This is a genomic window from Caminicella sporogenes DSM 14501 (assembly GCF_900142285.1).
In the GTDB taxonomy this organism is placed as follows: domain Bacteria; phylum Bacillota; class Clostridia; order Peptostreptococcales; family Caminicellaceae; genus Caminicella; species Caminicella sporogenes.
In genome coordinates this window covers 1-48,877 of record NZ_FRAJ01000018.1, presented here as the reverse complement: position 1 = coordinate 48,877, position 48,877 = coordinate 1, and the positions used below count along the sequence as shown (strand labels likewise).

The 48,877-nt window shown below is 28.5% G+C and carries 50 protein-coding genes, 1 rRNA gene and 1 other annotated feature; of the genes, 18 read left to right on the top strand and 33 right to left on the bottom strand.

Annotation, left to right across the window (positions count from 1 at the left end):
• Window positions 1-43 precede the first annotated feature (43 nt).
• The 3 genes from atoD to BUA90_RS10130 are packed head-to-tail and all read right to left on the bottom strand — an operon-like array spanning window position 44 to window position 2,967.
• On the bottom strand, window positions 44-697 hold the full coding sequence (atoD, locus tag BUA90_RS10140) for an acetate CoA-transferase subunit alpha (RefSeq protein ID WP_072968239.1): 654 nt from the start codon (window positions 695-697) through the stop codon (window positions 44-46).
• Window positions 698-746: 49 nt separating this feature from the next.
• Entirely contained in the window at window positions 747-1,562 is an 816-nt protein-coding gene (locus BUA90_RS10135; RefSeq protein ID WP_072968237.1) for a beta-keto acid cleavage family enzyme, read from the bottom strand.
• Between the two features lie 46 nt (window positions 1,563-1,608).
• On the bottom strand, window positions 1,609-2,967 hold the full coding sequence (locus tag BUA90_RS10130) for an aspartate aminotransferase family protein (protein ID WP_072968235.1): 1,359 nt from the start codon (window positions 2,965-2,967) through the stop codon (window positions 1,609-1,611).
• A gap of 849 nt (window positions 2,968-3,816) precedes the next feature.
• Here BUA90_RS10130 and BUA90_RS10120 point away from each other — a divergent pair.
• Together BUA90_RS10120 and BUA90_RS10115 are read left to right on the top strand one after the other, a co-directional pair.
• Window positions 3,817-8,097 carry an acyl-CoA dehydratase activase gene (locus BUA90_RS10120; protein WP_072968231.1) on the top strand — a complete coding sequence of 1,427 codons (4,281 nt, stop codon included), beginning with the start codon at window positions 3,817-3,819 and terminating at the stop codon, window positions 8,095-8,097.
• Window positions 8,098-8,189: 92 nt separating this feature from the next.
• Complete coding sequence (locus BUA90_RS10115; RefSeq protein WP_072968229.1) at window positions 8,190-8,639, top strand: hypothetical protein; 450 nt, start codon at window positions 8,190-8,192, stop codon at window positions 8,637-8,639.
• A 132-nt stretch (window positions 8,640-8,771) separates the two neighbouring features.
• Here the strand turns inward: BUA90_RS10115 and BUA90_RS10110 are convergent, their stop codons facing one another.
• Together BUA90_RS10110 and BUA90_RS10105 are read right to left on the bottom strand one after the other, a co-directional pair.
• Window positions 8,772-9,320 (bottom strand): RNase H family protein, encoded by a 549-nt coding sequence (locus BUA90_RS10110; RefSeq protein WP_072968227.1) that lies wholly within the window; start codon window positions 9,318-9,320, stop codon window positions 8,772-8,774.
• A gap of 70 nt (window positions 9,321-9,390) precedes the next feature.
• Window positions 9,391-10,098 carry a lysophospholipid acyltransferase family protein gene (locus tag BUA90_RS10105; RefSeq protein ID WP_072968217.1) on the bottom strand — a complete coding sequence of 236 codons (708 nt, stop codon included), beginning with the start codon at window positions 10,096-10,098 and terminating at the stop codon, window positions 9,391-9,393.
• A gap of 190 nt (window positions 10,099-10,288) precedes the next feature.
• On the opposite strand from BUA90_RS10105, the gene BUA90_RS10100 reads away from it, so the two are divergent.
• The 7 genes from BUA90_RS10100 (at window position 10,289) to BUA90_RS10070 (ending at window position 16,916) form a co-directional block, all read left to right on the top strand.
• Window positions 10,289-10,897 carry a DNA-3-methyladenine glycosylase gene (locus BUA90_RS10100; RefSeq protein ID WP_072968215.1) on the top strand — a complete coding sequence of 203 codons (609 nt, stop codon included), beginning with the start codon at window positions 10,289-10,291 and terminating at the stop codon, window positions 10,895-10,897.
• 42 nt (window positions 10,898-10,939) lie between these two features.
• Window positions 10,940-11,344 (top strand): methylglyoxal synthase, encoded by a 405-nt coding sequence (mgsA, locus tag BUA90_RS10095; protein ID WP_072968212.1) that lies wholly within the window; start codon window positions 10,940-10,942, stop codon window positions 11,342-11,344.
• A 229-nt stretch (window positions 11,345-11,573) separates the two neighbouring features.
• On the top strand, window positions 11,574-12,143 hold the full coding sequence (locus tag BUA90_RS10090) for a YhcN/YlaJ family sporulation lipoprotein (protein ID WP_072968210.1): 570 nt from the start codon (window positions 11,574-11,576) through the stop codon (window positions 12,141-12,143).
• Window positions 12,144-12,880: 737 nt separating this feature from the next.
• Entirely contained in the window at window positions 12,881-14,050 is a 1,170-nt protein-coding gene (locus BUA90_RS10085; RefSeq protein ID WP_072968208.1) for an ABC transporter substrate-binding protein, read from the top strand.
• Window positions 14,043-15,116: a FecCD family ABC transporter permease gene (locus tag BUA90_RS10080; RefSeq protein ID WP_242945081.1), complete on the top strand. Its 1,074-nt coding sequence runs from the start codon at window positions 14,043-14,045 to the stop codon at window positions 15,114-15,116. The genes BUA90_RS10085 and BUA90_RS10080 overlap by 8 nt, the downstream gene beginning before the upstream one ends.
• Entirely contained in the window at window positions 15,113-15,898 is a 786-nt protein-coding gene (locus BUA90_RS10075) for an ABC transporter ATP-binding protein (protein WP_072968206.1), read from the top strand. The genes BUA90_RS10080 and BUA90_RS10075 overlap by 4 nt, the downstream gene beginning before the upstream one ends.
• Window positions 15,899-16,070: 172 nt before the next feature.
• Window positions 16,071-16,916 carry a DMT family transporter gene (locus BUA90_RS10070; RefSeq protein WP_072968204.1) on the top strand — a complete coding sequence of 282 codons (846 nt, stop codon included), beginning with the start codon at window positions 16,071-16,073 and terminating at the stop codon, window positions 16,914-16,916.
• 243 nt (window positions 16,917-17,159) lie between these two features.
• On the opposite strand, the gene BUA90_RS10065 is transcribed toward BUA90_RS10070, so the two are convergent.
• From BUA90_RS10065 to BUA90_RS10050, 4 genes are all read right to left on the bottom strand, one after another.
• On the bottom strand, window positions 17,160-17,621 hold the full coding sequence (locus BUA90_RS10065; RefSeq protein ID WP_072968202.1) for a hypothetical protein: 462 nt from the start codon (window positions 17,619-17,621) through the stop codon (window positions 17,160-17,162).
• A 139-nt stretch (window positions 17,622-17,760) separates the two neighbouring features.
• Window positions 17,761-19,218: an aminotransferase class I/II-fold pyridoxal phosphate-dependent enzyme gene (locus BUA90_RS10060; RefSeq protein ID WP_278302606.1), complete on the bottom strand. Its 1,458-nt coding sequence runs from the start codon at window positions 19,216-19,218 to the stop codon at window positions 17,761-17,763.
• A 169-nt stretch (window positions 19,219-19,387) separates the two neighbouring features.
• Entirely contained in the window at window positions 19,388-20,497 is a 1,110-nt protein-coding gene (locus BUA90_RS10055; protein WP_072968200.1) for a M20/M25/M40 family metallo-hydrolase, read from the bottom strand.
• Window positions 20,498-20,662: 165 nt separating this feature from the next.
• Entirely contained in the window at window positions 20,663-22,195 is a 1,533-nt protein-coding gene (locus BUA90_RS10050) for an S-layer homology domain-containing protein (protein ID WP_072968198.1), read from the bottom strand.
• 237 nt (window positions 22,196-22,432) lie between these two features.
• Here BUA90_RS10050 and BUA90_RS10045 point away from each other — a divergent pair, with 237 nt between their 5' ends.
• Together BUA90_RS10045 and BUA90_RS10040 are read left to right on the top strand one after the other, a co-directional pair.
• Window positions 22,433-22,675 carry an alpha/beta-type small acid-soluble spore protein gene (locus tag BUA90_RS10045; RefSeq protein WP_072968196.1) on the top strand — a complete coding sequence of 81 codons (243 nt, stop codon included), beginning with the start codon at window positions 22,433-22,435 and terminating at the stop codon, window positions 22,673-22,675.
• A gap of 89 nt (window positions 22,676-22,764) precedes the next feature.
• Window positions 22,765-23,226, top strand: a complete 462-nt coding sequence (locus BUA90_RS10040) for a DUF3189 family protein (RefSeq protein ID WP_072968194.1) — start codon at window positions 22,765-22,767, stop codon at window positions 23,224-23,226.
• A 5-nt stretch (window positions 23,227-23,231) separates the two neighbouring features.
• Here BUA90_RS10040 and BUA90_RS10035 read toward each other — a convergent pair whose 3' ends face one another.
• From BUA90_RS10035 to BUA90_RS10020, 4 genes are all read right to left on the bottom strand, one after another.
• On the bottom strand, window positions 23,232-23,504 hold the full coding sequence (locus tag BUA90_RS10035) for a metal-sensitive transcriptional regulator (RefSeq protein ID WP_072968192.1): 273 nt from the start codon (window positions 23,502-23,504) through the stop codon (window positions 23,232-23,234).
• A 252-nt stretch (window positions 23,505-23,756) separates the two neighbouring features.
• Window positions 23,757-24,227 (bottom strand): DsrE/DsrF/DrsH-like family protein, encoded by a 471-nt coding sequence (locus tag BUA90_RS10030; protein WP_072968191.1) that lies wholly within the window; start codon window positions 24,225-24,227, stop codon window positions 23,757-23,759.
• A 13-nt stretch (window positions 24,228-24,240) separates the two neighbouring features.
• Entirely contained in the window at window positions 24,241-24,465 is a 225-nt protein-coding gene (locus BUA90_RS10025; RefSeq protein ID WP_072968189.1) for a sulfurtransferase TusA family protein, read from the bottom strand.
• Between the two features lie 108 nt (window positions 24,466-24,573).
• Complete coding sequence (locus BUA90_RS10020; protein ID WP_072968187.1) at window positions 24,574-26,226, bottom strand: FAD-dependent oxidoreductase; 1,653 nt, start codon at window positions 26,224-26,226, stop codon at window positions 24,574-24,576.
• A 375-nt stretch (window positions 26,227-26,601) separates the two neighbouring features.
• Between BUA90_RS10020 and BUA90_RS10015 the strand changes: the two genes are divergently transcribed.
• Window positions 26,602-27,042 (top strand): rhodanese-like domain-containing protein, encoded by a 441-nt coding sequence (locus BUA90_RS10015; protein ID WP_159430023.1) that lies wholly within the window; start codon window positions 26,602-26,604, stop codon window positions 27,040-27,042.
• Between the two features lie 58 nt (window positions 27,043-27,100).
• Here BUA90_RS10015 and BUA90_RS12195 read toward each other — a convergent pair whose 3' ends face one another.
• From BUA90_RS12195 to BUA90_RS09985, 6 genes are all read right to left on the bottom strand, one after another.
• Window positions 27,101-28,591, bottom strand: coding sequence for a DUF7922 domain-containing protein (locus BUA90_RS12195; protein WP_094756849.1), 1,491 nt, complete (start codon window positions 28,589-28,591; stop codon window positions 27,101-27,103).
• 150 nt (window positions 28,592-28,741) lie between these two features.
• Window positions 28,742-29,428: a hypothetical protein gene (locus BUA90_RS10005; RefSeq protein ID WP_072968185.1), complete on the bottom strand. Its 687-nt coding sequence runs from the start codon at window positions 29,426-29,428 to the stop codon at window positions 28,742-28,744.
• Window positions 29,429-29,584: 156 nt separating this feature from the next.
• Window positions 29,585-30,460: a 16S rRNA (adenine(1518)-N(6)/adenine(1519)-N(6))-dimethyltransferase RsmA gene (gene rsmA / locus BUA90_RS10000; protein ID WP_072968184.1), complete on the bottom strand. Its 876-nt coding sequence runs from the start codon at window positions 30,458-30,460 to the stop codon at window positions 29,585-29,587.
• A gap of 15 nt (window positions 30,461-30,475) precedes the next feature.
• Entirely contained in the window at window positions 30,476-31,009 is a 534-nt protein-coding gene (gene rnmV, locus BUA90_RS09995; protein ID WP_072968182.1) for a ribonuclease M5, read from the bottom strand.
• A gap of 19 nt (window positions 31,010-31,028) precedes the next feature.
• Window positions 31,029-32,066 carry a resuscitation-promoting factor gene (locus BUA90_RS09990; protein WP_072968180.1) on the bottom strand — a complete coding sequence of 346 codons (1,038 nt, stop codon included), beginning with the start codon at window positions 32,064-32,066 and terminating at the stop codon, window positions 31,029-31,031.
• A gap of 262 nt (window positions 32,067-32,328) precedes the next feature.
• Window positions 32,329-33,096 (bottom strand): TatD family hydrolase, encoded by a 768-nt coding sequence (locus tag BUA90_RS09985; protein WP_072968178.1) that lies wholly within the window; start codon window positions 33,094-33,096, stop codon window positions 32,329-32,331.
• Between the two features lie 201 nt (window positions 33,097-33,297).
• On the opposite strand from BUA90_RS09985, the gene BUA90_RS09980 reads away from it, so the two are divergent.
• A complete protein-coding gene (locus BUA90_RS09980; protein WP_072968176.1) occupies window positions 33,298-34,566 on the top strand; it encodes an MFS transporter in 1,269 nt (422 codons plus the stop codon).
• A gap of 87 nt (window positions 34,567-34,653) precedes the next feature.
• On the opposite strand, the gene metG is transcribed toward BUA90_RS09980, so the two are convergent.
• From metG to BUA90_RS09965, 3 genes are all read right to left on the bottom strand, one after another.
• Window positions 34,654-36,597, bottom strand: a complete 1,944-nt coding sequence (gene metG / locus BUA90_RS09975) for a methionine--tRNA ligase (protein ID WP_072968174.1) — start codon at window positions 36,595-36,597, stop codon at window positions 34,654-34,656.
• Between the two features lie 54 nt (window positions 36,598-36,651).
• Window positions 36,652-36,893, bottom strand: a binding site (T-box leader).
• A 131-nt stretch (window positions 36,894-37,024) separates the two neighbouring features.
• On the bottom strand, window positions 37,025-37,555 hold the full coding sequence (locus BUA90_RS09970) for a spore maturation protein (RefSeq protein WP_072968172.1): 531 nt from the start codon (window positions 37,553-37,555) through the stop codon (window positions 37,025-37,027).
• A 5-nt stretch (window positions 37,556-37,560) separates the two neighbouring features.
• The gene (locus BUA90_RS09965; protein WP_072968170.1) at window positions 37,561-38,133 is read right to left on the bottom strand and encodes a nucleoside recognition domain-containing protein; all 573 of its coding nucleotides are present in this window, start codon (window positions 38,131-38,133) and stop codon (window positions 37,561-37,563) included.
• Window positions 38,134-38,249: 116 nt separating this feature from the next.
• Here BUA90_RS09965 and BUA90_RS09960 point away from each other — a divergent pair, with 116 nt between their 5' ends.
• The 4 genes from BUA90_RS09960 to BUA90_RS09945 all read left to right on the top strand — a co-directional run bounded on the left by BUA90_RS09960 (window position 38,250) and on the right by BUA90_RS09945 (window position 40,273).
• The gene (locus BUA90_RS09960; RefSeq protein WP_072968169.1) at window positions 38,250-38,669 is read left to right on the top strand and encodes a YxiG family protein; all 420 of its coding nucleotides are present in this window, start codon (window positions 38,250-38,252) and stop codon (window positions 38,667-38,669) included.
• Window positions 38,670-38,916: 247 nt separating this feature from the next.
• Window positions 38,917-39,342, top strand: coding sequence for a YtxH domain-containing protein (locus BUA90_RS09955; protein WP_072968167.1), 426 nt, complete (start codon window positions 38,917-38,919; stop codon window positions 39,340-39,342).
• Between the two features lie 71 nt (window positions 39,343-39,413).
• Entirely contained in the window at window positions 39,414-39,815 is a 402-nt protein-coding gene (locus BUA90_RS09950; protein WP_072968155.1) for a DUF948 domain-containing protein, read from the top strand.
• A gap of 212 nt (window positions 39,816-40,027) precedes the next feature.
• A complete protein-coding gene (locus BUA90_RS09945) occupies window positions 40,028-40,273 on the top strand; it encodes an AbrB/MazE/SpoVT family DNA-binding domain-containing protein (RefSeq protein ID WP_072968153.1) in 246 nt (81 codons plus the stop codon).
• Window positions 40,274-40,283: 10 nt separating this feature from the next.
• Here the strand turns inward: BUA90_RS09945 and BUA90_RS09940 are convergent, their stop codons facing one another.
• From BUA90_RS09940 to BUA90_RS09900, 9 genes are all read right to left on the bottom strand, one after another.
• Window positions 40,284-40,493 carry a DUF1858 domain-containing protein gene (locus BUA90_RS09940; RefSeq protein ID WP_242945080.1) on the bottom strand — a complete coding sequence of 70 codons (210 nt, stop codon included), beginning with the start codon at window positions 40,491-40,493 and terminating at the stop codon, window positions 40,284-40,286.
• Window positions 40,494-40,610: 117 nt separating this feature from the next.
• Complete coding sequence (gene rsmI, locus BUA90_RS09935) at window positions 40,611-41,444, bottom strand: 16S rRNA (cytidine(1402)-2'-O)-methyltransferase (RefSeq protein WP_072968241.1); 834 nt, start codon at window positions 41,442-41,444, stop codon at window positions 40,611-40,613.
• A 28-nt stretch (window positions 41,445-41,472) separates the two neighbouring features.
• Entirely contained in the window at window positions 41,473-42,228 is a 756-nt protein-coding gene (locus tag BUA90_RS09930) for a tRNA1(Val) (adenine(37)-N6)-methyltransferase (RefSeq protein WP_072968151.1), read from the bottom strand.
• A 177-nt stretch (window positions 42,229-42,405) separates the two neighbouring features.
• Window positions 42,406-42,576, bottom strand: a complete 171-nt coding sequence (locus tag BUA90_RS09925) for a DUF362 domain-containing protein (protein WP_072968149.1) — start codon at window positions 42,574-42,576, stop codon at window positions 42,406-42,408.
• A 75-nt stretch (window positions 42,577-42,651) separates the two neighbouring features.
• Window positions 42,652-43,593: a PSP1 domain-containing protein gene (locus BUA90_RS09920; protein WP_072968147.1), complete on the bottom strand. Its 942-nt coding sequence runs from the start codon at window positions 43,591-43,593 to the stop codon at window positions 42,652-42,654.
• A gap of 3 nt (window positions 43,594-43,596) precedes the next feature.
• Complete coding sequence (gene holB, locus BUA90_RS09915) at window positions 43,597-44,577, bottom strand: DNA polymerase III subunit delta' (protein ID WP_072968145.1); 981 nt, start codon at window positions 44,575-44,577, stop codon at window positions 43,597-43,599.
• 14 nt (window positions 44,578-44,591) lie between these two features.
• Window positions 44,592-44,918, bottom strand: coding sequence for a cyclic-di-AMP receptor (locus BUA90_RS09910; RefSeq protein WP_072968144.1), 327 nt, complete (start codon window positions 44,916-44,918; stop codon window positions 44,592-44,594).
• A gap of 65 nt (window positions 44,919-44,983) precedes the next feature.
• Complete coding sequence (gene tmk / locus BUA90_RS09905) at window positions 44,984-45,610, bottom strand: dTMP kinase (RefSeq protein ID WP_072968142.1); 627 nt, start codon at window positions 45,608-45,610, stop codon at window positions 44,984-44,986.
• A 13-nt stretch (window positions 45,611-45,623) separates the two neighbouring features.
• A complete protein-coding gene (locus BUA90_RS09900) occupies window positions 45,624-47,066 on the bottom strand; it encodes an aminotransferase class I/II-fold pyridoxal phosphate-dependent enzyme (protein ID WP_072968140.1) in 1,443 nt (480 codons plus the stop codon).
• 161 nt (window positions 47,067-47,227) lie between these two features.
• Here BUA90_RS09900 and BUA90_RS12425 point away from each other — a divergent pair, with 161 nt between their 5' ends.
• The gene (locus tag BUA90_RS12425; RefSeq protein ID WP_159430022.1) at window positions 47,228-47,398 is read left to right on the top strand and encodes a hypothetical protein; all 171 of its coding nucleotides are present in this window, start codon (window positions 47,228-47,230) and stop codon (window positions 47,396-47,398) included.
• 30 nt (window positions 47,399-47,428) lie between these two features.
• Here BUA90_RS12425 and BUA90_RS09895 read toward each other — a convergent pair whose 3' ends face one another.
• Together BUA90_RS09895 and rrf are read right to left on the bottom strand one after the other, a co-directional pair.
• Window positions 47,429-47,929 (bottom strand): hypothetical protein, encoded by a 501-nt coding sequence (locus BUA90_RS09895; RefSeq protein WP_072968138.1) that lies wholly within the window; start codon window positions 47,927-47,929, stop codon window positions 47,429-47,431.
• 701 nt (window positions 47,930-48,630) lie between these two features.
• Window positions 48,631-48,747, bottom strand: a 5S ribosomal RNA gene (rrf, locus tag BUA90_RS09885).
• Between the last annotated feature and the right edge of the window lie 130 nt (window positions 48,748-48,877).

Genomic DNA, 48,877 nt, shown 5'->3' with positions numbered 1-48,877 from the left:
TTCTTTTGCTACTCTCCTAGCTATTATTTCTTTTTTATCCATTTTATTTATCCCCCTTTACTATCATATCTATAAATATCCCCGGTGTCATAACATCATTTGGGTCTATTTCTCCTGTTTCTACTATTTCTTCTGCTTCTGCTATTACTACGTCAGCTGCCATTGCCATAAGGGGATTGAAGTTTCTTGCTGCCTTGTCATAGTATATATTACCTTTTTTATCTATCTTTTCTCCTTTTATAAGTGCTACATCTGCTTTTAAGGGTAGTTCTAATATGTATTTTCTTCCTTCAACTGTTATTTTTTCTTTTCCTTCTTCTACTATTGTTCCTATGCCTGTTGGTGTTAAAAATCCGCCAAGTCCTGCTCCCATGCAGCGTATTCTTTCTGCCAATGTACCTTGAGGTACTAATTCTACTTCTAATTCTTTTTCATTATATTGTCTTCCGGTTTCAGGATTTGTTCCTATATGAGATGTTATAACTTTTTTTACCATCTTTTTTACTATGAGTTTCCCAATACCTACTTCTGGAAATGCTGTATCATTACATATGATTGTTAAATCTTTTACTCCTTTTTCTATTAATGCATCTACTAAACTTTCTGGAGTTCCTACTCCTAAAAATCCTCCTATCATGACTGTCATTCCGTCTTTTATACAAGATACAGCTTCATCAATACTTCTTACCTTTTCCATATTCAAACCCCCATTTTCAAACTTTTGCGAATTTTATTTTATATTTATATTATACCAAATTTAGAATATTTTTGGCTTCTTCCACCGTAGCAATTTCTCTACCTAATTCTTTAGCTATTCTAACTACTCTTTTTACAAGCATTTCATTAGTTGCTAAAGTCCCCTTTTCATAATATAAACAATCTTCTAATCCCGTTCTCACATGCCCTCCTAAAAGAATAGCCATAGTAATCATTTGAATTTGAGATTTTCCTATACCGCTAACAGTCCATGTAGAGCCTTGTGGCAAACTTTCTACAAGAAACATGAGATTTTTAGGCGTTCCCGGTATAGAACCCGGTACATTCATAACTAGATTAAAATGTAAAGGTGGCTTTAATATCCCTTTTTTCATTAATCTAACCGCATTATGAATCATTGCTACATCAAAAACTTCTATCTCTGGCTTTATATTATTATCAAGCATTTTTTTAGCTAATGCTTCTATAAGTTCAGGTGAATTGGCATTTACACTAGTTGGAAAGTTAGATGAACCAGTAGAAAGACTTGCCATATGGACATTTAAGTCAAGCATTTGTCCTCTCCAATCAATTGTATTTCCTCCACCTCTAGCTCCAGTTGATACTTGTTTTATAATATCAACATTTTCTTCATCTAATTTATCTAAAACTTTTTTGAATATTTCTCTATCACTCGTCGGCTTAAGGTCTTTATCTCTTACATGTATATGAGCAATTGAAGCACCTAATTCTCTACATTTTTTTATATCTTCTACTATTTCATCTACAGTTAGAGGAGAATGAGGATTTAATTCTTTTGTAGGAACATTTCCCGTAGGTGCAATTGTAATTATCAGCTTTTCCATAAATTAACTCCTTTCACTTTTTTAAATTAAGGAATTTTTATTCTTTTTATAATACTTCTTCACAAGTTTTCTCTATTCCCTTTTCAAGTGCATTAAATAACTCATCTATTTCTTCTTTAGTAATATTTATTGGTGGTGCTATAAGAATATGGTCTCCACGTACCCCATCTACAGAACCTCCACCCGGATAAACAACTAATCCTTCTTCTAAAGAATTTACAGTTATCCTATTCTTAAGCCCTACTGCTGTATCAAAAGGTTCTTTTGTATCTTTATCTTTAACAAACTCAATACCTATCATCAAGCCTTTGCCTCTTATATCTCCAACAATAGGATATTTATAAAGTTCTTTAAGTTTATTCATCAAATATTCACCTTGCTCTGCTGCATTTTCTACATAACCTTCTCTTTCAATAATTTCCATTACTTTATAAGCTATACCGCATGAAAGAGGATTTCCTGCATAAGTATGCCCATGTATAAAATGTCCAGAACCTTCAACCATTATAGTATTAAATACTTTGTCATTTGCTATAGTTGCTCCTATTGGAGTATAACCACAGCTCATTCCTTTAGCACAAGCAATTATATCTGGAACTATATCGTAATGATTTACAGCAAATTTTTTGCCTGTCCTTCCAAAACCAGCCATAACTTCATCTACTATTAAAAGAATATCGTATTTATCGCATATTTCTCTTACCATTTTAAAATATATTTTTTCTGGATGTACCCCCGGAGCTGCCGAACCGACAACAGGTTCAGTTATGAAAGCTGCCACATTTTCAGGCCCTTGTCTTAAAATTTCTTCTTCAAGCGCTTTTGCCGCCATTATACTAGTTTCCTCTAAAGTTTCACATCCCCAAGGATTTCTATAATGATAAAATTGAGGTATTTTAGGAAAATTTATTAATATAGGGTCATAAGGTTTCCTTCTTCCTACAATACCAGTCATTGATAAAGCACCCATAGTATTTCCATGGAAAGAATTCCATTTAGATATTACCTTCCATTTAGAAGTATTTTTTCCATCTCTTTCAACAAAGTATTGTCTTGCCATTTTTAATGCTGTTTCTGTAGCTTCTGAACCACCAGATACAAAATATACATGATTTAAATCTCCAGGAGCCCAATTAGCAATTTTTTCTGCACATTTTTCTATAGAATCTACTGTCCACCTTGAAAGATGTGTAAATGCTATTCTTTCAATATGCTGTTTTGCAAACTCAGCTACTTCTTTATTACCATGACCAATATTAGCTACTGCAGACCCTGAACACCCATCTATATATTTTCTGCCATCTTTATCATATAGATATATCCCTTCCCCTCTTTCTATTTGTGGATAATGCCAATTTTGATTTCTGTAAAATACATGATTTTTTGGTGCTTTATTTTTGCTCATATCAATCCCCTCCATAGTAAACTTTATATAATTTTATTTATTTTTTTAAATATATTAAACAACAAAAAATCCAGTACACATAAAGGTAGTTTGAAAACCTTTATAAATGCACTGGATTTTATTTACTAAGTGGTAGTGTTTTTTACACCATCACTGTAAACAAAACAGTCTTGTATGAAATTTTCTTACACTATAATTATAATCAAAACTTTTTGTAAAATCAATAATTTTCTTATATTTTTGTAAGTTTTTACCTAGTTTAAAAGTTTATTCTTTATTTTTTAACTTTTTTCAGTAACTTTTGAATTTTAGAATAATGATAATCTATAAGATACAATCCAAAGTAGACAATAGAAAGTTTATTAGTAAGTTGAATATTTTTTGATATAAAAAGGGTATATATAATTAGCAATGGAAGCACTATAAATTCAATTATAATAAATAGTTTATTATTTATATGTCTCAAAGACCCACCCCTTTTATCTAACCACTTCCATATTCTTTATCTCATTTTTGTAAAATATATCCTCTAAAAACAATATTTAATTGTCAATTGTATCTATAATTATATCAAATTTTATTAATATTCTAAAGTTTTTTAAAACGACATATTTCTCCATAATATTACAAAATTTTTATCCCATTTTCTTATTTTCTAAATAGATAAACTAATTTGTAATTCTATTAATCTTCACTATCTAAATAATCTATCTTTTCATAAATACATAAATATAAAAAAATTAGATAATAATCATAAGAAAAATATGGATAAATTTGCCTGTATTGTATTAAAATATAATTAAAATCTATTCTAATATAAGACGATGTTATGCAGATGGGAGTGGAATTATGAAATCTCTTGGATTATGTATAGGAGCTTCTAACATTGGCTTTGTACTTTTAGAAGATTTAAATGGTCATATCAATATAATAGAAGCTAAATCTGTCCCTCATGGTGGCAACCCTAGAAATACTATAAAATTATTAATTAATAACGAATTATTAAATTCTATTGATAAATTTACAGTAACAGGCAAAAAATTAAGAACTATGTTAAACACTTCTTCAATTTCAGAACCAGAAGCCATAGAGTACGCTTATCAATTTGAATGTAAAAAAGACTCTAACCCCAATATTATAATTAGTGCTGGTGGAGAGAATTTTATAGTTTATAAACTCGATGATAAAGGAAAAATCATAGACGTATATACAGGCAACAAATGTGCTTCTGGAACAGGAGAATTTTTCCTTCAGCAATTAAAGAGAATGAATTTAAGTATCGAAGAAGCTATTGAAAAAGCAGATATAAACAATCCTTACAAAGTAGCAGGAAGATGTTCAGTATTTTGCAAAAGTGACTGTACTCATGCTCTAAATAAAGGAATTCCAAAAGAAAAAGTTGTTGCAGGTCTATGCAAAATGATGGCAACTAAAATATTAGAACTTTTAAAAAGTGCAAAACATAATAAAGTATTAATTGTTGGAGGTGTATCAAAAAATAAAGTAGTAATAGATTTTCTTAAAAAAGAAATTAAAAATATTGAAATTCCAAAATATGCAACGAGTTTCGAAGCTCTAGGTGCTGCATTATGGGGCTTAAAAAATAAAACAAAACCTATCAAAAACATAGATACTCTATTTAATAAGAAAAATAGTTCTTTTTCTTTCTTGCCACCTTTAATAAATTATAAAAATAAAGTATCTTTTAAAAATATAAAAAAAGAAAAAGCACATTCCGGTGATGTCTGTATTCTCGGTCTTGATGTAGGTTCTACTACTACTAAAGCAGTTCTTTTAAGAGAAAAGGATTTAGCAATACTCGCAAGCTGTTATCTGAGGACAAACGGAGACCCAATCGGAGCTTCAAGAAAATGTTATGATAAAATAGCTAAAGAAGTAGGCAATAATGTCATAATCAGAGGGCTTGGAGTAACTGGCTCTGGAAGACAAATAGCAGGACTGCATGCTCTGACAGAAAGTATTATAAATGAAATTACAGCACATGCTAGAGCAGCCGTACACTTTGACCCTGAAGTAGATACTATCTTTGAAATAGGCGGTCAAGATGCAAAATATACATATATTACAAATGGTGTACCATGTGATTATGCAATGAATGAAGCTTGTTCAGCAGGAACAGGTTCATTTTTAGAAGAAGCTGCTAAAGAATCCCTTGGAATAGATACATTAGAAATAGCCGATATAGCATTAAAAAGCTCTCTACCACCAAACTTCAGCGACCAATGTGCAGCTTTTATCAGCAGCGATATAAAAAATGCAATACAGGAAGGCATAGAAACAGAAGACATTGTGGCTGGACTCGTATACTCAATAGCAATGAATTATATAAACAGAGTAAAAGGAAACCGCAAAGTCGGCAACAAAGTATTTATGCAGGGGGGAGTCTGCTATAACAAAGCCGTTCCACTTGCAATGGCATCTCTTACAGGTAAAGATATTATCGTTCCACCTGAACCCGGACTTATGGGAGCTTTTGGTGTAGCACTAGTAGTTAAAGATAAATTAGATTTAGGTCTTATTAAGCCAAAAAACTTTAATTTAAAAGAACTAGCTAACCGTAATGTCATTTATAAAGAACCATTTATTTGTAATGGCGGAAAAGAAAAATGCGACCGCAAATGCAGCATAAATAGAATCGTAATAAACGATAAAATTTATCCCTTTGGTGGAGCTTGTAATAAATACTACAATCTTTTACAAAACAAAAAAGAATATGATACTAAAAATCTCAATCTCGTCAAATATAGAGAATACCTAGTTTTTGAAAAATACAGTAAATCTAGAGCCAAAAAACTTGTTAAATCTCAAGGAAAAACAGTTGGAATTAATAATTCACTACTTGTAAACACATTTTTTCCTCTATACTATAATTTTTTTACTGCTTTAGGCTATGATGTAATAACTCCTGATACTATCGATAATACAGGAATAGAAAAAAAAGGAGCATCTTTTTGCTATCCAATAGAAATCTCACATGGAGCTATAAGCAGCCTTTTAAAGAAAAATCCAGACATAATTTTCTTGCCTCATGTAAAATCTATACATATTGAAAATAACATTAAATACAGCTACGCATGCCCTTTCGTTCAAGGCGAACCATACTATCTTAAAACTGCCTTTAAAAAGCTAAATGAAAAAACTGTAATAAGCCCTGTATTGGAATTGTCTGGTGGATATAACAACGTAAAATCCATTTTTATAAATATCGGTAAAAAACTTGGATTTAATACTCAACTATCAGAAAAAGCCTTTGAAATAGCTGTAAATGAACAATTAAACTTTGAAAAAGAATGTCAAGAAATAGGTGAAAAATTTTTAAAAAAACTAGAACAATCAAATGAAATAGGTATCGTATTATTTGGCAGACCTTATAATGCCTTTGCAAAACTAGCCAATATGGGAATACCTCATAAATTTGCTTCTAGGGGATATAAAATTATTCCTCATGACTTTCTACCTTTTGGCAAAATAGCTCCTGTTGAAAACATGTATTGGGCAATGGGCCAAATGATATTAAAAGCAGCTAAGATAGTAAAAAATCATCCTAATCTATTTGGAGTATATATTACTAACTTTAGCTGTGGTCCCGATTCATTTGTAGTTGGATATTTTAGAAATATTATGGAAGATAAGCCTTCTTTAACATTAGAACTAGATAGTCATACTGCTGATGCCGGTATAGATACAAGGATTGAAGCATTTTTAGATGTAGTTAAAAGTTATATGGAAATAAATACAAAAAAATTAGTAGCAGCAAGTTCTACTTTTATTCCTGCAAAAACTATAATTGACAATAATAAATTAAAAATAACAGATTCTAATGGTATAAAATACGATTTAAAAGATAAAAGAGTACATGTTTTAATTCCTTCTATGGGCAATATAGGTTCTCAGCTTTTAGCTGCTTCCTTTAGATATATGGGGGTAAATGCTTCATCAGTTCCTGCTCCAAATGAAAAGGAATTAAAATTAGCACAAGGTCTTGTTTCATGTAAAGAATGTCTTCCTTTAATGCTTACTGTTGGAAGTCTTATAAATTACATTAAAACAAGAAAAAACGACAACGAACTATTAGTTTATTTTATGCCTGAAGCATCAGGTCCTTGTAGATTTGGTCAATATAATATACTAATGCAAAATATTGTTGAAAAAATGCAATTAAAAGATGTGGCTATTTTATCTCTCTCATCCGAAAACAGTTATGCAGGACTTGGAATAAAGTTTGTATTAAGAACATGGCAGTCAATTATCATAGCTGATATACTCGAAGAAATTTATAGTAGTATATTAGTTTTATCTAAAAATAAAGATGATGGTTTAAAAATATACAGAGAAGTATGCAGTGAAATAATTCAAAATATATCTACTCTATCCTGGAAAAAACTAAAAGAAAGTTTAAAAAAATCTGTTAAAAAACTTAATTCCATAAAAACAAAATGCTCAATAAACTCGGCTACAAAAGTTGCTTTGATAGGAGAAATATATGTTAGAAGAGATGATTTTTCAAGACAATTTTTAGTAGAAAGATTAGCTGAAAAAAATATCATAATTAAAACTGCTCCTGTATCCGAATGGATATATTACATCGACTATTTAATGCAAAATAAGCTTTTATTAGGCTCAACTTTCGACTTAAGATTAAAAAGCTATATTCAAGGTTTTTTCAAAAATTACTATGAAAAAACTATAAAAGAAATCTTTAGCTCTTGTAAATTTTATGAAAATCATACTATAAACATAGATAGGATAATCGAAAGTGTTTCTGATATCATTTCTCCAAATCTTACTGGAGAAGCCATATTAACAATAGGAACTGCTATACTCCAAGTTATTGAAGAAGTAGCTGGAGTCATATCAATAGGTCCTTTTGGATGTATGCCTAGTAGAATTTCTGAAGCTATCATTAAGGAAAAAATAAATGAAAAAAAATTAGATGTTTCAAGAAAAAAAGAATTGGTTTCAAAAGTAATGCAGTATTATCCTAATCTTCCATTTTTATCAATTGAAACTGATGGAAATCCATTTCCTCAAATTGTTGAATCTAAGCTTGAAACTTTCTGTCTTCAAGTTCAAAGAATTCAAAATAAAATACTTGAAATCACTAATTAATAATTTGTAAATTTTTAGTATCAAATATACACACAAGCTCATATCTTGATATTAAAGATTAATTATTAATTTTTTAAAGGAGGAACTTTTTAATGAATAAAAAAGATAAAAATAAAAAAGATTGCAAAGAAGAAAACTATACTCCAAATTATATGAATAGTACAGAAGATATGCAATACAATCAAGATATGGGCTTCTATCCATATATGAATATGCAGTATCCTATAATGGAAGAAGATATGGTAAGTCCATATAATACTATGGAACCCATGATGGGTATGTGTCCTTATATGATGGGTATGCACCCTTACATGATGGAAAATGGTATTCCTATGCAATATCCTATGATGGAAGAAAATATGATGCCTGCTCCATATGGTCCTAATATGAATTATCCTATGCCAATGGCCAAAAAAATGTATACTGACAAATATTTAAAATATATGGCCAATATGTATAAATACATGGCTAATATGTATGAAGCAGAATCATGCAGATTAAATGCAATAAAGTACATGAATCATATGGAAGAAGAATATTAATCAAATGTTAAAACAGCTTCCCTTTAAAGTTTTGGGAAGCTCATTTTTATTATTTAAAGGCTTTAAACAACCAGCACTTGCTAAATAAATTTTTTAAATCATTTCATACAGTATAAGATGTATCTTTTACTATTATCTTTTTCTAATGCTATCTATACCCATATTTGCCAACTCATCAGCTCGTATATTCATTTTAGTTATATATAAAAAATCTTCTTTTGTAAAAGAATTGCCATTCCATGATTTAAATTTATTAAACCATTTTTCTATTTGAGATTCATTATTTAAGTTAATATGCCCTTTTACTCTATAAAAATTTACAGTAGAATGTTTTTTGATTAAATTAATTAATTTTTTCCAAAGTTCTTGATTTTCAACAGGAGTTTTTTGTGAAGTCTTCCAGCCATTCTGCATCCACTTTACATACCACTTTTTTGTAAAACATTCTACTAGATAGGAACTATCTGAAAATATATTTATATGCAATCCTTCTCTTTTCAATGCTTCTAAAGCTTTAGCAACAGCCATAAGCTCCATTTTATTATTTGTCGTATTTTTTTCTCCACCAAATATTTCTTTTTTATGTTCACCATACTCTAGTATTGCTCCCCATCCTCCAAAATTTTCATCATTTTGATTTCCAGAACATGCTCCATCAGTATAAATATTTACAAACCTCATAAAAAAACCTCTCTCTTTTATTATTTATAAGCCAAAACATTTTTCATAGAAAAAATTATTTAAAACTTTTTTAAATTCTATATACTCCTTGATATTTAGGAGATAACAGCTCTGCTATTTTTTTCATAGAGTATTCAGTAGCAAAATCTGTCCAATAATCTTTATTTTCTTTAGTCTTTTTAGGAAGGTAAAACGGTTTTCCAAATGTAATTTTTACTTTTCCATAGTTGAATTTTTCCTTTCCCATATTTGCATCATTTATAGGTAAAAGTTTTTCAGTTCCTTCCAGAGCAACAGGAACTATTTCTACATTTGCCATTTTTGCTAATAAAATAAATCCCTTTTTTGCTTTTATTAGAGAACCCGTTCTACTTCTTGTTCCTTCAGGAAATATAAATATTGACCCTCCATTTTTTAAATGATTTACAGCACTTTTAATAGCTTTTTTATCAGCTGAATTTGGAGTAATCAATATTGTATTTACCGTTTCCAAAACTAGATTAGTAAGAGGATTTTTGCTTAATTTAACTCCTGCCATAAAAGCTATATTGTTATTCTTTAAAAATTTATTTAAAACTACCCCATCAATATTACTAAGATGATTTCCAATATAAATAGTAGGTATACTTTTTCTTTTCTCTACTATATCTAAATTAACCACTTCTATTTCTGCATATTTTTTTAGCGAATAATCTATTACTTTACTAGTCAGATTTTTTCTTATATTTTTCGGAATAATATTTGCTGTCTTAGCTAAAGCATTTAGCAATATACTCATTATTAAAGCTGGCTAACTAACCAGCCCCTCCTCTCTCATTAAAAGTTTTAATATTATTATAGCATAATAAAAAAAGTAGAATATAATGCTGACATAATTTATAAAATTGTTTGTAAAGCTTGTTTAAATTAACATTTAATATCTTTTATATTATAATACTATATAAAAGATATTAGAAGGGATGTAGTAAGTGAAAAAATTAGATAGAAGCTTTTATGAAGGGAATACTCTTGAAGTTGCTAAAAAGCTTTTAGGAAAAATTTTAGTTCATAGATATGAAAATAAAGAAGTTATGGGAAGAATAGTAGAAGTAGAAGCTTATATTGGAGCTATAGATAAGGCTTGTCATTGCTATAATAATCGCCGTACAGAAAGAACTAAAATCATGTTTGGACCACCCGGATATGCTTACGTGTATTTCATATATGGAATGTACAATTGTATGAATGTGGTAACTGGAAAAGAAGGAGAAGGTGCTGCTGTTTTAATTAGAGCATTAGAACCTTTAAAAGGATTAGATGAAATGGTAAAAAATCGCTATGGAAAAAATATTAATGAAATTGATAAAAGGAAACTTAAAAATTTAACGAATGGTCCCGGCAAACTCTGCCAAGCACTTAATATAACAAGAAAAAATTATGGAGATGATTTAACTAAAGATAGATTATTTATATTAGATGACGGGTATAAATCTTTTGACATAAAAAGTTCAAAGAGAATAAATATTGATTATGCAGAAGAAGCTAAAGATTTTGAATGGAGATTTTTTATAGATAAAAATCCATATATATCTAAGTAATTTTTCAAGTTTCATATTTACAAAACAAAGGAGATGATAAACTTGTATATTGCACTCATAGCACATGATAAAAAGAAAAAACAAATGGTTGATTTTGTATTAAAATATAAAGATATTCTCAAAAATCATGAACTTTGTGCTACGGGAACTACTGGAAAATTAGTTGCTGAAGCAACTGGATTAGAAGTAAAGAGATTTCTTTCAGGCCCTCTAGGTGGAGACCAGCAAATAGGTTCTGAAGTAGCATGTGATAATATAGATTTAGTAATATTTTTAAGAGACCCTCTTACTGCTCAGCCACATGAACCTGACGTTTTAGCACTTCTCAGAATTTGCGATGTTCACAGTGTCCCTCTTGCAACAAATATTACTTCTGCAGAATATCTTCTGACTGCTATGGACAGAAAAGAAAGCATAAATTGGCGTGAAATCAAATCTAAATATTAAATTATAAATTGACCACAGGTTCAAACCTGTGGTTTTTAATTTGTAATAAAAAGACAATAAAAAACATTTAAGTAAAAAAAATTTATTTTAAAAAAATAATACAATCATTTGAAAAAAATACAACAGATATTTATAAAAAAATAAACAAAAAATATTATTGAATGATTTATTATGATTTGAATTCTATAATAATAAATCTAAAATTCATAAATAAGAAAGGAGAATGAACTTGAACAATAATAAAAAATTTATACTGACAGCTATATCTCTAGTATTAATTTTATCAATTGTATTTATAGGTTGTGCTCCTCAACAGCGACCTACTCCTGAAAGATATGGTACAAGATATTATTATGGTGGTAATAGATATGATACTAGATATTCTGATTATTTTGGTAGAAATAGAATGTATGGCTACATGGATAGAAATTTAAACAGAAGAGATTTAACTTATGATAATATTCCAATTGGATTTGGAAGAGCTAATCAAAAAGCTTTAGAGGACAAAATAGAAATTAATGTAGAAAAATTGCCAAATGTAAAAAATTGTACAGTTATTAAAACAGGGGATACTTGTTATGTAGGTATAGACTCTATAGATAAAGCAAAAATAACTAATATGGCAGCTTTTAGAACAGAAATAGCAAATAAATGTAGAGCAGTAGACCCAAATATTAAAAGAGTATATATAACTGTAGATAAAGATAGAGTAAGTAAATTGAGAAACTATGCAAGAGATATAGATTTAGGTAAACCAGTAAGAGTATTATTAAATAACATTGAAGATTTATTTAGGTAGTGTAAAAAATTTATGTTTAAGTGAAAAATATAAACTCCTTTCTGGCAAAAATATAAAATAAACCCAGAAAGGAGCTTATACAATTTCTCAAAAATAATAATCAATATCACTTGAACTGTATTATCAAAATAGATGGCTTACATTCCATAGAACAATACTTTCTCTTTCTATCATTCTATTCTGTTTAATTTCTTTACCACATTAAAAACACAGTATATATTATATAGAAATTCTTCCTGTATTAATATCTTACATTTCAAAATTTATAATTTTTTATATCCTATACCCTGTTCTCTCAACCGTTTAATTTTTTCTTTTTGCTCCTCTGTTACTTATATCAAATCTTTAACAAATAGTAGTCTAGTAATTACTCAAACATCTCTTAACAGCATCAATACATGACATTTTTACTTCTTTTAGTTAATACTTCTTTAAATTTATTCTTTTTAAACCAATAATTTAATCTATTAAAAATCTATATATATTTTAAAATTTTTATTGACATAAATAAACAATATTGGTATAGTTTGAATTGAAAAAATGATAATGAATTTCATTATCTTTATATAATGAAATTCATTATATGATTATAATTAATAATCAACTGTGTGATAAAAGAATAATGAATCATCTAAATAGAAAAAAGGAGGTGGAGGAATATATTTTTTAAAAGTAAAAAATTTTAAAACTTGAATAAAATTTATATTAAAAAATATTATGAAAAGGTGGAGAATAATATGAAAAAACTAAAATTATACTTATTTTTAATTGTAATAATATCATCATTAGGATTAATAGGCTGTAGCAGTCAAGAAACAGTAACAAATGAAGCAAATACAGTACAAGTAGCAAATGAAGAAAAAAAAGAAATTAGATTTAAGGATATATTAGGTAGAGAAATTGTATTAGAGAAGCCAGCTGAAAGAGTGTTTCTTGGGTTTTACTTTGAAAGCTTTCTTGCTATAAATGGATCTTTTGATAAAGTAGCTGTTATGTCAAAAGGAGAGTGGAGAGACTTTTTTTATTCTCAATATGTAAAATATGAACAAGATATGCCAGAACTTAAGGATATAATAGATTCAGGTTCTATTTATTGTGGTAAATTTAGTATGGAAAAATTAATCAATGCAAATCCAGATGTAGCTATTTTAGCACCATTTCAATATGAAACATTAGGAGAAAATATTCAAAAACTTGAAGCTGCTGGAATTCCAGTAGTTGTTGTAGATTATAATGCACAAACTGTTGAAAAACACGTTGCCAGCACTGAAATCATAGGAAAAGTAATGGGAAAAGAAGAACGTGCAAAACAACTTGCAGATGAATATGTAGCAGCAGTAAAAGATGTTCAAAAACGTGTAGAAAAATATAAAAATTCCCCTAAACGTGTGTATATTGAATTAGCTAACAAAGGTGCTAAAGTATATGGAAATAGCTATGGAAACTATATGTGGGGAAATCTTGTAAAATTAGCAGGTGGAAAAAATATTGCTGCTGGAAAAATTAAGAGTTATGGTCCATTAAATCCTGAGTATATATTAGCAGTTGATCCAGAAGTAATTTTCTTTGCAGGTTTAACTTTTAGTGATCCAAGTAAAGATTTTATCCCAATGGGATTTAATGTTGATGATGAGGAAACTCAAGAAAAACTTAAAGAGTATCCTAATCGTCCTGGTTGGGAGAGATTAACTGCTATTAAAAATAAAGAAGTTTATTGTATGGATCATTCTGGACTAAGAAGTTTATATGATTATGTTTATTTACAATATATTGGAAAAGCTTTATATCCTGAAGCATTTGAAGATGTAGATCCAATAAAAAACCACAATGCTTTTTATGAAAAGTATATTCCTGGAATTGATGCGAATGGAAACTTTATGACAAAGTGGAGGGCAGATAATGAATAATTCAAGTGCTGTAATGCAAAAACGTAATCACAGCATTGACGGAAAAAGTGTTTATAGAAAAATCAATCAAAAACGTAAAATTATATTTTTTTCCATATTAGCAAGTATGTTAGTAGGGCTAATAATTGATGTAATGGTTGGTCCAGCATGGTTGAGCATAAGCGATGTTATAAATGCTATAAAACAAGGTCCTGATGCAAAAGGATTAAGTATTGCTATTGTATGGTCTGTAAGATTACCTATGACTATGACTTGTATTTGTGTTGGAGCATCATTAGGTATGGCTGGAACACAAATGCAAACGATTTTAGGAAACCCTCTTGCAAGTCCTTATACTCTTGGAATATCTGCTGCAGCAGGTTTCGGTGCAGCCTTAGCTTATCTTACAGGCTTTCCTGTTAAAAATGCATTATGGATTAGTGTTCCTTTATCGGCTTTTATTATGTCGTGTGCTGCTTGTTTGACTATGTATATATTAGGAAAAATCAAGGGAATAGACTCAAAGACCATGGTTCTATTTGGGATTGTTATTAACTTTTTCTTTCAAGCTTTGCAATCCTTAATTCAGTTTAGTGCTACACCAGAAGTAGCTCAAGAAATTGTTTTTTGGATGTTTGGTAGCTTGTTAAAATCTACTTGGACAGGTGTTGTTGTAAGTGGTGTGATTTTTATCACAGGTTCTTTAGTTTTATCTCGTTATGCTTGGAAGCTTACCTCTCTTTCAGCAGGTGAAGAGAGAGCAAGAAGTCTTGGAGTTAATACAGATAAATTGCGTCTACATGTATTTATCATTAGTGCAGTGCTTACAGCAGGAGCAGTTGCCTTTGTAGGAACAATTGGATTTATTGGTTTGGTAGCTCCACATTTTGCTCGTTTACTAGTAGGTGAAGATCAGCGTTACTTATCTCCTTTATCAGCATTGTTTGGTGCACTTTTAATGCTTACAGCTTCAATTATAGCCAAAATAGTTGTGCCTGGAATCATAGTACCTATTGGAATTGTAACATCATTAGTAGGAGTACCATTCTTACTCTACTTAATTTTAAGGAGGTCTGAAGTAAGATGATAAAAATGAAAGTTTCAAATCTTGCTGTTAGTTATCAAAACAAACCAGTAATTAAGGATGTTTCTTATACCCTTAAGGGTGGTGAAATGACATCAGTTATAGGACCTAATGGTACAGGTAAAACTACTATGATTAAAGCAATTGCACATTTGATTAAATATAAAGGAAAAGTAACTTTAGAAGATTCAGATGGGCAACCGATTTCTAAAAATAAAATTGCTTATGTACCACAAATGTCTACAACAACTACCACGTTATCTGTATTTGAAATGGTTTTATTAGGAAGAGTAAAAGAACTTAATTGGAAGGTAGAAAAGCATCATCTTGATGCAGTAACACAAATGCTAGATAGGCTTGGATTATTATCTCTTAGTAATAGGCCATTTTGCAGACTAAGTGGAGGCCAACGTCAGTTAGTAACAATGGCTCAGGCATTAGTTTCAAAACCAAAAGTATTGCTACTAGATGAACCTACCAGTGCACTTGATCTTAGGCATCAACTTCAAGTCCTTGATGTAGCACAACAATATACAAAACAAGAAGGAATTATTACAATGGCAGTGCTTCATGATCTTGCTTTAGTAGCACGTTATAGTGATAATATTCTTCTGTTACATAATGGCTATATAGAAAAAGAAGGACTACAAAGCGATGTACTAAAGAAAGATTTATTACAAAAGGTTTATCAAGTGGAAGTAGACGTAAGTATTAGTAATAAAGGATATACTACAGTAACTCCAATAAGACCTTGCAAGATTAAACAACTAGAATATACTGCATAATTCTTTATATATAAAAATAACTCAAATATATTTTAATAAATTTGCATATCGATATCTGAGAGTATTTGATTTTTAAAAAACAAATTACTCTCAGATATTGGATTATAAAGGGAAAATCTTTGTAGTATTAGAATATGGAGTAAATATTATATTTAAAGAAAAGGAGAAAAAAATGAAAAACGGTGTAATTCTTGCTATTCTATCATCACTTGTTTTTAGTATTATGAATGCCTTTGTAAAAGCAGTCAGTTTATCAATTCCCTATTCGGAGGTTGTATTTTTTAGAAGTATTATAGGAACTATTCTTATTTATTTAATAATGAAATATGATAAAGTTGAATTTTTGAGAAAAGATATACCGTTGCTTATATTAAGAGGTGTTTTGGGTTCTCTTTATCTACTTGCTTATTTTTATACTATTTCTAAAATACCTCTAGCAGATGCAAGTATATTGGTACATTTATCACCTTTCTTTGTAATTATTTTTTCAGTTATTTTCCTTAAGGAGAAAATATCCAAAAAAACAATTTATTTGCTTCCAATTGTTATTTTGGGTGCTATATTAGTTATTCAACCATTTAATTATTCCACTTACTCTATATATGCATTGTTCGGTATTGTTAGTGCTATATTTTCAGCAGGTGCATCAATAACTATACGTTATTTGAGTAAAAAACACCATGCCTATGAGATTATTTTTTATTTTCTTGCAACAGCTACATTAGTATCTGTTCCCCTTATGTGGAATGATTTTACTATACCAACAGCTCGTGAACTTTTTTATCTTGTATGCATTGGAAGTGTTTCTTTATTGGGACAAGTATTTTTAACTAAAGCTTTTACTCACGAGAAGGCTGCTGTTGTAGCTATAACTCGTTATATAGGCATTGTTTTTAATGGAATGTGGGGATTTTTATTTTGGACAGAAGTGCCAGATATGCTAACTGTTTTAGGAGGAATACTTATTGTCACTGCTTGTATAGTTCAATCATGGAAAAAACAAAAAATAACAAGCTAAATATGAAAGTACAATAAGAGTGAAAACTCTCTTTTTTTATGATTATGAAATATTATGTCTTTAATTTTTAAGTTTGATACCTAAAAATTAACCATTTTTTCTATTTTGTTATGATAATATGGTAATAGTTCACAATATAAAATATAATAAAGTAGAGGTAAAAAATATTAAAACTTAAAAATCTGTCAAGATTGAAATACACTCCCACATCAAATCTTGACAGATTTTTTACTGCCACTTTTTTCATCTTAATCCTGAATTTTTATTAAAATTACTTGCCAATTCATATAACTTTCCATGTTTAACTTTTCCAAAAGATAATGTAAGCGTTAAACCTATTCCTTCATTTATATCTGCCTTATAAACATCATAAGCACTTTGAAAATCCTCAATTCTATATCTATCTTCAATGTACTCTTTTAAGTTGTCTACCATTATATCACCAATATATTGAGCCTGTTCAAATAATATCTCACTAATTTCATCATCTAAATCAAATGAAAAATTCTCCAATTGTTCTTTTAATATCATTTCAATATAATCACCATTTAAATTTATATCATATCCTAAAACTTCCTCACTAAACATATCGCTTATATCCCTTACTTCCTCTACACTTTCAAAACTCTCTATCATATTTTTTATATCTTCACTACTTATATTAACTTCTACTGCATTTTGCGACAACAATCTCAAATTTTTCATTTAAAATTCCTCCTAAATATTTATTTGCAGTAAATATAAATACTATATTTTCTAATCTCATTATTATAATAATCATTATATTTCTTATTTATTCTCATTAAAAACAAAAAAACAGCTCTAAATAAGAGCTGCTCATTAACTATACTCCAAGTACTTTTATATAGTTTACATACGGGTCTTCTGTTCCCTGAAGAAGACTCTCTTTTTTTTTCATTTCATTGACATATTCAATCATTTCCTTTGTTATACGTTCTCCTAAAGCAACTACAGGTATTCCCGGTGGATATGCCATAATAGATTCTCCACTTACTTCCCCTGCTGCATCTTCAAATTTTACTATTTTTTTTCTACTATAATATGCATCTCTTGGAGATACTATAACCTCCGGATTTTTAAGAATACTCTTTTTTAAAGTTATTTTTTTATCTCTTTTATATTTTACCGATATACTTTTTAAAGCTTCTATCAACGCCCCAAGCGACTCTTTAGTATCTCCTAAACTTACTATTGCAAGAATGTTATACATATCGCCAAGTTCTACTTGAATATTATACTCATCCCTTAATATATCATAAACTTCAAAACCAGTAAGTCCTAAATTTCTAACATTTACTCCCAGCTTTGTCTCATCAAAGTCATACACACCTATAGTACCTACAAGTTCCTTTCCAAAGGCATATAATCCTTCTATTTTATTTATCTCACATCTTGCCCATCTCACAAGATTTAAAACATTATCTAGCATTTCTTTACCTTTAGTTGCAAGCTGCTTCCTAGCTATATCTATACTTCCCATTAAAAGATATGAAGCACTTGTCGTTTGAGTAAGGTTTAAAGTTGTTTTAACCTTTTTTGCATCAACAAATCCTTCTCTTAGCAATAATAAAGAACTCTGTGTAAGAGAACCTCCTGTTTTGTGTGTACTTACTGCACACATGTCAGCTCCAACATCCATAGCTTCCATTGGCAATTCATTATGAAATTTCATATGAGCTCCATGGGCCTCATCTACTAAAACAGCCATTTCATATTTATGTGCCATTTCTACTATAGCTTTCAAGTCGGAAACAGCTCCATAGTAAGTTGGATTTATAATAAAAATAGCCTTTGCATCATGATGTTTCTCAATAGCCTCTTTTACTGATTTTAAACTCACACCCATAGCTATTCCTAATTCTTCATTTATTTCTGGCTGAATATATACAGGAACAGCACCACTTAATATAAGGGCAGTAATTGCTGATTTATGTGCATTACGTGGAAGAATAATTTTATCTCCCGGATTACATATGCTCATAATCATTGCTTGCACTCCAGAAGTTGTACCATTTACTAAAAAAAATGCATTATCTGCTCCATAGGCTTTAGCAGCTAAATCTTCAGCTTCCTTTATTACTCCTATTGGATTACAAATATTATCTAGACATTTCATAGCATTTACGTCTAATTCTAACATTGTCCTTCCAAAGTAATCTACCATTTCTGGTATACCTATCCCATGCTTGTGTCCCGGTACATCAAATGGAACCACATTTTTTCTATGATATTCTCTCATAGCTTCAAAGAGTGGAGCTCTATTTTGGTCTAGTATTTTCAATCCTACCACATCCTTCCATGCCTAACCATCAATTCGATTTAAACACTTATAATTATTCATTAGATATATTTTAATTATATTTTAAATAAAAATTCAATACTTATTTTTTTACAATTATACAAAAATTAAAGCTTCAGTAAAACACTATTTACTGAAGCTTTTTAATTTATTAAGCTAACTTGATTATTTCAAGAACAAGTCTTGAAGTATTTACAAGGTCTTCTATTCGCAGATGTTCTTCTAATGTATGAGGCTTTCTTTCTCCAATACCTAAATTAACAGCCTTGATTCCATTTACATTAAGTATGTTCGTATCGCTTCCACCACCTGTAGAATTTGTATAAGCTTTAAGTCCAATATTTTTACAAGCCTTTTTAACAAGCTCAACTATTTCATCATTTTCATCTATTCTAAATGCTCCATATGCCCTAGAAGTTTCTATTTCTACCTGTGCTCCAAATTCCTCTGCTGCATTTTTAAAACATTCTATCATATGAGTAGTCTGTTTGTCTAACTTTTCAACACTTAAACTTCTAGCTTCTGCTTTAATTTCTACTTCTGGAGTAACTATATTAGTTACTTTACCACCATTTATAACTCCTATATTTGCAGTAGTCTCTTCATCTATTCTTAAAAGCTTCATTCTACTTATAGCCGCAGCTGCTACTTGTATAGCACTTATACCTTCTTCTGGACAAACTCCTGCATGAGCTGGTTTCCCTTTTATTTTTACATCAATTTTATCCTGAGCTGGTCCCCTTATAATTATTTCTCCCGGTTCTCCACCACTATCTAATACATATGCCCTTTTAGATTTTATCTTTGAATAGTCTAAATTTTTAGAACCGTTAAGACCGCCTTCTTCAGCTATAGTAAATACTATTTCAATGTCACTATGAGAAATATTCTGTTCCTTAATCACTTTAAGAGCCTCTATAACTGCAGCTATCCCAGCTTTATTATCTCCACCTAAAATAGTAGTTCCATCACTATAAATTACTCCATCTTTGATTACAGGTTTAATACCTTCTCCAGGAGTAACTGTATCCATATGGCAGCAAAACATAATAGGCTCTCCATTCTTATCTCCCTTTAATGTAGCAATGATGTTATTCGTATCAGAACCTATCTTTTCACCTGCATTATCAAAAATAACTTCTAATCCAAGTTTTTCAAGCTCCTCTGAAATAAACTTAGCAAAATTTCCTTCACTTCTAGTTAAACTATCAATTTGTACGTACTTCATAAACTCATTTACTAATCTTTCTTTGTTAACCATTGTTAATAACCCTCCACAGCAACATATATTCTCAAAGAAAACCTTTTCAATTTTATTTTACTATTAATATAAACCATATTATATGAATTTTTTGTTATATTTATAATTTTCTTTTTTAGTTATAAAGCAAAACATTCAAGAAAAAACCCCTTTAAGAAGGGGTTTTTAAAAACTATCTTTATTAACATCTTGTTGTATATCTTCTTGTACTGGAATATTGCCTATCTGAATACTATCAGCTATATCTTCTGGCTTTATTTCTGGGAATGAAACTTCTCCATTAAAATCATATAATTTAAATCTACCATCAAAATGACTATTCATTGTTATTTTAACATTTTTTAATTGTTCTTTTTCTTTTCCTTCTTCCATAGTTTGCATTAGCATTTTAAGAAGATTATCCATAGGCATATAAACATCTTGTACTAAGTCTACCATTTCATAATTTTTTGTTTCTTTATTGATATAAAACTTATAGCTTACCTCAACTTCCATTTGTTCAGTTATCTGCTTAACTATTTGTTTAAGCATATCTATTGACATTTGACCCTGCTCTGATGAGTTTTTATCTTGATTTTGTTTTTGCAATTCTATCATAGAATCTAAAATCTTATCAATCATCTCTTTATACAATTTTCTATACGTTTCTTTATCTAAATCTATTTTTATTACATAATAATCTTTACCATCTATTTTTACATCTTCCCCAAAAACTGCATAATCTTTATAAGCTTCTAATTGCTGTTTATTAAAACTGCTCATGTTATAAGGTTCATTACTGCCATATAAAGATTTTATCTGTTTCATTAATCCACCAATATCTTGCTTTGTCCATTTTTCTGTATCATTTGTTTTACTATACATATATGAGCCATCTATAAAAATCTCCATATTTTGATTGCCTAATTCTTCATTATCATATTCAATGCTTTCTTTTACATAAGACTTATCAGGATTTTGCACCTGTGATTCTATATTAACTACCATATTCATACCCTGTTTTAAAAGGTTTTGCAATTCTAAATCTTCTTTATATACTTCCTCTGGAAGCCCTTCCACTTTTACACTCATTTTCATATTCATATTGCCTTTTTGCTTGTACGTTTTATACTTCATAATCTTTTCATTTACCATTACAAGCATATCTGCAGCACTCATTCCATCACGCATATATTTCTTTTCAAATACATTTTTAGCTTGCTGTATCATCTTATCTGCTAATTCTTCAGTAACTAACATCTTTGGATGTAAAAAACTTTCTGATTCCTTTACTATTCCACTTTCAAGTGCATAAGCTATATAATTTTGAGCCCATGGAGTAATTTTATTTTTATCAATAAATTTTAGCTGATTATCAAGTGTATCTTTAGTTACACTATTTACTTTTCCCTTTTCTCCAAATGCTTTCACAAGTATAACGATAGCTTGTTCTTTTGTTAAAACATCTTCAGGATTAAATTTTTTATTAGAACCAGATATTATTCCTGCCTTAAAAGCCGTCTCAATATAATTTATATAATCTGGATTAGTAACATCTTCAAATGACGACTGTAGCACTTCTTCTAATTCTAAGTTTCTAGCTTTTACTACTTTTTTAACAAACTCTGCTTTAGTAATATTTGCATCTTTTTCTGCAAATACTATAAGTGGCATAATTGCTACAAGTAATCCTATTAATAAAACTGACACCTTTTTCATCTTCTCTTCCTCCTTTTAATTACCTGCATAAAATAAATTTATATTTATTAAATCATAATATAGTAACTTTACTTACTATATTAATTTCCATATCATTTTATCACAATATTGTATATTTTTCCATAATATTATAGTTATTTCTTTAACATCTAGCTAAATAATACACTTTTTTATATCTTTTACTGCTTTTCTAAAAATTACATCGTATTTATATACTTACTTTTTCTAATACTATTAATGCAAAACAAAATACTAATATATAAGGAGTTGATAATTTTGGCAACATATAATAAAAAAGTAGTTCCTGAAGCTAAAGCAGCTTTAAATCAAATGAAATATGAAATTGCAAATGAATTAGGTCTTTCTAATTATCAAACAATAGACAAAGGGAATTTAACAGCTAGACAAAATGGTTATGTTGGTGGATATATGACTAAACGTCTAGTTGAAATGGCTGAAAAACAATTAAGTGGTAAATAAAAACTATATAAAACAAAACTTCCTTAGTAAATATAAGGAAGTTTTGTTTTATATAGTATATATTAATTCCTAATGCGGAGGAAAATGCTATGAATATAATTTATCATGATGTAGGCGGTACTCATTCTGCTGTAATTGCTACTTATATACATTTAAATAAACTTCCAAAAGATAAAGTTCCAACTATACAAGAAATTTTAAATGTCCCCATGTTTGACAAATTAAAATCCAAACAAATAGGAAGATTAATACTTCATGGTATAGATGAATTTGGCAACAGAGTTTATACATTAAGTAGACTTTATCATGGACATCCCGTTACAAATGCCATACGTTCTATTCCTACTATGGCTGGAATAGATGAAAATGAAATTTTGTTAGTAGATACTTCTCCAACTGTAAATTTATTGATGAAAATAGGTGGAGGAAGCTCACGAAGATTTGGAATGATTTTCTTTGGAAGACCTTTAGTAGCTTATGGAACTATGAAAACTTATAAAAATATTTTAAATTTAGTTAACAAAGTAAAAATTAAAATAGCACCTAATTAAGGTGCTTATTTTACATAGTTGATTAATGTCTTTATTACCCTTTCAACTTTTTCCCTATCTAGTGGCTTTCCATCTTCTGCATTGAGTAGACAATCTAAAGCATGTTCTTCAACCATAAGCATTCCTATCTTATGAATAGAAGATTTGATAGCAGCTATTTGTATTAATATATCTTCACAACTTTTTCCTTCTTCAATCATCTTCTCTATCCCTGCAATATGACCTTTAACTGTTCTCAATCTATTTATTATATTCTTCTTTGAAACTTCATTAGGCAATGCACTCTCTCCTTTCTCACTACTTATATTAATCGATATTATATCATAAATACATAAATGCGTCTTCGATACTCTTTCAATTACAAGTTACATGTTCCATATTCCAAAATTTTTAATAAAAATAGTTTGTAATTTATTATATTGCTCAAATTTAATTAAATTTAGCTTTGTAATTTTTTACAAAAATATCTGAAATTATAAGCAATAAAAAAGAGAGGCCAATCCCCCTCTTTAATTTTTATATTCTATTTATTAAATAAATAAATTTACATTTGCTTCATCTGCTTCACCTAAATAAGATGCAACTCCTGCAAATTCAATACCATCAATAAGTTCTTCTTCTTTTAAACCCATTACATCCATAGACATAGTACAAGCTACTATTTTCACACCCATCATTTGAGCCATCTCTATAAGCTCTGGAAGACTATTTACATTTTTCTTTTTCATAATGCTTTTCATCATTTTAGCACCCATACCGCCAAAATTCATTTTAGACAGTCCCAGCTTATCTGCCCCTCTAGGCATCATCCAGCCAAACATTTTTTCCATAAAATCTTTCTTAACTTTAACCTTTTTTGCCTTTCTTAAAGCATTTAATCCCCAAAATGTAAAGAACATAGTTACTTCATCGCCCATAGCAGCTGCACCATTGGCAATTATAAAACTTGCCATAACTTTATCTAAATCGCCACTAAAGACAACCATAGTCTTTTTTGCCATAATTTCACCTCTATTATTTTACTTTTATCTTGGCAGTAATTTCAGTATCACTTTCATTAAGCTCTAAAAGTTCATTTCCAGTTTTTTTACACCAAGCTGTTATATCCTTTGTAAATCCTCTGTCAGTAACTTTTACATTGATTATATCTCCTGAATTTGCCTCTTTAGCTGCCTTAAATACTTGCATGATAGGTCCTGGACATTGTAATCCTTTACAATTTAAATTAATTTCTGCCATATTTATCTCCTCCCACAAATTTAATTAAAAATTAAAAGTTATAAATTAAGAATTAAAAATATTTAACCTCAAAAAATTTATACTAATCACTATTAATTCTTAATTGACTTACTCTTTTTCATATGGATAAGCAGTCATACCGCCTTCAAGAATTTTTACATTTTTAAAGCCCATTTCTTTAAGCTGTAAATATGATAAATAAGCATTTTTACCTACTTTACACACTAATACAGTTTCTTTTTCCTTATCCAATTCATCAGCTTTCATATATAATTCTTCTGAGAAAATATTGATTGAACCCGGTATAGAAGAAATCATATGAGATGCTTCATCTCTTACGTCTAATACTACTACCTCATTTAATCTTTCTTTAAGTTCTGTTGGTGAAATAGTCTCTACTTTATTTTTTATTTTATTTAAAAGAACATTAGCTGCTACTATTGTAGTTGACATTGCCATTGAAAATGGTGGTGCATATGCCAAATCAAGTTTTTCCAAATCTTCTACCTTAGCACCTAAAGTTATAGCAGTTGCAATTATATCTATTGGCTTATCAACTACGCCTTCACCTATAATTTGAGCTCCTAAAACTTTATGAGTATCCTTATCTGCTATAAGTTTAGTTATTATCATTCTATATCCAGGATAATAATGAGCTTTATCATTTCCCGGAACTATAACACTTACTACATTATAGCCTTCTTTCTTAGCAGCTTTTTCTGAAAGTCCTGTTTTAGCAGCATTTAAACCAAACAATTTAACTATCGTAGTACCTAGTACTCCCTTTAATGAATCTTTTTTGTTATCATTTATATTTATACCAACAACTCTACCCATTTTGTTAGCTGTAGAACCCATTGGATACCAAGCTGGTTTTCCAGTAATAAGATTTGTAGTTTCTGCACAGTCACCTACAGCATAAACATCTTTTATATTTGTTTCCATATACTCGTTTACTTTTATAGCTCCTGTAGTACCTATTTCTACGCCAAGTTTTTTAGCTATATCTACATTTGGTCTAACACCTACTGACATAATAACTAAATCTGCTTCTAATTCTCTCTTATCTGTAATAACTTTTTCTACTTCTGTTTTTCCTTTTATAGCAATAGCTTTTTCTGAAGTATATATGTTTATTCCCTTTTCTTGCATGTAATTTTGAGCATATAAAGCTATTTCTTCATCAAATCCTGGCAATATATGAGGTGCAAGCTCTACTAACGATACATTTATACCTCTTTCAAATAAATTTTCTGCAGTTTCAAGTCCTATAAATCCTCCACCAATAACTACTGCATTTTTTACCTTACCACTTTCAACTAATTCTCTAATCTGTAAAGCATCTTCTACTTTTCTAAGTGTAAAAACACCGCTTAAATCTCTTCCTTCTATTGGAGGTACAAATGGTGAAGCCCCAGTTGCAATAACTAAACTATCATATTCAAAATCTTTAATTTCTCCAGTTTCTAAAACTTTTACCTTAACTATCTTGTTTTCTCCATCTATATCTACTGCTTCATGTTTTGTAAAAATATCTACACCTGTAATTAGTTTAAAATCCTCTGGAGTTTTAACTACAAGTTCTCTTTTTTCTTCAATAACACCACCTACATAGTAAGGCAATCCACAACCTGCATATGAAATATATTCATCCTTTGTCACTACAGTTACATCAATATCTGGATTTTCTCTCTTAAGTTTTGCAGCAGTTTTAGTTCCCGCTGCAACAGCACCAATAACTAATACTTTTTTAATTGCCATCTTATTTCCCCCTATTATTTAATTTCTTTAACAACTCATTTACATCTACTTTATAAACAGTACAAGCATAACCTATGCTTTTAAATAAAGCTCCACCTCAGCCAAAACACCTTATTCCAAACTCTTTAAATATTTTTTCTGCATCTCTATCATTCATCAAAACATCATATATAATATCTCTTTCTGTATACATAATCCACCTCTGTATTCTCCACCCCCCTCGGGGTAGGGTTCTAATTATATGATAACGTTTCGTTATTAACTTGTCAAGTTAAAATTTAAACTTACATTCCATATGCTGTTTTTCAATAATAAGTAATAAAATCGTCCTATTATAAATATATTAGTAGTACGAAAATAATGAGAGGTGGTAGAATGTTGAAAGTTCTAATAATTACAAAAAAACACCTATACATAACACTTGGAATAATAGCAGCATTGATAGTAGGAATTTTAATGCTGGTAATTTTAACAAAATCAAGTGAAACTTTTTCAGAAAACTATAAATACGCATATAAAAAAATTACAGCTGAAGAAGCTAAAATCCTTATCAGTAAAAATAAAGATTTGACTATACTGGATATACGAAGTGAAAAAGAATTTTTAAATGGCCACATTCCTAGAGCTGCTTTAATTCCTTATAACATAGTTAAAAAACAATATGTCCACTTAGATAAAAATAAAAAGTACTTAGTTTACTGTAAAACTGGAAAAAAAAGCGAAAAAATTGCTAAAACTTTATCTAATAATGGTTTTCCAAGAGTATATGTACTTATAGGTGGAATTGAAAAATGGAATTATGATTTGGTTAAATAAGTTTTTAAAATTTTAAAAAGCACACCGAAATAATATATTATCGGTGTGCTTTGTCTTTTTAATACATTGGAGGAATAGTCGGTCTCAAAGGAAATAATATATTTCCTGTTTTAGCATCTATATAAAGTAGCCAGTATCCGTAATCCCCTTTTTCAGCTTTCTTATCTTCTAATGGATGCCAATATACAAAACCTGTAATTCCTCTAAATGGTTGCTCTTTAAACATATATCTTCCCGGAATTCCATAGACATAATATTTAGGTTCATTATAATTATCATAACATATACCAAAAATATAGTGACCGTATTTATTCATTAAATCACTACAATTATCCATATATGAAATATAAGGATTGTAATAATACATATTAAGTACATATCCAAAAAATGGTATGAAATTCCTATATACATTTTCTTCATTATAAGATATTTTCCACCATCTGCAATTTCCTATATTTCTCTCAAAAGGCTTTATAGGTTTATAGTATTTAAGTGCATCTCTTATATATTTATATACTCTTTTATGCTCTTTATTATATATATTCTTATGTCCTTTTTTATAAGGTCTGTAATTTTTTTCTTTAACTCCTGCTAAATCATCATTTTCTCTTTCTAATATATTTTCATTTTCTTCCTTTACATTTTCATTTTCTTTTATTTCTTCTGCTTCTTTTACTTGCTCATATTCATATTCTTCACATTTTCCTACATCGTAATCGTCTGTTTTCTTATAATTTTCTATATTAGACTCTTCTAATTCCTCTATTTTTCTTTCTTTTACTTCTTCCTTTTCAGTTTTTTCCTCTATTTTTTCTTTTTCCTCTCTATCTACTTCTTTTTCTTCAAATTCCACTTCTTTTATGGATTCATTTTCTACTTCTTCTATCATTTCATTTGTACTTCTATCTTCTTGTATATTCATTTCTTCTATTTTTGGTCCATAAAATTCTTTTGCTCCTTCTTCTATTGTTTTCATTATTTCCTCATACTTTTCCTTGTATTCTCCATCAAGTTCCTCATCTTCGTCTATTTCACTTACCTCTTGAGTTTCTGGTTTTTCCTCTTTATTTTCATCTTTTCCATTATCCATATTTTCTCTGTTATCTAATTCTAATATCGATTTCCATTCTACCTTTTGTTTATTCATATATCCAGCTAAAGGTGCCTCTATCCCTTCATCTCTAGCTTCTTTTTTCATTGGCCAAGCCACAACAGCTATAACATCAAACGCGTCTATATCCTTACCTGTTCCCTGAATATTACTTGGATCAAGCTTCCAATTTAGCTCTCCCTTACCCTTATCATCAATCATAAGTGAACCTGCATCTACATATATCTTTTCTTTGGTACTTATCAAATAACTCCTATAAATGTATTTTCCATCTTCGAAATATTTAAGGTCTTGTACGTAAACATTCAGTATACCTTTACCATTTCTCACTTCTATTTTGGCATATCCCTTTGGAACTTTTTTATCCTCTTTTCCAAATCCCGCATCCTCATTTTCTAATATTATAAAATATCTTTTGTACCTCTTATTGTCAACCATTATATGCCTCCTTTCTAAAACCCCATTTAATACTATATATATGTAACAGAAATCAAATAGTTCACAACTTGCAATAAAAAACTTGTTTAAAAAAATAAAAACGTCAATCGACGTTTTATTAATTACAGTTTTCAAGCTTATTTTCTTATTTTAATATGCTTTTTTTATATTTAGTCCCTTAAGGAAGTTTTCAACCTTTTCTTTATCATCACAATTTATTTCAATATAAACTGTCTTTGTATCCTCCCCAGTAAACCATTTATTTAATTTCTTATTTGCTATTTTAAGTTTTAAATCATAATACTTTATATTTTCTTTTTTAGTCTTTTTTTCGTTTAAATTCCAACTATAATCTATCAATCTATTTAAATCATAACTTCCATTATAAGTATATATTTTATCTTTATATAATATATTTCCTTCAAATAATCTTAACATATAATCTACTGCTACTAATCCATATGTAATTCCACTAAAAAAATATACCAAACCCATTTGTAAATACCAATTTATTATACAATATTCTTTAATCATTTCTTTTTGCTTAAAATTATTTTTTATAACTTCCAGATATTCATATCTAAATAATATTTCATACCATTTATTTAAATATTTTGGAACTAAAAGCCTATGTGCTTTTAAAAAATAAGCTAAAAAAATCTCAAAATAAAAAAATACAAATACAAAAAAAGCTAAAGATATAAAAAAATATACATGATTAATCCTTTTTATTGATTTTACAATTATACTATCTCTTCTTTTATATTTTTTAAATTCTCTTACTATTATAATCATAATTATCAAAATAACACCTATAATTTGAAACTTTATAATCATTTTTTAACCTCACCTGTAAATAATTTGAATTAATTTTATAACTAACATATTCTACACATGTCTTATCTTTCCTCTTCATTTATTAATTTTTAAAAAAAAAGCGTCTTTAAAGACGCTTTTTTAGTCAACTCTACAAATTTTCTTAATTTTTAATTATTAAATCGACTTTTTTATTGCAGCTATATTATTTGCCAATACTGCAAATTCTTGTATAGTTAAACTTTCAGCCCTTCTCTTTTCACTTATACTACTCATAGACAAAACTTTCTTAATTTCTTCTTTATCTAAACCTAAACTGCTCATTGAAAGTGAATTAAGAAGAGTTTTTCTTCTCTTTGCAAAAGAAGCCTTAACTACTTTGAAAAAAATTTCTCTATCTTCTACTTCTACTTTAGGTTTATCTAAAACTTTTAATCTTATTACTGTAGATTCTACTTTTGGTTGAGGTATAAATACAGACCTCGGAACTTTAGTTATAACATGAGGCTTACAGTAATACTGTACTGCAACTGTAAGCGCTCCATAATCCTTAGTATTAGGCCTGGCCTGCATTCTATCTGCAACTTCTTTTTGAACCATTACTACTATATCTTTTACAGGTATTTCTTCTTCTAAAAATCTCATAATAATAGGAGTTGTTACATAATATGGTAAATTAGCAACTACTTTTACTTTTTGTCCGTCTAATTTTTCATATATTAATTTAATAATATCCACTTTTAATACATCAGCATTAACTACTTCTACATTTTCATAACCTTTTAAAGTTTCCCCTTCTAGTATAGGTATTAAATTTTTATCTATCTCTATAGCTAAAACTTTTTTAGCTCTTTCTGCCAGATATTGAGTAAGAGTTCCTATTCCGGGTCCTACTTCAATAACTACATCTTCTTTACCTATCTGTGCTCCATCTATTATTTTATATATTATATTTTCATCTATTAAAAAATTCTGTCCTAAACTCTTTGAAAATTGAAATCCGTATTTTTTTACTATTTCTTTAGTTTTTTTAGGAGAAACTAATTTTTCCATCTTATCCCTACTTTTCTATAGTTTTTTTAATGCATCTTCAAATTCTTCCCTAGTAATGCCATAATTATTTAATCTATTTAAAAACTGTTTAGAATTGCCATAACCTATTCCAAGTATTTTGCCTAGTTTATCTCTTCTCTTTGAAGCATTTTCAGAACCATTTAAATCATTTAATATTAAATCGGCATTAGTAAACTCCTGCCTTTTCTCACTTACAAGACTTCTCACTTTAAAAAGTGCTGCTCTAATGTTTTCAGGTGAAGCATTTTCTATACCTATATCATTATTCTTAGTGGCTTCTTCTCTAGGCAGAAAAGCATGTTTACATCCTTTAATTTTATTTGATATAGTTTTTCTAATTTTTTCTCCTGCAAAATCTGGGTCAGTAAATATTATAACACCTTTCCTCTTCTGTGCAGTTTCTATCCTCTTTAATGTCTCTTTCGTTATTGCAAATCCGCGAGTAATAATTACCTCAGCTTCAACTGCTTTTTTAACAGCAGAAGCATCATCTTTTCCTTCAACTACTATGACTTCCTTTATTACCATACTCAAACTCCTTTTTTCTCTATTCTAAAATATATACTCTAACCTTTCTTCTTCCATATCTCATTGCCGCCCTATGATCTTCAAAGAACAAATCTATTTTTTTCCCTTTAATAGCACTGCCAGTATCTTCAGCAGAAGCAAATCCATAATCCTTAGAACCATCTAAAGATTCTATATAAAGCTTAGAACCAAGTGGTATCACTCTAGGGTCTACTGCGACAACTCCATGTCTTACTCTAGTTCCCGTATATGTGATGCCATATTCAGGATGGTCTGGACGTTTACCCGTACTTTGATATGATAAATCGTAAGCTGTAGACTGCATTATAAGGACTTTCTTATATCTTATAACTTTTCCCCTAGATGCAACAAAATATTTTTCAGAACCTTTTTCAATAATCTCATCTACAGGCTTTTTTATAACTTTCTCACTTACAACTTCTCTTGCCACTTCTTCCCCATTTTCATAAACTACTTTGTATTCTACTTCTTTTTTGCCATTTTTACCATTTTGAAGTCTTTTAGTCTTTCCTGCCTCAATACTGTCATTATACTTTATAACTGTTTTATATGGTATTTCCATTTCTTCTCTTACTATTTTTTCCTCACATCTTATAACATTTATAATATCATTAGCAGTAACATTGCTTTCTAAAGAAGGCTGTGTTCTATCTTTTTCACCTAATTTTATATTATACTGCTTTAAAATATCTTTTACCAAGTTGTTTGCAGTAAGTACATCAAGCTCTTTTCCATCAACCTTTATTTTTACGGGAAAAGCCCTCTTAATTTCTATAACCATCCCATTTTTAAGTTTAGCATTACTATCTATACTCAGCTTATCCTGTTCTTTCAAAGTAATTCCTGCCTTTTTTAATACACCACTTACATTAAAAGCTACTGTCTTAATAGTTATTTTCTTATCCCCATCTACTATTGTTATTTCCTTTCTAAAAGCAAAACCTATCACAAAAATACTCAACAATAGCATAATAGCGACAATCATCATTATTTTTTTGTTTTTAATAATTTCCTGAAGCTTAATCTTAAACTCCATTTTTATTCCTCCTTAAAGTATCTATATAATTTTAGGGGTTTACCAAATTTAACCCCCACCTTTTATTTAAGTGGGGGTTTTAGAAAATTGTATCTTTTATCTTCAATAGTCTATATCAAAAAACCCCTAATGTCAATTATATTCATGTCTTTTTATATTATGCTATTATTGACATATTTTGTGAGCAGTATTCAGTAAAGAAAATCCATCATATTTCTCTACTTTTTTCTATATATTTCCCGGGAAATTTTCTCTTTTCGACTTATTTTATTCCAAAATATTTTTTTGCATTTTCAGTAGTCTTTTGTGCTACTTCTTCAAAAGAAATACCCTTTATCTCTGCTATCTTTTCTGCAATAAATCTTACATAACTAGTTTCATTTCTTTTTCCTCTGTATGGCACAGGTGTAAGATAAGGTGCATCAGTTTCTATCATTAAATATTCTATTGGTACAGTTTGTACAACTTCTACAGCTTTTCTTGCATTTTTAAATGTTATAGGACCTGCAATAGATATATATGCTCCCAATTTAATATATTCTTTGGCAAGCTCAGCACTTCCTGAATAGCAATGAAGTAAAACCCCATTTTCAAAAGCATTTTCTTCTTTTAATATTTTCATTACATCATTATTGGCTTCTCTGTCATGGATAATAATTGGAAGTTTTACTTCTTTTGCAAGTCTTATTTGCTCCCTAAACCATTTTTTCTGTACTTCCCTTGGTGAATAATCATAATGATAATCTAATCCTATTTCTCCTATAGCCATTACTTTTGGCTTTTTTGTCATAGCTTTTAAGAGCTCAAGCATCATTTCATCCATAGTTTTTGCATCATGTGGATGTATTCCAACAGCTGCATAAACCATGTCATATTTATCTGCAAGTTCAACAGCTCTAACTGAGCTTTCATAATCTGCTCCCGGATTCATTATATAAGATATTCCATTTTCTTTAGCTCTCTTTATTACATCATCTCTATCCTTGTCAAATTTTCTATCGTCTAAATGTGTATGTGAATCAAACAACATTTTATCTTCCTCCTTAATACTATTTTAAAAATATTCTCTTTATGATATTTTACCAAAATATATAATTTTTAGCGAGCCAATAGTCAACATGTAGTAAAGAACTAAAAAACAATAAAATTGTATTTTTGTAAATCAACAGTATTAATTGATTTTAACAAGTATATTATAATTAAAGTATAAAATATATACGGGAGGACTATAATGTCGCAGATATATGAAAATATTAAAAATGATAAACAAATATGGAAATTTTGTTTTTATGGTTTTCTTAAAAATCTTAAATTTTTTGAACCTTATCTTTTGATTTATCTTTTGAACATTACAAATTCTAATCTTTTCAAAATAGGTATTTTATTTTCAATTAGAGAAATAGTAACTTATATATTTGAAATACCATCTGGTATATTTGCCGATAATTATGGAAAGAAAAAAGAACTTATGCTTTGTTTTTCATTTTATATAATTTCTTTTTTGTTTTTCTTCACAGGTAAAAACTTTTTTATTTTAGCTTTAGGTATGATATTTTTTGGACTAGGCGAGGCTTTTCGCTCTGGAACTCACAAGGCAATGATTTATTCTTATCTTGAACAAAGAGGATGGTTTGAACATAAAACTTTCGTATATGGAAGAACGAGGTCATTTTCTCTGCTCGGCTCAGCTGTTTCAGCATTTTTATCTATTATATTTGTTTTAAATTTACCTAGTTCAAGATGGATATTTTTAATTTGCATCATTCCATATATTTTAGACTTCATGTTGATATGGTCATATCCAAATAGTTTAGATGAAAAAAGAAATAATGATTTAAATATAAAAAAATTTTTTAAAGAAAGCATATTTCAGTTAAAAAGCATTTTTCACAATAAAAATTTAAAAAAACTGCTTATAAGTTCAGCTCTATATGACAGTATCTTTAAAACTATTAAAGACTATATTCAGCCTATTTTAAAATTAGTCATATTAACTAATACAGCTTCGATAATTACCGGCTTAGATGGAAATAAAATAGTAAAAATATATTTAGGTATTACTTATGGAATATTTTACATTTTTAGCTCTATGGCATCAAAAAATATTTACAGACTTAACAAAATGGTTCCCTCTAATAAACTAATGGTCATTTCTTTTGATATTATGGCTATGCTGCTGTTATTTCTTTCAATTGCAATAAAAAATAATACTACAATAGTAATTATAAGCTTGTTTTTTATACTATATGTTTTAAAAGATGCTAGACGACCTATATTCGTAGATGTTTGCGGCGACTACATGAAAAAAACTCAAAGAGCTACTGTATTATCTGTTGACAGTCAATTAAGAGCTCTTTTTACAGTATTCTTTGCTCCAATCTTTGGTTTTATATCAGACTATTATTCTATAGATACATTATTTTTGTATATTGCCGTACTAATAATAATAGTAAATAGATTTTTATATGTATCGAAAAAATCATCAATTAAAATAAGTTAATCTGCACTTAAAAACAAACTAAATTTTATAAATAATTTAAAGCAGGTACTTTTGTACCTGCCTTCTTATTTTTAACATAAAATTATACTAACTTACTGTACTTCCACTTTCAATATCTGCTGTAACTAAAGTAAGTTTTTCTCCATTATCAGCAGCTAAAATCATTCCTTCAGATTTAATACCTCTAAGCTTAACAGGTTTTAAATTAGCTACCAATATAACTTTCTTTCCTATTAAATCTTCTGGCTTATAATGTTTAGCTATACCTGATACTACCTGTCTTTTTTCCTTTCCAACTTTAAGCTGTAAAACTAACAATTTATCAGCATTTGGATGTTTTTCTGCTTCAACTATCTCTGCAACTTTCATATCTACCTTAAAGAAGTCATCTATAGTAATTTCACTTTTTTCTTCTGACTTTTCTTTTTTATTCTTTTTTTCTTCCTTTTTAATATTTTTTTCTTGTTCCTTAGCTAATTCTTCTAATTCTTTTTTTACATCTATACGTGGGAATAAAGGTTCTCCCTTATGTACTTTGATACCTGTTTCAAGTTTTCCAAATTCCATAACATCTTCCCAACTTGTTCCTTGCCCTTCATCTATTCCAAGCTGTACCCAAATCTTCCTTGCTGTACTATCCATAAAAGGCTGTATGAGTACTGAAATTATTCTTATAGATTCTGCTAAATTATAAAGTACTGTATCAAGTCTATCCTTATTTTCTTCATCTTTAGCTAATATCCATGGAGTAGTTTCATCTATATATTTGTTTGTTCTTCTAACGACTTTCCATATTTCTTCTAATGCATTACTAAAATCAAATTTATTCATTTTTTCTTCTACTTTAGCCCAAGCACTAGCAGCTATATTTTTAAGGTCTTGGTCAAATTGTCCTTCTTTTTTTGGCTCAGGCACTATTCCACCATTATATTTATCTATCATTGCAACTGTTCTGCTGACAAGATTTCCAAGGTCATTAGCAAGGTCCGAATTTATTCTGTTTAAAAGAACTTCATTTGTAAATACACCATCTTGTCCAAATGAATATTCACGAAGAAGGAAATATTTAATGGCATCTACTCCATATCTTTTTACAAGTACAACAGGGTCTACTACATTTCCCTTAGATTTAGACATCTTTCCTCCTTCAAGTAATATCCATCCATGTCCAAATACTTTTTTAGGTAGCGAAATATCTAAAGCCATAAGTAAAGCATACCATATGATAGTATGAAATCTAACTATTTCTTTACCTACTAAATGCACATCTGCCGGCCAATATTTAGCATAATCCCCTTCTTCATTTTCCGGATAGCCTAATGCAGTAATATAATTGCTAAGTGCATCAAGCCATACATAAATAACGTGCTTTTTATCAAATGGTACAGGAATACCCCAGTCGAAAGATGTTCTAGTTATACACAAATCTTCAAGACCCGGCTTTAAAAAGTTATTTATCATCTCATTTCTTCTTGAAGCAGGTTCTAATATTTCTGGATTTTCTTCAAATAGTTTAAGAAGTCTTTCTTGATATTTTGACAATTTAAAGAAATATGCTTCTTCTTTCGTAAGTTCTACTTCTCTTCCACAATCAGGACATTTCCCATCTACTAATTGAGTTTCAGTCCAAAAAGATTCACATGGAGTACAATACCATCCTTCATATTCACTTTTGTATATATCTCCCTTGTCATAAAGCTTTTGGAATATCTTTTGAACTCTTCTTTCATGATACTCATCTGTAGTTCTAATAAAAATATCATATGAAATCTCCATAGTCTTCCAAAGTTCTTTTATTTCAGCAACTATTTTATCTAAATATTCTTTCGGCTTCATTCCATGTTCTTTTGCTACTCTTTCTATTTTTTGTCCATGTTCATCTGTTCCAGTTAAAAACTTTACATCATAGCCAATAGCTCTTTTAAATCTTGCCATGGCATCAGCAGCCACAGTTGTATAAGTATGTCCTATATGCAGTTTAGAACTTGGATAATATATAGGGGTTGTAATATAATACGTTCCTTTACTCATATTTATCATTCCTCCTTCTATCTTTTAACAATAATAAAAACCCCGCCCCTCTTAAAAAGGGACGAGGATTATCTCGCGTTACCACCCTAATTTGTCATTATGTCGCCATAATGACCTCACTAAGTGACTAATAATCACCTTGCACTTATAACGGATGCAAATCCGACCTGACCTACTATTATTTCAATCAGGCAGTTCAGGGTCCATCTTCAATATATCCCTCAGTACCGGCTTTCACCTAATCCGGCTCTCTGTAACTAAGATGATATATTTACTCTTCCCATCTTCACTGTTTTCAATTATAAATTTTCAAATTGTAAAATTCATATTTTTATGTTAAATCTTTAAAGTTCTTAAAGTCAACCGTTTTTCTATCTATCTTATTATGTATAAGGATATTATAAAATATACGTTTTTGTCAAGAAAATCAAAAAATTATTTTACATATCATTACTGCTGAAACAACCCCTGCTAAATGAGCTATAAGCCCACAAACCAAAGTGTGCCTTGAATTTTTTATTCCTATAGCTCCAAAATACAGTGCCATTGTATAAAATATCGTTTCAGATGACCCCATCATTGTTGAAGCTACTCTGCCTATAAAGGAATCTGCTCCATATGTATTTACTATATCTTTTACCATAGCTAAAGAACCACTACCCGATATTGGTTTTAATATTACAAGTGGAATAATTTCTTTTGGAATTCCTATAATCCTTCCGGGTAGTAACAATATATTTGAAAAAATTTCAAGCGCACCTGATTCTTTAAATATACCTATTGCTATAAATATAGCTACTAGATAAGGCATAATCTTAACTGAAGTTTTAAATCCTTCTGATGCTCCTTCTACAAATGCATCATATAAATTTACTCCTTTTATATAGCCATGAAATATTATTATAGTAATCATTGCTGGAATCGAACATATAGATATAATATTTAAAATTTTATCCATTATAACTACTTCCTTTCAAATATTTTACATACAAATATTCCTATTAATGTAGATATAAAAGTAGCTATTAAAGTAGGACCTATTATTTCTGTAGGATTTACAGAATTTGCATCTGCCCTTATCTTTAATACAGCCAGTGGTATGAGCTGAATAGATGACATATTTATCACTAAAAACATAATCATAGCATCTGTTGCTGTATCTTTTTTAGTATTAAGTTTTTGAAGTTCTTCCATAGCTTTAAGTCCTAAAGCTGTAGCTGAATTCCCTGCTCCAAACATATTTGCAACCATATTCATTATCATAGCTGTTATTGCTGGATGACTAAATGGTACATCTGGAAAAATATATTTCATTAATTTACTAAAACTTTTTCCTATACTCTCTATCAATCCCGATTTTTCAGCTATTTTCATAAGCCCAAGCCATGTTGCCATTATTCCTGTAAGTCCAATTGCAAATGTGACAGCATCACCTGTATTTTCTATTATGACTTTATTAATAACTTCTAACTTTCCATTTATCACAGCTATAAATATACCTATAATAATCATAAAAAACCATATAGTGTTTATCATTTATATACTTCCTCCACTTTAAGTATTATCGTATACTATATATTTCTATTGAATTATTGTTTTAATTATGATAAAAATAGAAAGAAGCATTTTATAAATGAAGGACGGGATAAATTATGAGTACATCTAAGTTAAAACCTCTATTAAACAATTTAAGTCAAAGTATAATAAAAAAAATGGATATAAATATTCCTAAAGATATGATTTCAATAGATATAAAAAAAGAAAACCCAGATTCTTGTGATGAATATAAAGTTGTATTTGAAGAAGTTTTTTCTTTTTACTTTGTAAATGAAAATACCAATTTAGTAAAAAAAGCTTATTTTGACTGTACCAAATTAACTTCAATAGGCTATTATGAAAATGGAATAGGTGAATTTGCAAATGCTGATGTCTCCGATATCGAAGAATTAAAAGCCGAAGATGTATCTCTTCCTAATTTTGCTTTAGAATTAAAAAACTCATCCATGTTCATAGAAGCAAGAAGTATAAAAATAAATGATAAAAAATTTAAAGTAGGCTATCCAAATATTTAATACATGATAAATTAATTGCAACAAAAATCCCTTATAGATAAATTTTTTTATCCTAATCTATATGGGATTTATTTTTTATTTTTAAAAATATCTTTACAATCTTTATAATGATTATTATAAATTTCACATTGAATTACTTAATTTTATAGCATGTGCATATATTATTATAAATACATATTAATTATATGTTTTGTTCTCTGAAATTTAGGGTAAAATGTACAATAATTAATCTTGGAGGTGCTAAATTATGTTTTTGAGTCAAAGAAAAAGAGAAATAGAAGCTAAAATGAATTTTAACAGAGGATTTACTACCGGAGCTGTTATAGGAACTCTACTTGGTGGAATTATAGGTGGAGCTCTTGGAATTTTAATCGCCCCTGACTCCGGCAAAAATACTCGTAAAAAAATTTATAGTAGTGCAGATGAATTAAAAAACAATATAGAAAAAGAACTTTTAGAAGTTAAAAATAAAATTAATGAAGATATACGACAATCTATACTACAACTGAAAAATGAAATTGCAGAAAAAAACTTTTTCAGAAAAGAAAAAGAAGAAATACAAACTAATCTTGGTAAAATAACTTATAGTAAAGACTTAGTGTCTGATGGATTAATTGAAGTTGACAATATTAAAGAAAATGAGGCAAAGGAAAAAAATGAAGAAAATATTTAAAAAAAGAAGGAAATCAGACATTATTTATAGAATTTTATGTAGCCAAAGACAAAAAGATATGGAGTGATATTATGAGTCAGATAACTATTAATCTTACCGATTTAGGTTTAATTATATTGTGGGGAGCTTTAGTTACTCTTATAATTTATCTTATACTTGTATTAAGAAAATTTTACTTTACTATGAAAGAGATACAGGAAATAATTTCTGTTAATAAAGAAAATATAGAAATGACATTAAATGAAATGCCTTCCATAGCAAAAAATTTAGATGAAATTACTGGTGAAGTATCTCATGATGTACAAATGGTAAGAGGTACTATTGATGCCATAGCTCAAAAAAGCGAAGTTGCAGCTGCTTCTTTAGAAGATACCGGCGATTTAATAACTGGTATAGCTGCTATTATTCAAGTAGGATTGTTTATTAAAAATATATATGAAAAAATATCTCCTAAAAAGAAAAGAGTCATTTAAGCCTAAAAAGGAAAATCATTCACATTGATTTTCCTTTTTTAATAATTTCTTAAGTTTATATAAAATCTAACTTTTTTATCTTTATTCCTTTTAAAATAATACATTTTTTAATATAAATATTTTTTTAGAATATGTATTGACTTTTATTGGTAGCTCTGGTATTATTTAATGTGAAGAAAGTTGTCGAAATTTGTCTAGAGGAGGATGTTAAAATGAAATCTACTGGAATAGTAAGAAAAGTTGATGAACTTGGAAGAGTTGTAATCCCAATAGAATTAAGAAGAACTTTAAACATTGGAGAAAAAGATGCTCTTGAAATTTTTGTCGATGGTTCACAAATAATTCTAAAAAAATATGAACCAGCCTGTATTTTCTGTGGTCAAGCAAAGGACAATATAAACTACAAGGGAAAAAATATCTGTCCAAGTTGCATTAAAGAAATTGAGGGATTACTTTAAATGCTTGTGTTTAAACACAAGCATTTTCTCTTCCCACATTATTCAAATCTTCAATCATCTTGTTTAAATTTATTTCATTTATCCTAGCAATTTCTTCAAGAGTTTCTGTTTCTGCTCCTAAACACCTCAAACAACTAAGCCCATATTTTTTAAAAACTTCTATAGTTTTAAAATCACTGAAAACGATTTCAGAAATCGTCATATCTTTATTATATCTCAATATAACCACCTCTATATAAATAATATAAATTTTTCGCAATCAAAAATATTCATTCCTCAAAACAAAACAATTTTCAATACTAAATTTCCAATTAAAAAAATATATATTCACAAATAACTAAATATCTACGCTGTATTTATATACTTCTCTTTTAGGAATTTTTCTATCTTCTGCTACCTTTTTTATTGCTTCTTTCTTTTTCATTCCTTTATTTATATATAAAATTATATGTTCTTTAATAGAAATTTTTTCCCAAATATCGCTTCTGCCTTTTTCATCATAATTTCCTTCTACTAAAATTACAAACTCTCCTTTTGGCTGTTTTGCCTTAAAATGATTTAATATATCAGAAATACTTCCACGTAAAACTTCTTCATACTTTTTTGTAAGTTCTCTAGCTATTACAATTTGTCTATCATCTAATATATCCATCATATCATTTAAACAATCTAACAATCTATGGGGTGATTCATAAAATACTAAAGTTCTATCATCTTTTTTTATCTCTTTGAGCCTTTCCCTTCTTTTTTTCTTATTTCTATCTAAAAATCCTTCAAATGCAAATTTTTTAGTTGAAAGTCCAGATATTACCAATGCAGTTATTATAGCACTTGCTCCCGGCAATACTTCTAAAGAAATATTATTTTCTATACATAATTTTACTAAATCTTCACCCGGGTCAGATATACCGGGCATTCCAGCATCACTTACCAAAGCAATATTTTGTCCTTCTTTTAATTTTTCAATAAGTTCCTGTCCTCTTTTATCTTTATTATGTTCATGATAACTTACCAATGGTTTCTTTATATCATAATGATTTAATAATTTAATTGTATGTCTTGTATCTTCAGCAGCTATTAAATCAACTTTCTTTAGTATATTTAAAGTTCTTATAGTTATATCCTCTAAATTCCCTATAGGCGTTGGACAAATATAAAGTTTCCCTTTTATTTCTTTCATATTCTCTGCTCCTCTTTTGTTATACTTCTATACTTTCTCTACTATATATTTTATAAATTTCATCAGTATAACTTCCATCTTCTTTATACACATATAACGGTTCTAAAAATTTAAGCTCTGGCCTTGCTGCTTTAATGCACTTTAAAAGCAACAAATTTGGCTTTTTATTTTTACTTGGATGTATAAATCTTATCTTCTTTGGTTCAAGTTTATACTGCCTACATAAATATATTATATCTACTAATCTATGTGGTCTATGTACTAAATAAAAATGTCCATTATGTTTAAGTAATCTACTTGCCATAGATATAACATCTTCTAATGTACACTTTATCTCATGTCTTGAAATGGCCTTCATATCTTCTGGATTCTTTATGCCTCCACCTGCATTCATATAAGGTGGATTAGATGTCACAACATCTACAGAATTAACATTTATAATCTTATCTGCTCTTTTTAAATCTACATTTAATATTTCTATCTTATTTTCTAAATTATTAAGTTTTACACTCCTCTTTGCCATATCTGCAATTTGACTTTGTATTTCTATACCATATATCTTACCTGCATTACTTTTTCCTGCTATAAGTATAGGAATTATCCCCGTTCCAGTTCCTAAATCTACAACTGTAGCACCTTTTTTAATTTCGCAAAAATTGCTTAAAAGCACAGCATCCATTCCAAAACAAAAACCTTTTGGATTTTGAATAATCTTTAATCCTTTACATTGTAAATCATCTATTCTTTCATTATCTCTTAATATATTGTATTCCAAATTTTATCTCTCCCTATTAGTTTGTTCACTGCTTTTAATCATTTTATATTATTATACTATATTCTTTTTTTCATTAGAATCTAAACTATTTTAAAGCAGTATAATTTCTTATAAAAATATCTAATTTTTCATATAAAGAAAAAACCCCTATTTATGGGGTTTTGTCTACTATCTAAATTATTCTGGATTTGGAGCATCTACAGGACATACATTGGCACATGCACCGCAATCAATACAAGTATTTGCATCTATTATATACTTATCATCTCCAGCACTAATTGCATTTACTGGACATTCTGGCTCACATGCACCACAACTAATACAATTGTCATTAATATAATATGCCATATTATATCACCTCCAAATTCAATAAATTTCAAGCCTTCATTTATTCATTATATCCATTTATATAAAAATTTATTATTATTCAGTTGTAACTTCATCATCTAATAAATTTTCATCTAGTAAAATTTCTTCATCTGCTTCACTTTCATTATCTTCTTCATTATCTAAACCTAATTCTTCATTTGCTTCTATTCGCTCAATTTCGCCTTTATGATAAATATATATATCATCACTTAAATCTAATTCACCCGTTTCTTCATTTTCATTATTAATTAATCTAACTTTTACTGATTCACGCAATACATTATTCTCAATTACTATTCCCTTTCCATCAGGAGTATTTACTTTTTCTCCGGCGTTAGGAAGTCCTTTTTTAAGTTGTTTATAACTATCTTGTTCATATCTTAAACAGCACAACAATCTTCCACATATTCCTGAAATCTTAGATGGATTTAATGAAAGATTTTGATCTTTAGCCATTTTTATAGAAACTGGTTCAAATTCTCCAAGCCAAGTACAACAGCACAAAGTTCTCCCACATGGTCCTATTCCACCAAGCATTTTAGTTTCATCTCTAACGCCAATTTGCCTAAGCTCTATTCTAGTTCTAAAAATTGCTGCTAAATCTTTAACTAATTCTCTAAAATCTATTCTGCCATCTGCTGTAAAATAAAAAATAACTTTATTGTTATCAAATGTATATTCTACATCAATTAACTTCATTTCCAATCCATGTTCTTCTATCTTTTTTAAACATATATCAAAAGCCTCTTTTTCCTTTTCTTTATTTTCTTTTGCCTTTATTTTATCTTCTAAAGTAGCTATTCTTAGCACTTTTTTCAGTGGTGAAACTATTGATTCTTCATCTACATCTTTAGGTCCTACTACAACTTCTCCAAATTCTATCCCTCTAGACGTTTCAACAATTACATTTTGTCCCTTTTCAATATCTATACCATCTGGGTCAAAATAATATATTTTCCCGGCTTTTTTAAATCTAACTCCTATAACTTTTACCATAATCTAAACCTCCTGTAAATTAAGTAGCAGCATCTCTATACACAATCCAAAATTCACGTTTGCTTTTATATTTTTTCTTGTCTCTTCTATTATCTCTATAGCTTTGGGTATTTTTTCATATTCCACAATACTTCCATGAATTTTCAAATAATTTATTTTATCAATATTTAACACATAACTATCTTCATTAGTTTCTAAAAGCAAAAGCATGTCCCTAAACCAAATAGAAAAAAAATCTAATATTTGGTCTATATATTCTTTATTGTCTTCAAAAAATTTTACATAATCTAATAGTTTTAATTTGTCTCCTCGTACTATTTCATCTATCACTTCTATAGTGGTTTCTCTTCTATCTTTAAATTCTTCAGAAATGCAAAGTTCTACTGCTCTTCCTATAGAACCATCTGAAAATCCAGCTAACAGTTTACTATCTATTTTTTCAATATTATAATTATTTTCTAAAAAATTTTCTATATATTTTTTTGGTATCCTATGAAATTTTATAATTTGACATCTGGATTTAATAGTTGGAAGTAAATTATAAATATTCTCTGTTATAAGTATTATAATGCCATATTCAGGTGGCTCTTCTAATATCTTTAATAATCTGTTTTGTGCACTCACAGTCATAGTTTCTGCATTCTGTATAATAAATATCTTCTTTTCACTTTCATAAGGTTTTAAAAGAATTTCGTTTTGAAATTCTTCAATTTGCCTATTTTTTATACTATTCCCATCGGGTACTATAATATTTATATCAGGATGATTATTATTGTTTATCTTTATACATGAACTGCAAATTTCACATGCATCATTTAAATTATTTTTACAATTTATTGCTTTAGCAAACTCTTTTGCTGTTAGCATTTTTCCTACACCATCTATACCATCAAATACATAGGCATGAGCTAATTTATTATTTGTTATAGCTGTTTTCAAAAACTTTATTATATTGTCGTGCCCAATTATATCATTAAAACTCATTTTTTAAATCCTTTCTATACTTTTTCAAATCTCTCTATATCTACAACAAAAATAGTAGCCCCTCCTATTGTTATTTCAATAGGTATAGACATAAACCCACTATTGTCTGCTATCATTGGCGATGTAGTAGTAATTTCCTTTCTAGTTCTGCATACATCTTTAATAATAGATATAACTTCATCAACTTTTTCTTTCTGCGTTCCCACTAATAACGTTGTATTGCCAGACTTTAAAAATCCACCTGTTGATGCTAATTTAGTAACTCCATAATTTTTTTCTGTTAATTTTTCTATTAATTCATGAGAATCTTCATCATGAATAATAGCAATTACTAGTTTCATAAAAAATTTCCCCCTCAATATGCACACTTTAAAATTTTTTTAAATATATCCTCAATAAATAATATTTAAACATTATATATCTTTTTTTCTACAATTTTAATAATTTCCTCATGTACTTTTTCTATACTTCTAGAAGCATCTATTCCTACTATTCTTTCTGGATAAAGACTTTCAAGCTCCAGATAACCTTCATAAACTTTATTATGAAACTCAACTTTTTCCATATCTAATCTATTACATTCATCTGAAGAAAATCTCCTTTTCAAACCTTCGTTTGGAGAAATTTTAAGTAAAAAAGTTATCTGTGGCATAATTCCCTGAATAGCCATATCATTTATACTTTTAACAAAATCTATTCCAAGATTTCTTCCTATTCCCTGATATACTATACTAGAATCTACAAATCTATCAGAAATAATTATTTTTCCTTTTTCTAAGGAAGGTTTTATAAGCTCACTTACATGTTGAGCTCTCGAAGCTGCATAAAGCATAGCCTCAGTTATATTATTCATTTCTATATTATTTTTATTTAATATAATTGAACGAATTTGTTCACTTATGTTCGTTCCTCCCGGTTCTCTAGTAACTAATACTTCATATCCCTTTTTCTCTAAATAATCTTTTAATAGTTTTATTTGAGTAGTTTTTCCTGCTCCATCAGGTCCTTCAAAACTTATAAATATTCCCTTCATTATATCCCTCTTTCTATATTATTACTTTTATCGTATCTAATTTTTCATCACTCATTCCAATAATATTCAATCCAATGCTTTTTAAAACTTTAACGTACTCTATTACTTCTTCAGTAATAATTTCACCCGGACATATTAGAGGAATACCAGGAGGATAGGGAATTATATACTCCCCACTAATTTTTCCTTTACTTTCTGTAAACGGTATACTTTCTTTTTCCATGTATACAGCTTCTCTAGGAATAATCTTCATTTCATAGCTTTTAAAATTATATTCAGGTAGTTCAATCTTTTTGCGAGTAATTTTCTTATTACTATGTATATTTTTAATAGCCTTACTTAATCTTTCAAAATCATTTTTTTCATTAGCTATAGATGACACTGCTAAAATATTAAACATATCAGCCATTTCAACTTGAATATTATATTTTTTTCTAAGTATTTCTTCTGCTGTTACTCCGTCAATTCCTATATCCCTCATAGATATTGTAATTTTAGTTATATCTAAATCATATGCTCCATAGCTTCCTTTTATATCCTTAGAAAGTACATCAATACCATCTAAATTATTTATCATATTTACAAATTCATTTATATTGTCAATAAGCTTGTCCATTAAAAATTGTCCTTCTTTCATTGCTATAGTTATTGCCATATCTAAAGATGTCATTAAAATGTATGACGGACTACTACTTTGATTCAAAGAAAGCATAAATTTCAATTTATCTAAATCTACTCTCTTTGATTTTACATGAAGTAAAGAACTCTGTGTAAAAGAAGGTAATGTCTTATGAGTGCTTTGTACAACTATATCTGCACCAAGCTCTAAAGATGACATAGGTAATTTATAGTGTAATTTTAAATGAGCTCCATGGGCTTCATCAACAAGTAAAAGCTTATTATATTTATGAACTATATTAGCTATTTTTTTTATATCACTACATATTCCATAATAATTTGGATAAGTTATTACTACTGCTTTTGCATCAGAATTTTCCTTTAATGCTCTTTCTATTGAATGAGGGGTAACACCCATACTTAAAAACCTTTCATTATCTATTTGCGGCATAACATATACAGGAACTAAACCTCCAAGGATTATTGCATTTATAACCGATCTATGACAATCTCTAGTTACTATTATTTTATCACCCGGATTTGTTGCTGCCATAATCATTGCATAAATTCCACATGTAGTTCCATTTATTAAAAAAAAAGTATTATAAGCTCCATAAAATTTAGCTGCTTTTTCTTGTGCTTCTTTTATCATACCTTTTGGAAAATGAAGGTTGTCATTTCCATAAATTTCTGTTGTATCTAATTTGCTAATATTATTAACAAAGTTTCTATAATATTTCTCAAAAATCTTGCCATTTTTATGTCCGGGAACATGAAAAGAAACCATATCCTTTTTAGAAATCTTTATTAAATTATTTAAAATAATTGGATTATCCAATTTTTATCCCTCTTTCTCTTTGAAAAATTGTAAATTCATTCAATATTATTTATTTTTTTCTATGAATTGGGAATAATAAACAATAAGTAAGATTATTTTATCATTCAAAATTTTATTAACTTGTATGTCTCCATTATATATTATATTAAAGGAGGTTTCTAATGAAGAATAATACCATAACTACTTTAAAAGAATTTATTTACTTATATTCTCCGTATAAAAGCAATATTGAAATTGCCAATTTACTTGACATAAATATAGAGTATATAGAATCAGTAAAAAAAGAAATTATAAATGATATAGAAAAAAACTTACAAACTTTAAAAATATAGTAAGGGTTATTAGCAATTTTGCTAATAACCCTATTTTGCACCCAATTTTATATTTTCAAACATTGCATTTAAAAAATTTTCATCAGGCTCTAATATAATCCTATAAACCTTTTTTTCTTTAAAAAATTCTATAACATACCAGTTATCTTTATCTTTATTTACAACAAATTTATATTTCTTTATATTTTTTTCATCCCAACTTACTTCTTTATAAGGTTTTATAAATCTAACATCCTTTAAATTTATATGAAAAAAAATATGGTTTGACCTACCTATAACTCTTTCTAAAAATATTTCATCATCAATTATTCTATAATTATAATAAGCTAAATCTTTATATATTATAATCCCACAAACAAGTGCACATATTAACAGAGAAATTAATCCTGCTATACTTCCAAAAACAGGTCCATATTGAGCAAATAAACTTAATGTGCCATTCATTACTATAACAGTAATTACTATCATCAATAATATCTTCCAAAAACTAATATTTTTATTTCTTAAAGTTTGTTTTGCTATTAAAGCCATATTAATTCTCCTTTTGCTTACATATGACAATTAATTATTTTAAGATATAATAAATTATATTATCATTAATTTGATTTTAAAACAAGTTTTGAAATGAATTTGAAAATATTAGAAAAAAATAAATGCGCCAAAGGCACATTCTCAGATTTTTAATTCCATATTTTTAAAAGTTTTTATAATTCTCAATTTTTAATTGTTATTATATTTACTTTCTTATAAAAAATGTTTGAACCTTTACACAATAAAAATAATCTATAATAAATGTATATTATTTTGCTATTTTTAAATACTTCTTTTCATTTTTCTTCTTATTATTGCTAGATATAGTTTTTTTGATTTTTTTAGTATTCTTTATATCTTTAACAGTATTTCTCAACATGTAACATTCTAAGTAAATTATACTCACACATACAAAAAACAAAAATAATATTTTTAATGCCATTTTTATTATAAACATATATTCATCATTCCTTTTATATTTTTCTTTTATATTTATTCTATATATTACCTAAAATCCCTTCAGCGAAACATAGGTACTTTTGTACTATTTTATCTAATTTTGTTTTATTTTGTAGCATACTTTTAACTAATATACATTATATAGTTATCCATTTATCAAAATAATACTATATATATTCGCCATATTTTAACAAAAAACAAAATCCACTGAAGAATTTTTTATTCTCCAGTGGATTTTTTATAACCGGCAACGACCTACTCTCCCAGGCGGTCTCCCACCAAGTACCATCGGCGCTGAAGGGCTTAACTTCTGTGTTCGGTATGGGAACAGGTGTATCCCCTTCGCTATAGTCACCGGACTTAGTCACTTCGTGACAGTTAAGAGTTAATAGTTTAGAGTTAAGAGTTTTTTATTTTAATAACTCTTAACTTTTAACTCTTAATTCTTAACTCTTTTTGTTTGTTCTCTCAAAACTGGATAATAGAGTG

What these genes read in the sequence shown, in the direction of transcription:
- BUA90_RS10030 (WP_072968191.1), bottom strand. Translation starts at nt 24,227, where the DNA reads ATGGCAAAAAAGACTATGGTTGTCTTTAGTGGCGATTTAGATAAAGTT.
- BUA90_RS12195 (WP_094756849.1), bottom strand. Translation starts at nt 28,591, where the DNA reads ATGGTTGACAATAAGAGGTACAAAAGATATTTTATAATATTAGAAAAT.
- BUA90_RS09970 (WP_072968172.1), bottom strand. Translation starts at nt 37,555, where the DNA reads ATGGATAAAATTTTAAATATTATATCTATATGTTCGATTCCAGCAATG.
- holB (WP_072968145.1), bottom strand. Translation starts at nt 44,577, where the DNA reads ATGAGTTTTAATGATATAATTGGGCACGACAATATAATAAAGTTTTTG.
- BUA90_RS10135 (WP_072968237.1), bottom strand. Translation starts at nt 1,562, where the DNA reads ATGGAAAAGCTGATAATTACAATTGCACCTACGGGAAATGTTCCTACA.
- BUA90_RS10070 (WP_072968204.1), top strand. Translation starts at nt 16,071, where the DNA reads ATGAAAAACGGTGTAATTCTTGCTATTCTATCATCACTTGTTTTTAGT.
- BUA90_RS10120 (WP_072968231.1), top strand. Translation starts at nt 3,817, where the DNA reads ATGAAATCTCTTGGATTATGTATAGGAGCTTCTAACATTGGCTTTGTA.
- BUA90_RS09955 (WP_072968167.1), top strand. Translation starts at nt 38,917, where the DNA reads ATGTTTTTGAGTCAAAGAAAAAGAGAAATAGAAGCTAAAATGAATTTT.
- BUA90_RS09925 (WP_072968149.1), bottom strand. Translation starts at nt 42,576, where the DNA reads ATGGCATATTATATTAATGACAATTGTATTAGTTGTGGTGCATGTGAG.
- atoD (WP_072968239.1), bottom strand. Translation starts at nt 697, where the DNA reads ATGGAAAAGGTAAGAAGTATTGATGAAGCTGTATCTTGTATAAAAGAC.
- BUA90_RS09985 (WP_072968178.1), bottom strand. Translation starts at nt 33,096, where the DNA reads ATGTTGTTTGATTCACATACACATTTAGACGATAGAAAATTTGACAAG.
- rsmA (WP_072968184.1), bottom strand. Translation starts at nt 30,460, where the DNA reads ATGGAAAAATTAGTTTCTCCTAAAAAAACTAAAGAAATAGTAAAAAAA.
- BUA90_RS10050 (WP_072968198.1), bottom strand. Translation starts at nt 22,195, where the DNA reads ATGAAAAAGGTGTCAGTTTTATTAATAGGATTACTTGTAGCAATTATG.
- BUA90_RS10045 (WP_072968196.1), top strand. Translation starts at nt 22,433, where the DNA reads ATGCAAAACAAAATACTAATATATAAGGAGTTGATAATTTTGGCAACA.
- BUA90_RS10020 (WP_072968187.1), bottom strand. Translation starts at nt 26,226, where the DNA reads ATGGCAATTAAAAAAGTATTAGTTATTGGTGCTGTTGCAGCGGGAACT.
- BUA90_RS10025 (WP_072968189.1), bottom strand. Translation starts at nt 24,465, where the DNA reads ATGGCAGAAATTAATTTAAATTGTAAAGGATTACAATGTCCAGGACCT.
- BUA90_RS10130 (WP_072968235.1), bottom strand. Translation starts at nt 2,967, where the DNA reads ATGAGCAAAAATAAAGCACCAAAAAATCATGTATTTTACAGAAATCAA.
- BUA90_RS10055 (WP_072968200.1), bottom strand. Translation starts at nt 20,497, where the DNA reads ATGGTTAACAAAGAAAGATTAGTAAATGAGTTTATGAAGTACGTACAA.
- BUA90_RS09950 (WP_072968155.1), top strand. Translation starts at nt 39,414, where the DNA reads ATGAGTCAGATAACTATTAATCTTACCGATTTAGGTTTAATTATATTG.
- BUA90_RS12425 (WP_159430022.1), top strand. Translation starts at nt 47,228, where the DNA reads ATGAAGAATAATACCATAACTACTTTAAAAGAATTTATTTACTTATAT.
- BUA90_RS10065 (WP_072968202.1), bottom strand. Translation starts at nt 17,621, where the DNA reads ATGAAAAATTTGAGATTGTTGTCGCAAAATGCAGTAGAAGTTAATATA.
- BUA90_RS10085 (WP_072968208.1), top strand. Translation starts at nt 12,881, where the DNA reads ATGAAAAAACTAAAATTATACTTATTTTTAATTGTAATAATATCATCA.
- BUA90_RS09945 (WP_072968153.1), top strand. Translation starts at nt 40,028, where the DNA reads ATGAAATCTACTGGAATAGTAAGAAAAGTTGATGAACTTGGAAGAGTT.
- BUA90_RS09980 (WP_072968176.1), top strand. Translation starts at nt 33,298, where the DNA reads ATGTCGCAGATATATGAAAATATTAAAAATGATAAACAAATATGGAAA.
- tmk (WP_072968142.1), bottom strand. Translation starts at nt 45,610, where the DNA reads ATGAAGGGAATATTTATAAGTTTTGAAGGACCTGATGGAGCAGGAAAA.
- BUA90_RS10015 (WP_159430023.1), top strand. Translation starts at nt 26,602, where the DNA reads ATGTTGAAAGTTCTAATAATTACAAAAAAACACCTATACATAACACTT.
- BUA90_RS09965 (WP_072968170.1), bottom strand. Translation starts at nt 38,133, where the DNA reads ATGATAAACACTATATGGTTTTTTATGATTATTATAGGTATATTTATA.
- metG (WP_072968174.1), bottom strand. Translation starts at nt 36,597, where the DNA reads ATGAGTAAAGGAACGTATTATATTACAACCCCTATATATTATCCAAGT.
- BUA90_RS10005 (WP_072968185.1), bottom strand. Translation starts at nt 29,428, where the DNA reads ATGATTATAAAGTTTCAAATTATAGGTGTTATTTTGATAATTATGATT.
- rnmV (WP_072968182.1), bottom strand. Translation starts at nt 31,009, where the DNA reads ATGGTAATAAAGGAAGTCATAGTAGTTGAAGGAAAAGATGATGCTTCT.
- BUA90_RS09960 (WP_072968169.1), top strand. Translation starts at nt 38,250, where the DNA reads ATGAGTACATCTAAGTTAAAACCTCTATTAAACAATTTAAGTCAAAGT.
- BUA90_RS10075 (WP_072968206.1), top strand. Translation starts at nt 15,113, where the DNA reads ATGATAAAAATGAAAGTTTCAAATCTTGCTGTTAGTTATCAAAACAAA.
- BUA90_RS10115 (WP_072968229.1), top strand. Translation starts at nt 8,190, where the DNA reads ATGAATAAAAAAGATAAAAATAAAAAAGATTGCAAAGAAGAAAACTAT.
- BUA90_RS10040 (WP_072968194.1), top strand. Translation starts at nt 22,765, where the DNA reads ATGAATATAATTTATCATGATGTAGGCGGTACTCATTCTGCTGTAATT.
- BUA90_RS10110 (WP_072968227.1), bottom strand. Translation starts at nt 9,320, where the DNA reads ATGAGGTTTGTAAATATTTATACTGATGGAGCATGTTCTGGAAATCAA.
- BUA90_RS10105 (WP_072968217.1), bottom strand. Translation starts at nt 10,098, where the DNA reads ATGAGTATATTGCTAAATGCTTTAGCTAAGACAGCAAATATTATTCCG.
- BUA90_RS09920 (WP_072968147.1), bottom strand. Translation starts at nt 43,593, where the DNA reads ATGGTAAAAGTTATAGGAGTTAGATTTAAAAAAGCCGGGAAAATATAT.
- BUA90_RS09895 (WP_072968138.1), bottom strand. Translation starts at nt 47,929, where the DNA reads ATGGCTTTAATAGCAAAACAAACTTTAAGAAATAAAAATATTAGTTTT.
- BUA90_RS09910 (WP_072968144.1), bottom strand. Translation starts at nt 44,918, where the DNA reads ATGAAACTAGTAATTGCTATTATTCATGATGAAGATTCTCATGAATTA.
- BUA90_RS09990 (WP_072968180.1), bottom strand. Translation starts at nt 32,066, where the DNA reads ATGGAGTTTAAGATTAAGCTTCAGGAAATTATTAAAAACAAAAAAATA.
- BUA90_RS10080 (WP_242945081.1), top strand. Translation starts at nt 14,043, where the DNA reads ATGAATAATTCAAGTGCTGTAATGCAAAAACGTAATCACAGCATTGAC.